Below are 57,671 nucleotides of genomic sequence, written 5' to 3' on the forward strand. Positions count from 1 at the left end.
GCGATGTCCCGGTCACCGAGCAGCACCTGCCCGCTGGTCGGCTCCTCCAGCCCGGCGACCATCCGCAGGGTGGTCGTCTTGCCGCAGCCGGAGGCACCGAGCAGGGCGAAGAAGGAGCCCTGGGCGATGGTCAGGCTGAGATCGTCGACGGCGGTGAAGGCGCCGAAGGTCTTGGTGAGGTTGGCCAGGCGCAGGTCGCCGGCCGGTGTCTCCCGGGCCATCGTCACGCTCCGATAACCTGCTGGAACTTGGTCTCGTACTCGCGCTCCTGCTTCTCATCCAAGGCCATGAAGACCCGGGACTTGGCCAGAATGTCCTGGTCGGGGAAGATCAGCGGGTTCGCGGCCAGCTTCGGGTCGATCTTCTCCATCTCCGCCTGGGCCCCCTGCACCGGGCAGATGTAGTTGACGAAGGCGGCCAGCTGGGCGGCGACCGCGGGCTCGTAGTAGTGGTTCATCAGCGCTTCGGCGTTGGCCTTGTGGGTCGCCTTGTTCGGTACGAGCATGTTGTCCGACCAGAGCATCACCCCGGACTCGGGTACCACGAACTTGATCTTCTCGTCGTCGAAGCCGAGTTGGATGATGTCGCCGGACCAACCGATGCACGCCGCGATGTCCCCCTTGGCCAGGTCGGGGGCGTAGTCGTTGCCGGTGAACCGGCGGATCTGCCCGGAGTCGACGGCCTTCTTGAGCTTGTTGAGCGCGTCGTCGAACTGGCCGCTGGTGAAGTCGGACGGGTTGTGGCCGTTGGACATCAACAGCAACCCCATGGTGTCCCGCATCTCGGTCAACGCGGTCACCTTGCCCTTGAGATCCGGGCGGGTCAGCAGTTCGTCCAGGGTACGCAGCTCGCCGGTGACCCGTCCGTTGTAGGCCAACCCGGCCAGGCCGGACTGCCACGGCACGGCCAGCTGGTTGTCCGCGTCGAAGGGACGGTTGCGCAGCGAGGGCAGCAGGTTCGCCTCGACGTTGGGCAGGTTGGCCTTGTCCAGCTTCTGGATCCAGCCCAGCCGGATCATCCGGGCGGCCATCCAGTCGGTGAGCACCATGATGTCCCGCCCGGTGCCCTGGCAGGCCGCGAGCTGGTTCTGCACCTTGCCGAAGAACTCGTTGTTGTCGTTGACATCCTCGGTGTAGCTCACCTGGATGCCACTCTTGCTGACGAACCCGTCCAGCGAGGGCCGCTTGGCGGTGTCATCGTCGTCGACGTCCATGTACTGCGGCCAGTTGGAGAAGGCCAACTTCTTCTCCGTACCGGACAGGTCCTCGCTGACGCAGCCGGCCTCGGTCTGTTGGGCACCGGGGGTGCCACAACCGGCGAGGGTGCCACCGGCGGCGAGCAGGGCAGCCGAACCGAGGGTGCCAGTGAGCAGCCCACGCCGGGTGAGGGGCCGGAAGGCACTACGCATGTGACGACTCCTATTGCTCGATCGGCGGTAGGACGGGGGTGACACGCCGGCGGGAGGGTCAATGGCGATGGACGACTGATCCTGACATGAGCAACCCTCTCGTACAAGGGATTCCGTTGTCGCTATAGCTTCGGACGACGGATTACGCCAGAACCGCCGATAACGTTAGGCTCAGTCGGTGATGGACATGGGGAGCGGTCGATGACGAACCGGCAGCACGACAACGGCAGCGGCGGGCGCCGGGTCAGTGTGCGCGAGGGCGCGAGTCACGCCCTGCTCGACGACGTGGCCAAGCAGATCATCGAGCAGCTCCAGGAAGACGGCCGTCGGCCGTACGCCACCATCGGCAAGGCCGTGGGGCTCTCCGAGGCAGCCGTACGCCAGCGGGTGCAGCGCCTGCTCGACGCCGGGGTGATGCAGATCGTCGCGGTGACCGACCCCCTTCAGCTCGGCTTCCCCCGACAGGCCATGATCGGCCTTCGTACCGACGGAGACCTGGAATCCGTCGCCGACCGGATCGCCGATATCGACGAGGTCGACTACGTGGTGATCACCGCCGGCTCCTTCGACCTGCTGGCCGAGGTGGTCTGCCGCAACGACGAGCACCTGCTGGAGATCCTGCAACGCCTACGCGCCGTCCCCGGCGTGGTCTCCACCGAGGCCTTCGTCTACCTCAAACTCCGCAAGCAGACCTACACCTGGGGCACCGCCTAACCCCGCTCGGCCGGCCCCGCCCCGCCCTGCACGCCTGCCCTGCCCGCCTCGGCCCGGCCGAGCTGGCCCGCCCAGCCCGGCTTGTGCTTGATCGACTCCGTTACGGCGTAACGGCGGTATCAGGGCAGCGTCGACCCCGCCATTACGGCGTAACGGAGTCGATCAGTCAGCCCGGCACGGCGAACCGCGACGGTCAGCGGCCAGCTTGGCGCGGGGTGGCCGCGACGAAGGTACGCCAGGCGTCGGGGGTGAAGGTCAACAGGCCGCCGGCCCGATCCTTGCTGTCGCGTACCAGGATCCGGCCGGGCAGGTTGTCCGCCACTTCGACACAGTTGCCGCCGTTGTTGCTGCTGCGGGTGGCGGTGCGCCAGCGGGCGCCGGTCATCTCCATGTCGTCGCCACTTCCCTGATCAGCTCGATGGACTGGCGACGGGGCAGCGCCTCGCCGGTGACGCTCTCCCATCTAGCGCCCAGGCTAGCAAGGTCGGCACGCTCGGTCACCACCTGACCGCGCAGCTGATTGTCCAGATAGGCCGCCTCGCCGCCGTCCGGCGTGCGGGCCAGCACGAAGGGCCCGGCCAGGCCGGTGTGCCACGGATTCTCCGCCGGAATCACCCGAACCTGTACGTGCTCCCGCTCGCCCACCTCGGCCAGGTGGGCGAGTTGCTCCGCCATCACCGCCCGATCGCCGCCCACCTGCCGGCGCAGCACCACCTCGTCGATCACCGCGACCAGTTGGAGCGGATTCTCCCGCTCCAACACCCGCTGCCGCGCCAACCGCCCGGCGACGATCTCCTCCACCTCCGTCGGCGGCAACAGGCCGCCGGTGGCCAGCACCCCTCGGGCGTACGCCTCGGTCTGGAGCAGCCCCGGCACCAACAGCGGCTCATATGATCGGAGTGAGCTGGCTTTCTGCTCCAGTTTCGCCCACTCCCGGAACCAGGGCAGATCGCGGCGGCGAAACGGCTCGGGCCAGAGTTCCTCGGCCTGACGCCCGAGCACGGTGGCGACGGCGACCCTGGTCCGAGGATGCGGAGTGCGCCCGTCGGCGACCCACCGACCCGCCGTCTTCGGGTCGACGCCGACCTTCCCGGCCAACGACTCAGCGGTCTCGCCCTTGTTCACCATCGCCGGCCTCAGCGCCTCGTTCATCTCCCGACCTCCGCCCGAGCGTCACGTTGCGCTGCACGCTAGCCACCCTGAGTGGCGCTGTCCGCCCGCTCCCGGCGTGTTCCGCAGGACTGTTTCGGCGCATCTCACACACCATCGAACCGTCCCCAAAACGCCCCAGAAGAGTCCCGCCGACCACCTCCCGCCACCTCGCACCCCGCCACCTCGCCCGCCGCCCGGCGGAGATGCGGATTCCGTTGCCCATGTCACTCTGACTCGCTGAATTCGTTGCTATGGGCCGCATGGTCAACCGATTGCACTTGCCATTCGTCGCTTGACTGTGGGATAACCGTGGGCAGAGCGGCCGGTGACCCCTGACCGGCCCGAGACCGATGGGGCTGACATGGCCAACGCCACCGACCACCTCTGGATGCATTTCACCCGGATGGCGAGCTACTCCGCCGGCGAGGTGCCGACCATCGTGCGCGGCGAGGGAGCGTACGTCTGGGACGCCCAGGGCCGCCGCTACCTGGACGGGCTCGCGGGCCTCTTCGTCGTCAACGCCGGCCACGGGCGCACCGAGTTGGCGGAGGCCGCCGCCAAGCAGGCCGGGGAGCTGGCCTACTTCCCGCTCTGGTCGTACGCACATCCGACCGCGGTGGAGTTGGCGGAGCGAATCTCCACCCTCACCCCGGGGGACCTGAACCGGGTGTTCTTCACCACCGGCGGTTCGGAGGCGGTCGAGGCGGCCTGGAAGCTGGCCCGGGCGTACTTCAAGCGGGTCGGCAAGCCGACCAAGCACAAGGTGGTCAGCCGGTACATCGCCTATCACGGCACCTCCATGGGTGCCCTGTCGATCACCGGCCTGCCCGGCATCAAGACCGATTTCGAGCCGTTGGTGCCCGGCGGCATCAAGGTGCCGAACACGAACTTCTACCGGGCGCCGGAGCACGGCGACGATCCGGTGGCGTTCGGCCGGTGGGCCGCCGAGGAGATCGGTCGGGCCATCGAACGGGAGGGGCCGGACACGGTCGCGGCGGTCTTCCTGGAGCCGGTGCAGAACTCCGGGGGGTGCTTCCCCCCGCCGCCGGGCTACTTCGAGCGGGTCCGGGAGATCTGCGACGCCTACGACGTGTTGCTGGTCAGCGACGAGGTGATCTGCTCGTGGGGGCGGCTCGGCGAGTACTTCGGTGCGGTCCGCTACGGCTACCAGCCGGACATCATCACCACCGCCAAGGGCATCACCTCCGGGTACGCCCCGCTCGGTGCGATGATCGCCAGCGACCGGCTGATGGAGCCGTTCCTGACCGAGACCGGCATGTTCGCCCACGGGGTGACCTTCGGCGGTCATCCGGTCTCCTGCGCGGTCGCCCTGGCCAACCTGGAGGTCTTCGCTCGGGAGGATCTCGTCGGGCACGTACGGGCCAACGAGGGCGCCTTCCGCGCCACCCTGGAGAAGCTGCACGACCTGCCGATCGTCGGCGACGTGCGGGGCGACGGCTACTTCTACGGCATCGAGTTGGTCAAGGACAAGGAGACCCGGGAGACCTTCGACGAGGCGGAGTCGGAGCGGCTGCTGCGGGGCTTCCTCTCCACCGCCTTGTTCGACGCCGGGCTCTACTGCCGTGCCGACGACCGGGGTGACCCGGTGGTGCAGCTCGCTCCGCCGCTGATCGCCGGGCAGCAGCAGTTCGACGAGATCGAGCAGATCCTGCGCACCGTGCTCACCGAGGCCTGGTCCCGCCTCTGACAACGCCGGGCGCGCCAGCGTCCATCGTGGTCGGACCGGGTGATCGCGTCCGGTCCGACCGGCACCCTCAGGAGTCGCCGTGTCCTACCACGACCTGTCGTACTGGCTGTCCACAGTCGACGAGCCGCTGACTCCGCGTGCGGCGTTGGCCGGTGAGACCGATGCCGACGTGGTGATCGTCGGGGCGGGCTACACCGGGTTGTGGACGGCGTACTACCTGGCGCAGGCCGACCCGGGGTTGCGCATCGTGGTGCTGGAGCGTCAGGTGGCCGGTTTCGGCGCCTCCGGGCGCAACGGCGGCTGGTGTTCGGCCCTGCTGCCCACCTCGCTGACCGGGCTGGCCCGTCGGCACGGTCGGGACGCCGCGATCGCCATGCAGCGCGCCATGTACGACACCGTGCGCGAGGTCGGTCGGGTGGTCGCGGCCGAGGGCATCGACTGCCACTGGTCGTACGCGGGAACGGTCACGCTGGCCCGCAGCGCACCGCAGCTACAGCGGGCCCACGCGAGCGTCCTGGAGGCCCGGGAGTTCGGGTTCGGGGCCGAGGATCTCGCCCTGCTCGGTCCCGACGAGGCCGAGGCCCGGTGCGCCGCCGAGGGGGTACGGGGTGGCACGTACACCCCGCACTGCGCGACCGTGCACCCGGCCCGGCTGGTCCGGGGGCTGGCCAGGGCGGTCGAGCGACACGGGGTGACGATCCACGACCAGACCCCGGTCACCCGGATCCGTCGGGGTGCGGCGGTGACCCCGCACGGGACGGTGCGGGCACCGGTGGTGGTGCGGGCCACCGAGGGGTACACCCCGGGGTTGCCCGGTCAGCGGCGGGCCATCGCTCCGATCTACTCGCTGATGCTCGCCACCGAACCGCTGCCACCGGCCACCTGGGCCCGGATCGGCCTGGCCGAACGGGAGACCTTCACCGATCTTCGGCATGTCATCATCTACGGCCAACGCACCGCCGACGGTCGACTCGCCTTCGGCGGGCGGGGTGCTCCGTACCATTTCGGCTCCCGGGTGCGGCCCGCGTACGACCGGGAGCCACGGGTCTTCGCGGCGCTGCGTCGTACGCTCGGCGACCTGTTCCCGGTGCTGGGTGCCGAGGTGCCGGTGTCGCACACCTGGGGCGGGCCGCTGGGAGTGGCCCGGGACTGGGCCGCCTCGGTCGGTTACCAGCCGGCCGACGGGCTGGCCTGGGCCGGCGGGTACGTGGGCGACGGGGTCGGCACCAGCAACCTGGCCGGACGCACCCTGGCCGATCTGATCCGTGGGGAGCAGTCCGAGCTGACCGCCCTGCCCTGGGTCAACCACCGTTCCCCCCGCTGGGAGCCGGAGCCGCTGCGGTGGTTGGCCGTCAACGCCGGCCTGCGGGTCATGTTCTCCGCCGACGAAGCCGAGTCCCGCACCGGGCGGCCCTCCCGCCGAGCGGACGCCTTCTCCCGCCTGCTGGGCAGCTGACCGACAGCCGACCCCGGACGGGTCAGTGGGTGGGCGGAATCACCCGCAGGTGACCGCGACGGGAGGTGGAGGGCGGGGTCGACTGGGCGTTCTGGTTCTGGTCCTCGGACGGGGGACGAGGGGCGGGCCGGGCAGCTTCCCGTACCGCCTCGGCGAGGGCGACCAGGTCGTCCGTGGTCGGCGGCGGTGGCTCGAACTCGCCCTCGTGCCGGACCACCTCCCAGCCCCGGGGGGCGGTGAGGCTGCGGGCGTGCGGCTCGCACAGGTCGTAGGTGTGCGGCTCGGCGAACGCGGCCAGGGGGCCGACCACGGCTGTCGACTCGTTGTAGACATAGGTCAGCGTGGCAACTGCCTGCCGGGGGCAGCCGTTGCGGGAGCAGCGCCGTGGTGACCTCACCGGCGCAGGGTATCTCCATTACCGGGTCCGGCGCACTGCTTCGCGTTACGACACGCCCGACTTGGTGATCACATTTCCCACACATCGACCCGGCACGCCACAGTGTCGGCGCAGCTGTGGCCGGCCAGGGGTGGGGGCTACCCTTTGGCTCATGACGAGCCCGGAGAACCGCCGCCCCGGCGGCAGCCGGCGGGGCCACCGCGACCGGCATGGTCGTGGACTGCGCGGACGGCTCGTGCCGGCCACCGTGCCGCTGGCCCGTACCAAGGCGGAGATCTTCGACGAGCTGGTGCTGGACACGGTCGAGACGCTGGAACGCCGGTTCGCCAAGGAGCTGGCCGGGGTCGAGTTCGCCGTGGAGGACGTCCCGCCCGAGCTCAATGTCTACGACTCCGATGTGCTGGAGGATGGCGAGGTCCCGCTGGCCCGGCTGTTGCCGGGACGGCCCGGTCGCCAGGAGGTGCCGCCCCGGATCGTGTTGTACCGACGTCCGCTGGAGTTCCGGGCGATGGACCGGGAGGACCTGGCCGACCTGGTCCACGATGTGATCATCGAGCAGGTGGCGAACCTGCTCGGTATCGACCCGGACGAGCTGGCCTGACGCTCACCCTGTCGCAGCCCCCACCGCGACAGGCCGTCCGGGACGACCAAGCCTCCGGGCGGGGCGGTCCCCAACCGCCCCGGCCCGAGTACGGATCAGGCGGCGCGTCGCTTGAGCTTGCGGCGTTCCCGCTCGGAGAGCCCGCCCCAGATCCCGAACCGCTCGTCGTGCCCGAGAGCGTATTCGAGGCACTCCGTCTTGACCTCACACCGCGAGCAGATCCGCTTCGCCTCGCGGGTCGAGCCGCCCTTCTCGGGGAAGAACGCCTCCGGGTCGGTCTGCGAGCACAACGCCCGCTCCTGCCACTCCGGCGCGTTTCCGAGCAGGTCGGCCGCCTCGAGTTGGCCGTCCATCAGTTGCCTCCTTGTCGCGCACCGGCGTCATCGCCGCTGCAACCCCCCACGCGAAAGGCGTGTTTGTCCGTCCGGCCCCGTTTTGTTGCGTTCCGCGTGAACAACCCCATTCAAATTACACGCGTGTAATGCGTGCGTCGTCAAGCCAAACTTGATAATGGAGTCGCCCTCCCGACACGCTCCCGGACGGCCCTGCGGACCACCCGGCCTCGCCCTGCCCTATCGATTCAGACCCCGGCCGAGTAACGCCCCTCCCGGCGAGTTGCCCGAGTTTTCTGCCGTGGCGTCCACCCCACGACCGGCCCCCTCCGGCCATGTGCGAGCACTCCTGGCAGACCAGCCGTGACAGCGATTGATCTTGGGAGGCAAGGTTATCCCGACTTGGTCCACCCTGCCCGTCGATCACAAGCGCGACGGCCGCGCTGAGTCCACATAGTGGACCAACGCGGCCGTCGGCAGTGCGTGAGGGGTCAGTCAGCGGAGGGAGAAATGCTGGTGGGCCAGACGAACTCGGTCACCACCCCACCGGCAACGGTGACCGCACCGGCTGGCTTCATTTCGTCCCACCAGACGGTATACAGACCGGATGGAAGATCCGGATAGACGGCACTGTGGAAGGTGCCGTCCTGGACCTGCCGCTCCCGTACGGCCGCATGGGTCCGCCGTTGACCACCCCCGTCGGCCAGGCTGATCTCGATCTCCCGGCCGAGCAGCCGACGCCCGGTGTGAATGATCAGGGCACCGGTGTCCCCGCCGAGGTTGAGCATTACCGTTCCACTGCCGGTCGGCCCGTACGCGTGGACGTGATCGGTCATCCGCCACCTCCCCTTAATCAGGCCCGCACGAGCGGGTTGTTGAACCCGTCGTACGGCGTACCGAGGAATGGGAACTTACGCAGGAAGGGTGCGGTCACGTCGGCCTCGGTGAGCCCCGGGGTCACCGCAGCGGCTGCCTCGTCCGGGGTGAACTTCCGGTCCACCAACGGCACGGTCAGCCCGGCGATGGCCCGCAGCGCGATGGTCACCACGTCGTCGGTGACCCGCCGACCGTTCGGGTAACCCGCCAGATCGCCGCCGAGCACCCCCAACCGGTTCGGTCGGCGGGCCGGCCCGATCGCGGTGTTCAGCCGCAGCATGTCGGCCCGGGTGTCGCCGGTGGCGTTGGTGAAGCCCTTGATCAGCCCCTCCGGTATGCCGGTCAGCAGGATGGCGACCAGGTCCGCCCGCGCCTTCTTCGACTTGGTCAGCCGCTCCAGGTTGGGAAAGACACCCGGGTAGAGCACCGGCAGCAGGGCGGCCAGTTCGGGTTGCTCGACGAACTGCGCGAACCGCTTGTCCTCCGCGGGCGGCAGGGTGTTCCACAGGTCCTTCTGCGCCATCGGCACTATGACCTCATTGAACAACGGGTTGCCCAACCTGGACACCTGGGTGAACGGGCCGGCGTTGGTGTCGGCGGCGCTGCGTTCCCCGAGCACCCTGACCTGACGCCGGGAAGCCGAGGTCCACACCCCGATCACCGAGGCCGGTTCCTGCCAGTGGTACCGGTTGGCGCGGCGACGCAGCTTCTCCACCGGCACCTGGATCGCGATGCTGTGCACATTCATCCGGTCCAGGGCGTTCACCGGCTCACCGGCCGCCTTGAAGATCTTCTTACCGGCGACGTGCAGCTGCTGGAACGGGCGCAGGGTACCGAGATCGAAGATCGCGCCCAGATCCACGTAGAAGCCGTCCGCACGCTGCCCGGCGAAGACCTTCTCCCCAGTGGAGAGGTTGAAGGTGGCCTGGCGCACCAGTTCGCCGTAGTTCGGGATGGACAGCGGGCCCACGTTGCTCGGCGGGCAGGGCAGCTTGCGGGCCAGCACCTGCTCCTTGCCACCGGCGATCCGGGTCAACCGGTAGAACTGCCGCCGGTTCCAGTTCTCGCTGTCCAGGGCCTCGATCGGGCCGGTGTTGTAGAGAAAACTGTTCGGGTTGGTGATCTCGGTGCTGAACTCGAAGCGGTAGGTGACGTCCGGGCGGCCGTCGCCGTTGTTGTCCACATGGATCTCGTACCGCACGTCGTCACCGAACTCGAAGAAGTTCGGCCCCCCGGAGGGCAGTTGCAGCGGCACGTAGTTGGCGATCAGAGTCACCGTGTCCGGACGATCCGGGGTGACGAAGGCGTACAGGTCGCAGGAGTCGGCGACCGGATCCTTGGCGATCTCCGGCGCCTCACGGTGTGAAGACATGGCGCAGCCACCTCACTGGGTGAGAGAAGGAATTGCTTGAGAATCGGCCGGGCGTACAGCGCCCACGCCGGGAGATCAGCGCCGGGCGGCGCGCCGCAACCGGTCGGCCAGGCCCCGGTCCCGCACCTCGATGCGGGACTCGCCGACGAACACGTCCATGACCCCGGAACGGCCGTCGCGCAGGTGCACCACGATCGTCTCGTCGACACCGGCGGCGGCGCCCTTGTCGTCTCCGGCGGAGGAGAGGCCCGGCACGGCCAGGGCAGCGGCGCCCAGGGTGGCGCTGGCCGCCGCCGTCAACGTCTGCCGACGGGTCAATCGCGGCCAACGCCGCTTGCGCGTCTCAGTTCTCATGGCAACCTTCCGGCAGCGGCGCACACGGCCCGCGATGGCGGACGGACCGGCGCGACCAGGCACGCCAACTCCGTGAGAAGTTGCCGGCGGCGAGAGCCTCGCCGCTACCGCCGCCGGCAGTGACAGGTACGGCCGGCGGCTGGCGAAAGTTCGATGTCAGGCTTCCACGTGACCGTACGCAGTCGTACGCCTACGGGCCGGCCGGCCCGCCGCCGCCGCGATCGCCCGCAGCTGCTCCTCGGTACGCGCCGATCCGTTGTCCGAGCCCGCCATCCGCGAGATGGTCTCCTCCATCAAGGTGCCGCCCAGGTCGTTGCAGCCGCTGCGCAGCAACTCCGCGCTGCCCTCGTCACCGAGCTTGACCCAGGAGCACTGGATGCTGTCGATGCGGCCGTGCAGCAGCACCCGGGCCATCGCGTGCACCGCCCGGTTGTCCCGCCAGGTCGGCCCCGGCCGGGCGATGCCGGCGAGATAGATCGGCGCGTTGGTGTGCACGAACGGCAGCGCCACGAACTCGGTGAACCCGCCGGTACGGTCCTGCACCCCGGCCAGTACCCGGAAGTGGGTCAGCCACTGGCCCGGATGATCCACATGTCCGTACATCATCGTGGAGCTGGACCGGATGCCCAGCTCATGGGCGGTGCTGACCACCTCGACCCAGGCGGCGGTCGGCAGTTTGCCCTTGGTGAGCACCCAGCGCACCTCGTCGTCGAGGATCTCCGCGGCGGTGCCCGGGATGGTGTCCAGCCCCGCCTCGCGAAGTCCGCTGAGCCACTCACGCACGGACACCCCGGCCTTGGCGGCGGCGGTGGCGATCTCCATCGGAGAGAAGGCGTGCACGTGCAGCTGCGGTACCCGTGCCTTGATCGCCCGGATCAGGTCGGCGTAGACGGTCACCGGCAGCTTCGGATCGATGCCGCCCTGCAGGCAGACCTCACTGGCCCCGGCCGCCCACGCCTGCTCGGCCCGGTCGGCGACCTGCTCCACCGACAGCCGGTACGCGTCGGCGTCGCGCTCACGCTGGGCGAACGCGCAGAACCGGCAACCCACGTAGCAGACGTTCGAAAAGTTGATGTTGCGGTTGACGACGTAGGTGACATCGTCGCCGACCGCCTCGCGACGCAGGTCGTCGGCGGTACGGCAGAGCTCGTCCAGCGCCTCACCGTCGGCGCCGAACAGGGCCAGCGCCGCCTCGGCGTGCCGGGGCTCCAGCAGAGCCGCCGGCTCCTGCCCGGCCAACCGCAGCCCGGCGCGCAGGTCGGCGTCGCCGAAACCCGCCGTGGCCGCTCGACCGGGGCTGCCGGCCTGCGTCGGCGGTACGACGGCCTTGGCGGCCACCTCCGACCAGTCGCCGTAGACGTGGTCGAAGTCGCCCCGCCGGTCGCCGGTACGCCCCGTCGTGTCGATCGTGACGTGCAGGTCGGTACGGCCGCCGTACGCCTCGTCGGGCTCCTGCCACGGCCGACCCACCGGTCGGGCCGCCTCCACGGCCAGCCCGGTGGCCGGATCGGCCAACGCATCGACGTGCGGCAGCACACGCGGATCCAGCCACGGCTCGCCCGCCCGCACATACTCCGGGTAGACCGTCAGCCGCTCGCGCAGGGTGAACCCGGCAGCGGCGGTACGCGCCGCCAACTCGTCGAGCTGCGGCCAGGGACGCTCCGGATTCACATGATCCGGGGTCACCGGGGAGACCCCGCCCCAGTCGTCGATGCCGGCCCGCAGCAGCAGGTCGTACTCCCCGGCGATCAGGTTGGGGGGTGCCTGGATGCGCGCCTTCGGCCCGAGCAGCACCCGGGTCACCGCCACGGTCGCGGCGAGATCGTGCAGTTCCGCGTCCGGCATGGCCCGCATGGCGGTGTCCGGCTTGGCGCGGAAGTTCTGCACGATCACCTCCTGGAGATGGCCGTACTCCCGGTGCGCCCGACGGATCGCGAAGATCGCCTCCACCCGCTCGGGGTGGGTCTCGCCGATGCCGATCAGGATGCCGGTGGTGAAGGGGACCCCGACCCGCCCGGCGTCGTCGAGCACCCGCAGCCGCACCGCCGGCTCCTTGTCCGGTGAGCCGTAGTGCGGGCCACCGGGCTCCGACCAGAGCCGCGTGGCCGTGGTCTCCAGCATCATGCCCATGCTGGGCGCCACCGGCTTGAGCCGTTGCAGTTCCGACCAGGAGAGCACCCCCGGATTCAGGTGCGGCAGCAGGCCGGTCTCCTCCAGCACCGCCACCGCGCAGGCGCGCAGATAATCCAGGGTCGACTCGTAGCCCCGTTCGTCCAGCCACTGCCGGGCCGCCGGCCAACGCTCCTCCGGCCGGTCACCCAGCGTGAACAGCGCCTCCTTGCAGCCCTGCGCGGCGCCCGCCCGGGCGATCTCCAACACCTCGTCGCGATCGAGGAAGGCGGCCGGCAACCGGTGCGGCACGGTGGCGAAGGTGCAGTAGTGACAGCGGTCCCGACACAGCCGGGTCAGCGGAATGAAGACCTTCTTGGAGTAGGTCACCACTCCTGGCCGGCCGGCATCCCGCAGACCGGCGTCGCGGATCGCCCCGGCGATGCCGAGCAGTTCGTCAAGGGCCGTACCGCGCGCGGTCAGCAGCGCCGACGCCTCCTCGACATCGAGCGCCCGGCCTGCGGCGGCCCGGCGCAACGCCCGCCGAATCGCTGCCTCACTCGACACGGGCCCGCTCCCGTCAACCATCCGCTCAGCCTATTCGCTGCCACCCCGCCCACCGCGCCGGCGTGGGGAACCACACCGGCGGGTCAGGAGATCAGGTGGATCGCCCGCCCGGATCGATGCGCTGGGTACGATCCCCGTCACCGTCCGGCCGGGGCAGCGCCTGGGTCGGCTCGGCACCCTGACGCGTGACCTCCTCGGTGGGCTCGGCGCTCTGCCGCGGCATGGTCTGGGTGGGGTCGGCTGACGCCGGCTGCCCGAACGGCGGCGCGGACGCGGGCGCGGGCGGCGCGGACGCGGGCACTGCTGACGGTGGTGCCTGCGGGGGGACGGCCGGCTGACCGTGCGGCGGCCAGGTGTGCGGCGACGCGGACTCCGGGGACGAGGCGGGCTGCCACCCTTCGGAGAAACCCGTCCCCTGGCTCGTGTGGTGCATCTGGCCCGCGCCGGTTTCCTGGCCCGCACCGGGACGACCCGACTGGTCACCGGTCGACCATCCGCCGCCGGGGTGTCCGGACTGGCCGGGGCCCGGCTGACCCGGGTATCCCGCCTGGTCGGTCTGACCGGGGTACCCGGTCTGGCTCTGGTAACCAGACTGACCTGGGTATCCGGACTGACCTGGGTATCCGGACTGGCCCGGGTAGCCGGACTGACCCTGGTAACCGGACTGGTTGGGGTATCCGGGCTGGCCCTGGTACCAGGACTGGGCGTTGCCGTCGCCGGGCTGGCCGGGCCAGCCGGGCTGCGGGGTGCCGTACAGGCCGGGCTCCGCCTTGGGGCGGGGCACGTGGTAGAGCCGCCGCCAGACACTCCACACCACGTATGCGGCCAGGCCGAACAACGCCACCCAGGCCACCCGGGTCAGCAGACCGGTGAGGGCGTCGAAGATCTGTGCCTCGGCCAGCCGACCGACTAGCCAGACCAGCAGGGTCAGCCCGCCGAGCACGGCACTGACCGCGTACTCGATCAGGGCCACCTGGGTGATCAGCTTTGCTCTCGGCACCGCCGGGGCGATGTGGGTGGCCAGCAGCACGGCCAGCACCGGCAGCACGATCGCCTCCAGCCCGATGAAGGCGAAGAAGGCGCTGCCCGCACGGCCGGTCACCGTGCTGTAGGCACCCTGCGGGGCCAGCAGCCGGATCAGGCCGACGAAAAGGAATACGGTGTTGGCGCCGAGAAGCACCAAGGCGGCGAGTTCCCTCAGCGGCCGGGTCACCTGATCAGCCGTCGTCGGGGCATTGGGCGAGGGCGGCTCGGCAGGGCTGGTCACGAACTCTCCCTGGGGGCGAAAGCGGACAGATGGCGACGTGAGCCTAGTCTCCCCGGGCGACGCCGCGTTGCAGGTGTCACGTAGGCGAGGATGGTCGGATGCGCATCGTGGTTCTGACCGGGGGCATCGGCGGAGCCCGCTTCCTGCTCGGGGTGCGGGCCTATGCCCAGGAAGTGGGAGCGGAGGTCACCGCGGTAGTCAACGTCGGTGACGATCTCCGCCTGCACGGGCTGCGGGTCTGCCCGGATCTGGACAGTGTCATGTACACCCTGGGCGGGGGTGCCGACCCGGAGCGAGGCTGGGGCCGGACCGGGGAGACCTGGACGGTCAAGGACGAGTTGGCCGCGTACGGTGCCGAGCCTGGTTGGTTCGGGCTGGGCGACAAGGACCTCGCCACCCACCTGGTCCGCACCACCATGCTGGACGCGGGATACCCCCTGCACCAGGTGACCGAGGCACTGGCGACCCGCTGGCAGCCCGGCGTACGGCTGCTCCCGGCAACCAACGACCGCCTCGAAACCCATGTGATCGTGAGTGCGAGGAGTGAGCTTGCGAGCCCCGCAGCCACGAACAACGCCAGCACCGTGAGTGCGAGGAGTGAGCTTGCGAGCCCCGCAGCCACGAACAACGCCGCTGCTGCTGACGGCTTCGGCGGCGGGCAGCAGGCGATCCATTTCCAGGAGTGGTGGGTACGGCATCGGGCGCAGTTGCCGACCCACCGGTTCGTCTTCGTCGGGGCCGAGGCGGCGAAGCCCGCTCCCGGCGTGACCGAGGCGATCGCCGAGGCGGACGTGGTGCTGATCGCGCCGAGCAATCCGGCGGTCAGCATCACGCCGATTCTGGCCGTGGCGGGCGTACGGGAGGCGGTGACGACCGGGCCGGCGCCGGTGGTGGGCGTGTCGCCGATCATCGGTGGCGCGCCGGTGCGGGGCATGGCCGACCGGTGCCTGGCGGTGGTCGGGGTGGAGTGCAGCGCGGCCGGGGTCGGGCAGTTGTACGGCGCCCGGGCGGCCGGTGGCCTGCTCGACGGCTGGCTGGTGGCCGAGGAGGATGCGCAGACAGTGATACCGCAGGTGACCGTACGCGCGGCACCATTGCGGATGACCGACGAGGCGGCGACGGTGGCGATGGTGCGCGCCGCAGTGGAGATGGCATGAAACTGGAGATCCTGCCGGTGCCCGGCATCGGCCATGTGGCTGAGGGTGACGACCTTGCCGCATTGATCGCGACGGCGGCGCCCTGGCTGCGCGACGGCGATGTGCTCGTGGTGACCAGCAAGATCGTCTCCAAGGCGGAGGGGCGGTTGGTGGACGTCCCGGCTGACGGGCCGGAGCGGCAGGCCGCCCGGGAGGAGATCCTGGCGGCCGAGACCGTACGGGTGGTGGCCGCCCGGGGGGCGACCCGGATCGTGCAGACCCGGCACGGCTTCGTGATGGCCTCGGCCGGCATCGACGCCTCCAACGTCGACAAGACACGGCTGGTGCTGCTTCCCGAGGATCCGGACGCCTCGGCCCGGGCGCTGCGGGCCGCCCTGCGCGACCGGTACGGCGTCCAGGTGGCCGTGATCATCAGTGACACCTCGGGCCGGCCCTGGCGCAACGGGCTGACCGACGTGGCCCTCGGGGTGGCCGGGATGGAGGCCATCCGCGATCACCGGGGCGAGGTCGACCCGTACGGCAACGAGTTGGTGCTGACCCAGATGGCGGTGGCCGACGAGCTGGCCGCGGCAGGCGAGTTGATCAAGGGTAAGTGTGATCAGATGCCGGTGGCGGTGATCCGGGGCTACCTGACCGCGCCGCTGCCCGACGACGGCGCGGGGGCCAAGGTACTCGTCCGGGACGCCGAGATGGACCTGTTCGCGCTCGGCACCGCCGAGGCCAAGGCGGCCGGGCTGGCCGCCGCCGCCGTCCTGGCCGACCGCCCGGGCGAGACCGCACCCGATCCCTCAGCGGTCGACCGGGCGATCGCCGCGGTCGCCGAGGTGGTCGCTCCCGGCACGGTCTTCACCCAGGTGACCGACAACGACGTACGTACCGGCCTGGTCGCCACCGTGGCCGGGTGGCCCGCCGAGGCCACCGCGCTCGTGCTGTGTTCCCCACCCACCCCGGTTGGCCCCGTCCAACTGGTCCGCTTCGGCACCGACGTGCAACGCCTCCGCACCGCCCTCGCCGCCGAGGGCGTCCCCTCCCAACTCCTCCCACCCCCCGCCCACACCACCGCCGCCGCCACCCTCGCCCTCTAACAACCCCACCCACCCCCACCCCCACCCCCACCCCCACCCACCCCTCAGTCGGTTGATCATGAGGTTGGCGGCACTCGTTGATCTTCAGAGTGCCGTCAACCTCATGATCAACGGGGTCGATGGGGGTGGAACGCGGGTCGATGAGGGGTGGGGTGGGTGGGTCGATGGGTTGTCTAGGGTGGGGGTGTGGATGGGTGGGGGGCGTTGCATGGGGATGCTTTGGCCGTGCTCGGTGGGTGGGAGCCGACTTCGGCGGAGGCGTCGGAAGCTCGGGAGCTGACCCTGGAATTGCTGAGGGTTGGGCCGGTCGCGATACAGCGGACGCACAAGGCCGGTCACCTCACCGCCAGCGCCCTGGTCTTCGACTCGACCGGTACCGAGGTGCTGCTCTGCCTGCACGGCAAGCTGAGCATGTGGGTGCAGCTCGGCGGGCACTGCGAGCCGGGCGACCGGACCCTGGCCGGTGCCGCGTTGCGGGAGGCCACCGAGGAGTCCGGAATCACCGGACTGTGGATGGACCCGGTGCCGATCGACGTGGACGTGCACGAGGTCAACTGCCAGGGTGGATCACTGCACCACGACGTACGCTTCGCCGTCTTCGCCCCGCCGGGGGCGGTGGCGCAGGTCAGCGCGGAGTCCGAGGCCCTCGGCTGGTTCCCGCCGGACCAGCTTCCCGATCCGCTGGCCGGCGGGACGGCCCGGCTGGTCGAACCGGGCCGGGCCGCGTTCAGACGAGCTTCTCCTCGCCCCGCTCCTTGAGTTCGTCCACGATCGCCTTGACGTCCTGGGCCCGGTCACGCGGACAGACGAGCAGGGCGTCGGCGGTGTCGACCACGATGAGGTCGCGCAACCCGATGCCGGCCACCAGCCGGCCGGACTGCGGCACCACCACCATGCCGCTGCTGTCGCGCAGCAGCACCTCGGCCTTGTCGTCCATCCCGAACACCACATTGCCGTCGGCATCGGCCGGCAGCACCTCGCCGAGGGTGTGGAAGTCGCCCACGTCGTTCCACCGGAAGTCACCCGGTACGGTCGCCACCCGACCCGCGCCGGCCGCGCCCTCCATCACCGCATAGTCGACGGAGATCTTCGGCAAGGTCGGCCAGATCGCACCGAGTACCTCGTCCTGCTGCTCACTGCCCCAGGCCGCCGCGATGCTTGTCACCCCGGCGTGCAGGGCGGGCTGCTGGCGAGCCAGTTCGGCGAGGAAAGCCGACACCCGCCAGACGAACATGCCGGCGTTCCACAGGTACCGACCGGAGCGCAGGTACGCCTCGGCCACCTCGGCGTTCGGCTTCTCCTTGAACTCGGTGACCGGCCGCATCGGACCCTCACCCACCGGTTCGCCGGTTTGCAGGTAGCCGTAACCGGTCTCCGGCCGGGTCGGGGTGATCCCGACCGTCATCAGCAGCCCCTGCTCGGCGCCGCGGATCGCCGCCTCGACGGTCTGCACCCAGCTCTGCGGGTCACCGATCAGATGATCGGCGGCGAAGGAGCCCATCACCGCGTCCGGATCCCGTACGGCGATCACCGCCGCAGCCAACGCGATGGCCGCGCAGGAGTCCCGGGGCGAGGGCTCGACCAGGATGTTCTCCTCCGGCAGACCGGTCAGCTGGCGGGCCACGGCCGCAGCGTGGGCCGCGCCGGTGACCACCATGGTCCGTTCCGGGGTGGCCAGCGGCGCGGCCCGCTGCACCGTCGCCTGGAGCAGCGAGGCGGACGTACCGGTGAACGGGTGGAGAAACTTGGGATGGCCGGCCCGGGACAGCGGCCACAACCTTGTGCCGCTGCCACCCGCCGGAATGACGACATAGATCACCAGGACATCATGCCCGAACCGCCCGCAGTGGGCGTCGGGGTTGCCGACCTCAGGACCGGGCCCGGGACCAGGCGGCGATGTGCACCTCGGCGCTGGACTCCCAGGTGAACTCCTTCGCCCGGTCGAAGCCGGCCTTGGCCAGCGACAGCCGACGCGGCTCGTCGTCGAGCAGAGCCGCCAGGTCGACGGCGATCTGGTCCGGGTCCTCGCTGGTGTAGGCCACCGCGTCGCCACCGACCTCGGGCAGCGACAGCCGGGGCGTGGTCAGCACCGGGGCGGCGCAGGCCATGGCCTCCAGGATCGGCAACCCGAAACCCTCACCGTACGACGGGTAGGCGGCGACCAGGGCGCCACCGAGGAAGCCGGGCAGGTCGGCGTAGCGCAGATAGCCGGGGCGCAGCAGCCGCAGGTGCGAGGGCACCTCGGCCACCGCCCGGTCGATGTCGTCGTCGTGTCCCTGTCCGCCGGCCACCACCAGGGCGGGCGGATCCTGCCGGTCGGCCACCGCCCGGGCCCAGCCCCGGATCAGGTTCGGTACGTTCTTGCGCGGCTCCTTGGCTCCCAGGAAGGCGACATAGCTGCTGCTGCCGAGGCCGAGGCGGGCGCGCACCCGGGCCTTCTCCTCGTCGCCGGGGGCGTGGAAGGCCGACTGGTCGACACCGTGGTACGCCACGTCGATGCGGGTCGGGTCGGCGTCCAGCAGCCGGATCAACTCGTCCCGGGTGGCCTTGCTCGGCACGATCACCCGGTCGGCGCGGCGCAGCGAGGTCTTGATCGCACTACGGAAGAAGGTCCGGCGGGACTTGTCGTAGTGCTCCGGCTCGGTGAAGAAGGTCGCGTCGTGCACAGTGACCGTGACGGGACAACCGGCCCGCAACGGGCAGGTGTAGAAGGGCGAGTGCAGCACCTCCGCGCCGACCTGCTGAGCGAGCATCGGCAGGCCGGTCTGCTCCCAGGCCAGCCGCGCGGGACGGTGCGCGACGGCCGCGGGGGCCGGAACGATCTCGGCGCCGGGCAGCATCCGGCGATAGCGCTCCAGGTCGGTGCGGAGGCTGACGACGACCAGGTCCACCGCCGACCCGCACACCTTGCCGAGGGCGCCGAGCAGGCCATCGACGTATCTACCGACGCCACCACGGTCGGCGGGGACACTCGTGGCGTCGATGAGCACGCGGGGCGGGCGGCCGGCGGTCACGGGGCGACTCCTTGCGATGGCGGGACTGTGGGAAACAACACTTCCGGCAAGCCTACGCCGGAGCCGGGTGTGGGCGTTGACTGCGACCCGACCGTTCGTCGACTTGTCGCTGCCATCGGGTGCGGTCGCCGGCCGCGTATCGTTCGCCCCGATGGCCGACAACATTGCCCGGGTGTTCGCCGACGCGATCGCGACCGACCCGAATCGACCCCTGCTGACCTGGTACGACGACGCCAGCGGTGAGCGCACCGAACTGTCCGGCGCGACCCTGGCGAACTGGGTGGCCAAGACGGCCAACCTCCTCACCGACGAGGTGGGACTGGGGCCCGGTGACACCGCCGCCGTACTGCTTCCGCCGCACTGGCAGACCGCCGCCGTACTTCTGGGTTGCTGGGCTGCCGGACTGACCGTGGCGGAACAGCCGGGTGAGGCGGACGTACTCTTCGCCGCCACCGACCGGATCGTCGAGGCGGAAGCCTGGTCGGCCGGCGACCGGTACGCCCTGGGGTTGCATCCGTTCGCCCTGCCGCTGCGGGAGGTGCCGGCCGGCTTCGCCGACTACGTGACCGAGGTACGGGTGCACGGCGACCACTTCGGGGCGTACCCCCCGGGTGGCCCGGCGCACACCGCGCTCATCGACCGGGCGACGGCGCGCGCCGCCGAGCTGGGCATCTCCCCGGCCGACCGGGTCCTGATCGACGTGGACCGCTACCCGGACCCCCTGGACTGGCTACTGGCCCCCCTGACCGCCAACGCCACCCTCGTCCTCTGCGCCCAACCCGACCCCACCCTCCTCCCCACCCGCCAATCCACCGAACACACCACCCACACCCTCCCCTAACCCACCCCCACCCACCCCCACCCTCCCTCGCCCCTCTCGCCCCCGCGATCTTGCAGTTTTGGTCGCCGATATGGGCGGTAGATCCCTTTTGCGGGGACAGAAAGTGCAAGATCGCGGGCGGCGGGGGCGAGGGCTAGGGAGCGCGGGGGTGGGGTTAGGGGGTGCGGTGGTGGGCGAGGGTGGCGAAGGCGGTGAGGGACTCGGGGTTGGCCAGGGCGCCCTTGGCGGCGGCCTGGTCTACCGGGGTGCCGGTGAGGATCTTCTTGACCGGGACTTCGAGCTTCTTGGCCGACAGGGTGCGGGGAACGGCGCGGACCTGGTGGATCTCGTCGGGGACGTGCCGGGGGGACAGGGCGGTACGCAGCTCCCGGCAGATCTTCTTGCGCAACTCGTCGTCCAGGGTCAACCCGTCGGCGAGTACGACGAACAGCAGCAGTTCACCGGCGCCGCCCTCGTCGTCCTCCAGATGCACCACCACCGAGTCGACGACCTCGTCCAGGGCCTCCACCACTGAGTAGAACTCGGCGGTGCCCAGCCGTACGCCGCCCCGGTTCAGGGTGGCGTCCGAGCGGCCGGTGATCACACAACCACCGCGCGAGTTGACGGTGATCCAGTCGCCGTGCCGCCACACGCCCGGGTACACGTCGAAGTACGCCTCCCGGTAGCGGACCCCCTCCGGGTCGTTCCAGAAGCCCACCGGCATGCTCGGCATCGGCTCGGTGATCACCAACTCGCCGAGTTCCCCGAGCACCGGGGTGCCGTCGGCCGAGCGGGCCTCGACCTTGGCACCCAGGGCCCGGCAGGTGATCTCACCGGCGTACACCGGCAGCAGCGGCACCCCGCCGACGAAGCCGGTGCACACGTCCGTACCCCCGGACAGTGACTGGAGTTGCAGGTCACTGCCGACGGTGTCGTACACCCAGGTGAAGCCCTCGGCGGGCAGTGGCGCACCGGTGGAGCCGACCCCGCGCAGCGCGGACAGGTCGGCGATCTCGCGGGGCACCAGACCGGCCTTGCGGCAGGCCAGCAGGAACGGCGCGGAGGTGCCGAAGTAGGTGGTGCCGGACTCCTGCGCCAGCCGCCACAGGGCGCCCAGGTCGGGGTGGCCCGGGTTGCCGTCGAACAGCACGATCGCCGCGCCCACCGCCGGCCCGGAGACCAGGAAGTTCCACATCATCCAGCCGGTGGTGGTGAACCAGAAGAACCGGTCGGCCGGACCCAGGTCGTGGTGCAGGGCGAGCATCTTCAGGTGTTCGAGCAGGATGCCGCCATGCCCGTGCACGATCGGCTTGGGCAGGCCGGTGGTGCCGGAGGAGTAGAGCACGTACAGCGGATGGTCGAAGGGCACCGGTGTGAAGGTCAACGGCTCGTCGGTCGCCGCCGCCAACTCGGCCCAGGGCAGGGCGTCGTCCGGCGGGGGCGCCGCCGGGTCCAGGTAGGAGATGCCGACGGTGTGCCGCAGCGACGGCAGCGCCGCCCGGATCGCGGCCACCTCCGCCGACCGGTCCACCGGCTTGTCGCCGTAGCGGTAGCCGTCCACCGCCACCAGCACCTTGGGTTCGATCTGCTGCCAGCGGTCGGTGACGCTGCGGGTACCGAACTCCGGGGCGCACGAGGAGAAGATCGCCCCCAGGCCCGCGGTGGCCAACATCAGCACGTACGTCTCGGGGATGTTCGGCGCGTACGCCGCCACCCGGTCACCGGTGGTGACGCCGAGGCGGCGCAGCCCGGCGGCCACCCGGCGGACCTGGTCGCGCAGCTGCCCGGCGGTCAGCACCTCGGGGTCCCGGGTCTGCCCGTGCGCGAGCACGATCGGGTCGTCGTCGGCCCGACCGGGCATCCGCAGCACGTTCTGGGCGTAGTTGAGGGTGGCGCCGGGGAACCAGCGGGTGCCGGGCATCTCCCGCCCGGACAGGGTGGCCGTCGGCGGGGTGTGTGCGATGACCTCGAAGTGGTCCCAGATCGAGCGCCAGAAGGCGTCCAGATCGGTCACCGACCACTGCCAGAGTGCCTCGTAGTCGGCGAACTCCAACCCACGGTGCTCGGCCAGCCAGCGCAGGTACGCCCCGATGCGTGACCGTTGAAGCACGTCCGCCGGCGGCGTCCACAGCACGTCAGTCACTGCTCACTCCTCCCCTGGCCCGGCACGGCGCTGTGCGGTGGGCCGTGGCGCCATCTTGCCCTACCCGCAAGCGCCATTCTCCGCAGCCGGGCCCGCCGAACGCATGTGCCCGCACCACACGAGCGGCCCCGCTCGGGTGGGACGCAGCCGGGCCGAGGACGCTCACCCGGGCTCACCGGGCCGAGGACACACTCGGCCGAGGCCCCACCGGGCTGAGGGCTCACCCGGCGAAGGGCTCACCGGCGCGGTGGCCTCACGGGAGGCATGGCCTCACCCGGCGCGGTGGGCCTGAATGGCGCGGCGGCGGGCCAGTCGGTGCTCCCGGCGGATCTCCGCCTCCCGCCAACGCCGTTGATCCTCCGGGGTCTCCGGCAGCACCGGTCGCACCGGCCGTGGCGCTCCGCCGACCTCGACGCCGACGAAGACGAGGTACGCGGTGGCCACCCGAACCGGCTCCTGCTCGGCCGAGTCCCAGCGCTCGGCCATCACCCGTACGCCGATCTCCATCGAGGTCTGCCCGGTCCAGTTCACCTGGGCGTACGCGTGCACCAGGTCACCCACCCGGACCGCCTCGGAGAAGACGATCTCGTCGATGGCGGCGGTGACCGCCGTACCGCCGCTGTGCCGGGCCGCCGCCGCGCCGGCCACGTCGTCGACGAACTTCATCAGCACGCCGCCGTGCACGGTTCCGTAGAGGTTCACGTCGATCGCGGTCATGATCCGACTGAGCGTGACCCGGGAGTACGACGTCGGTTTACCTGGCATGGCGGAGGGGTGCTCGGTCATGTCGAAAACGGTACGGTGCGCGGATGCGACATCTGTGGAGCTTCCTCGCCGGTCTGGTGGTGGCGCCGGTCACCTGGGTGTTGGTCACTCTCGGACAGGACGGGTCGGCCGGGACCGTGAACCGGTGGGTGGAGATCGGCACCGCCAACACGGCCAATCTCATCGAGCCGGCCGTCTACCTGGCCGTCGGCGGCATCGTGCTGGGCCTGCTCGGCACGTTGCGCTTCTCACCGCTCGGCCCGCTGGTGGCCGGGCTGCTGCTGGTCACCCCGTACATCGGGATGTTCGTCACGCCGTTCCGGGTGCGGGACCGCATCCCGGCGGACTGGGAGTTCCTCGGCGACCCACTGCCGCTGCGGCTACCGGTGGAGAACGGCACCCTGTTCCTGATCGGCATGCTGCTGCTGATGGCGACCTTCAGCGGGCAACGCTGGCGCCGCTGGCCGCAGCCGACCGCCGCACCGATGCCGACCTCGGCCCCACCCCCAGCCCCTGAGCAGACCCAGACCGACTGGCCGTCGGTCGAGCCGAACGACCAGGACACCACCCCCCTCAGCCTCGGCTACCCGGACCCCACCCCGACCGAGCCACTGCCCCGCCGTACCGGCCACACCTCCCCCTGGTCAGCCCCACCCGGCAACCTCCCCCGCCAGGACAACACCCCCCACTAACACCCCCACCCCACCCCACTCGGGTTGATCATGAGGTTAGCGGCAGATGTCGATCTCCTGAGTGCCGCCAACCTCATGATCAACGAGGGTGGCCGGGGGTAGACCCGGGGGGTAACGGGGCCACCCCGGCCGGCGGAGGCCGGGCCGGGGTGGGAGGCGGGAGGGGTTGGGGTTAGGACTTGAGGAGTTGGCGGGCCATTACGATGCGCTGGACCTGGTTGGTGCCTTCGTAGATCTGGGTGATCTTGGCGTCGCGCATCATCCGCTCGACCGGGTAGTCCCGGGTGTAGCCGTAGCCGCCGAGCAGCTGTACCGCGTCGGTGGTGATCTCCATGGCGGCGTCCGAGGCGAAGCACTTGGCCGCCGCGCCGAAGTAGGTCAGGTCGGCGTCGCCGCGCTCGGAGCGGCCGGCGGCGGCGTACGTGAGCTGCCGGGCGGCCTCCAGCTTCATGCCCATGTCGGCGAGCATGAACTGCACACCCTGGAACTCCGCGACCGCCTTGCCGAACTGCTTGCGCTCGGCCACGTACCCCTTGGCGTAGTCGAGCGCGCCCTGGGCGATGCCGACGGCCTGAGCGGCGATGGTCACCCGGGTGTGGTCCAGGGTCTGCATCGCGGTGGCGAAACCGGTGCCCTCGGCACCGATCATCCGGTCCGCCGGGATCCGCACGTTGTCCAGGTAGACCTCGCGGGTCGGGGAGCCCTTGATGCCGAGCTTCTTCTCCGGAGCACCGAAGCTGACCCCCGGATCGGACTTCTCGACCACGAAGGCGGAGATGCCCCGGGAGCGGGCGCCCGGGTCGGTGACCGCGAAGACGGTGTAGAACTCGGAGACACCGGCGTTGGTGATCCACCGCTTCACGCCGTTGAGTACCCAGTGATCACCGTCACGGACCGCCCGGGTGGTCATCGACACCGCGTCGCTGCCGGCCTCCGGCTCGGACAGGCAGTACGAGAACATCGCCTCGCCGGCCGCGACCGGGGTCAGGTACCGGCGCTTCAACTCCTCCGAACCGGCCAGCAGCAGCGGCATGGTGCCCAGCTTGTTCACCGCCGGGATGAGGGAGGACGAGGCGCAGGCCCGCGCCACCTCCTCGATCACGATGGCGGTGGCCAGGGCGTCCGCTCCGGCGCCGCCGTATTCGACCGGGATGTGCGGGGCGTGGAAGTCTGCCGCGCGCAGGGCGTCGTACGACGCCTTCGGGAATTCTCCGGTCTCGTCCGCCTCGGCGGCGTGCGGTGCCACCTTCGCCGCACAGACCTCACGGACCGCCTCCCGGATCGCCTCATGCTCCTCGGGCAACCGATACGCGTCAAACGACTGATCTGCGGCCATGTCGGCCCCTCCCCTTCACGGCTATCATGCGCTGTCTGTAGCGTCACAGGGACGCCCACCGCGCAGACTGAAGGATAGCGACTACAGCTCAGCCGATGTTACCGGCGCGTAGACTTGGTCTTCCCGAAGCACGACGCCGCTCGGCGATGATGGATGACAGAACCACAGGAAATGCCCTCCGGTGCCGGGCCAGGCGCCGCTGCGGAACGCGACGCGATTGCGCGCCGCCAGTGCGAGCGGAGAGACAGGCGTGACCATCCCGTACCCGACCACCCAGCCGATGCCCGCCTTCGCCGCGGTGACGCCCCCCTCGGGTGCTCCCCGCCCTCGGGTGACCTTCCTGGGCACCGGTTATCTCGGTGCGACGTACGCCATCTGCTACGCGGAACTCGGCTACGAGGTACTCGGGTACGACGTCGACCCGGACAAGATCGCCAAGCTGAACGCCGGCGAGGTGCCGATCCACGAACCCGGCCTGGACGAGCTGCTGCGACGCAACCTGGCCGCCGGACGCCTGCGGTTCAGCACGGACATCGCCGAGACCGCCGACTTCGGTGACGTGCACTTCATCTGCGTGGGCACCCCCCAGCGCGCCGACGGCATGGGCGCCGACCTGTCGTACGTCGAGGCGTCGGTGACCAACCTCGCCCGGCACCTGACCCGCAAGGCGTTGATCGTCGGCAAGTCCACCGTCCCGGTGGGCACCGCCGACTGGGTGGAGCAGCTGGTCGACAAGCACGCCCCCGCCGACCTGGGGATCGAGGTCGCCTGGAGCCCGGAGTTCCTCCAGGAGGGCTTCGCGGTCGACGACGTGCTGCGGCCGAACCGGATCGTGGTGGGCGTCAAGAGCGAGTGGGCCAACAGCATGCTCTACGCGGCACACAAGGGGGTGTTCGACCTGGCCGCCACGGAGGACCGCGAGGTCCCCCTGGTGGTCACCGACTTCGCCACCGCCGAGCTGGTCAAGGTCGCCGCCAACGCCTTCCTGGCCACCAAGATCTCCTTCATCAACGCGATGGCCGAGGTCTGCGAGGTGGCCGGCGGCGACGTCACCCAACTGGCCCGGGCCATCGGGTACGACCCTCGCATCGGCAACCGGTTCCTCCAGGCCGGCCTCGGCTTCGGTGGCGCCTGCCTGCCCAAGGACATCCGCGCCTTCCAGGCCCGCGCCCAGGAACTCGGTGCCGGCGAGGCACTGCGCTTCCTGCACGAGGTCGACCTGATCAACCTGCGCCGCCGTACCCGGGTGCTGCACCTCGCCGCCGAACTGCTCGGCCGCCGCTACGGCCCCGCCGGCCCCGACCTGTCCGGCACCCGCATCGCCGTGCTCGGCGCGACCTTCAAACCCAACACCGACGACGTACGCGACGCGCCGGCCCTCGCCGTCGCCGCGCTGCTGCACAAGGCCGGCGCCGACGTCCACGTGTACGACCCCCAGGGCATCGACAACGCCCGCCGGGCCGCACCGGAGCTGACCTACGAAGCCGGCATGGCCGAGGCGGTGACCGACGCCGATCTGATCTGTGTGCTCACCGAGTGGGCGGACTTCCGCAACGCCGACCCGAATGCCCTGGGTGAACTGGTCGCCGGGCGGCGGGTGGTCGACGCCCGCAACTGCCTGGACTCGGCACTGTGGACCCAGGCTGGCTGGGAGTACCGGGGTTTGGGCCGGCCCTGACCGGGTTTCGGTTTTCCGGGGGAGCCCACCCGCTCCGGGCGGTCAGGCTTGATCCCTGCGCGGGTGGTCTCCCCCGGAAAACCTGACTTCCACGGCCCCCTAGGTCAGGGGTGGGTTGGGTAGCTCGGGTGGGCGCCCGTGGAAAGCCTTACTCCACGCCCTCTGGGTCAGCGTGTGGGTGGGCAGCTCGGGTGGGCTCGGAAGCCTGACTTTTTACGCCCTCTGGTCAGAGGTGTGGGGTGGCGGTTGTGGGGCGCTCTGGGCTGGTGGGGGTGCCTTGCCGGGAGGGCGGTTCGGGGGCGGGCGTGGGGGTGACCCGCCGACAAGTGTCGAATTCCGGGCGAGCATTGGGCATGCTGCGACAGTGGGAATCCACAGTGTGGGTGGAGGGGTGTCGTGGCGACCTTTCAGTGCTCCTCGTGCGGCCAGGAGATCAAGCCGGCGGTCCGCTGCCCGCGCTGTGGTGCCCACCAGCCACAGTGGGCCGAGCATCTGGCGGAGATCGAGCGGTCCATCGCGGAGATGAAGGCCCGTGAGGCCGCCATCGCCAGCGAACAACGGCAACTGGCCTCCAAGATGCAGGCCGCGATCTTCCAGCGGGACACCCTGGCCCACGCCGGCAACGTAGGTGACGGCCGGGTCAAACAGACCAACCGCCCGCGTCGGGTGCTGCGCCGTCGACCGGCGTACAAGTCGCCGGGCACCGGCACGGTCCCACCGGTACGCAGCAAGCCGACCGGGGGCGGTCCGCCGCCACGGGTGCCCCGGCAGGGCCCCTCCGGCGGTACGGAGGATCTGCCGCCGACGACTCCGGTGTGGCTGGACGCCGATGACCCGGAGCACCCGCCGGAGGCCTCCTCGCGGGAGGTCCAGAACATCCCCCTGGGCCTGGGTGCCCTGCTGCTCGGTGTGGCCGCGGTGGTCTTCGCCGTGCTCGCGACCAGCTCGATGGACGCCCTGACCCGCCTGGGCATCCTGCTGCTGGCCACCGTCCTCATGCTGCTGGCCCCGCCGGTGCTGACCCGGCGCGGGTTGACCTCCACCGCGGAGACCATCGCCGCAGTGGGGTTGCTGCTGGTCCCGCTCGCCGGGTACGCCCTGTGGGCGGTGGACCGGATCGGCGGCGACGGCTCCGGGGCGATCTTCGCCGGGGTGATCTTCGCGGTTACCGCCGCGGTCTCCGTCGGGTACGCCGGACTGACCCGGCTGCGCGCACCCCGCTTCGCCGCCGTGCTGGCCGCCCAGCCGGTGGTCCCGCTGTTGGCGTACGAGCAGGTCAGCGGCCCAGCCGGCTGGGCCCTGGTGTTGACCGTGGTGGCCGTACTGGACCTCTGGTTGGCCCGGTCCCCGATCACCGTGCAACAGCCGGTCGTCGATCCGGTGCCGGAGACGGCACCGGATCGGACGGGCACTCCCCGCCAGCGGCAGGCCGACGGGCGCCCCGAGGGTGCGCCGGAGGAAGCCGGTGAGGTGATCGACCCCATCGCCGGCACCCGGGTCGCCTCACCGGTACGGCCGGTGCCCTGGCTGCGGGAGCTGACCTGGGCCCTGCACGGTGTAGCCGTAGTACTGGCCCTCGGGTACGCGGTGACCGCCCTGCTACGCACGGACACCGTGCCGGGCGCGACCGGCGCCGGTCTGGTGCTGCTGCTGGCCGCCGCCGTGTGTCTGGTCGGCACCCTGCTGTTGCGGCGTCCGCCGCTGCCCGACATCGGCGCGGGGGTGTTCACCCTGGCCGTCATCGGCGCCCTCGGCCGGATCGCCTCGGTGGCGCTGCCGGGCCGTTCCCTGCTGCTGATCGCGGCCGTCATCGCCGCCACCGGCCTGGTGGTACGGGCGGTGCCGGAGTCCGCCCGACGCGGGCCACAACTGGCCAGCGCGGTGGCGCTCACCGTCAGCGGAGTGGTGGTCGCCGGGAGCGCCCTGCGCGCCGGGATCGCGCCCGTGCAGGCCGCCTTGCCGGCCTGGGCGGCGGACCTCGACCGGTACCCGGCCGAGTTGGCCGCCGCGGTGGGACCGGCCGCCTGGCAGCTGGCCACCAGCGCCTTCCTGCTGACCGTGGCGGCCGTGGTGGCCCTGCCCCCGGAGATCCGCCGCGAGTTCGCGGTGACCGGTGCCGCGCTGACCGCCCTGGCCGTACCCGCATCCTTCGGGTTGAGCTGGGCGATGGCGCCCTGGCCGATGGTGCTCACCGCGATCGCCATCGGGGCGATCGGGTTGTCGGCCCGGACGAGTCGGGCCGCCCTGGCGCACGCGGTGGCGGCTGCCGGGGTCGGTCTGGTCGGCGCCGGGGCGGCATTGGCCCGGCCCGCCCTGACCGCCGCCGTACTGCTCACCTTCGTCCTGGCCGGGGTGCTGATCGCGGTGGCCCCCCGGATCAGGCTGGCACCGGCCGCCGCCGACGAGATCTCGGCCTGGGCGGCCGGCGGGGCGGCGTTCGCCCTGCCCGGGGCGGTGGCCGCCTTCGTCGCCGCCCTGATCTCCGACGAACCGGCACTGACCCCGGCCAGTCTCCAGGCGGCGACCGTACCGGTGCTGGCCGCCAGCTTCCTGGCCGTCTGCGTCACCCTCGGCTACACCGCGATCGTGCAGGTGTCCCAGCGGCATATTCCGGTGCCCCTGTCGGTGGGCACCGGCCTGGGCGCCCTGGTGGTCGCGGCGGCCGGATTCGGGGCACCCGGTGCCACCGTGGCCGACGCCTGGGTCAGCGCGTTGCTGCTCGTCTCCGCCGTCCTGCTGTTCCTGGCCCCGTCGATCGACGCGGGCCGACGCTCCGACCTGACGATGGACGGCTCCGACCTGGCCGCCGCCGCGGTGACCGCGGCCCTGGTCGCCACCCTGCTGCGGATCGGCACGGTGCTCGCCCCCGGCGGCCAGCTGGCGGTCGCCGCCGCGCTCGTCCTGGTCGTCGCGGTGGCCGCCCGGGCGATGCCGGAGCAGTGGCGCCGCGGTCCGGTGCTCGGCCTGGCTCTCGGCGGGGTGCTGATCGGCCTGCTGGCCGGCTGGATGGCCCTCCGCGGTGGGGTCGGTGTCCTGGCAACCCCCGGGCCGATCTGGAACGGCGACCTCAGCGGATGGCCGGCCGCTCCGACCGGTGGCACCACCTGGCAGGGCCCGATCGCGCTGGCCCTGCTGGCGCTCGCCGCCGCCATCCTGCTGCCGTCGCCCTGGCGCTACGACGTGTCCGGGGCGGCCGTGGTGCTCGCCACCATCGGCGCCCCGGCCGCGTTCGACCTGTCCTGGTGGTCACCGGTCCTGATCGGAGGCATGGTCGCCGCCGTGTACGCGATGGCCGCCGTCCCCGCCATCGAGCCCCGGGCGGCCCTGTCCAGGATCACCGTCGCCGGGGTGGTCGCCCTGCATGCCGCCGGTGCCGGCCTGGTCCGTCCCTGGACCACGGCGCTGGCGTTGACCAGCATCGTGGTGATCGGTGTGGCGGTGGCGGGGCTGGCCCGTACGACGGCCGGCTCCCTGATCGAGGACATCCGGACCGAGGGGATGCCCCCGCATCTGGCGCAGATCGGTGGCGCGGCCGTGGGGGCGGCCCTGCTGGCCCTGCCAGGTGCCACGGCTGCGTTGGCCGCCGAGTTCGGGCACGCCCCGCAGACGATCCTCACCGCCGGCCTGGCCGCCACCAGCCTGGGTCTGGCCCTGGTCGCCGGAGTTCGCTGGCAGGTTCCGCAGTACCTGCCCTGGGCCAGCGCCGGGGTGGTCGGCGGTGCGGTGGTCACCGCGCTGGCGGCCGTACCCCTCGGTCTGCCGGTCGGTGTCTACGCCGCTGCGGCCGCTCTGCTGGGGGTGCTCGCCGAACTGGTCCGGGAGGCTACCGATCCGCCCGCCGATCCGATGCAGCCGGTCCGCCGCTGGACGGTGCTGCTCGACGGGGCGATCCGACGACCCCCGGATGACGGTCTGCGCCGTCGATGGCGGGTCAGCCCGGCTGCGGGGGCCCTGGCCGCTGCCGCCCTGCCGACCCTGCTGGCGCTGATCTCCATCGCTCCGGCGCTGGTCGCCGCCCTGGTGGACCCGATCCGTACCCTCCGTCGGGTCTGGCAGGGCCCTCCTCCGGAGTTGCTGGACCCATCGGCGGCGGCGGTCAACCCGACCCATGTGTTGACCGCGCTGCTGCTGACCGTGACGGCCACGCTGGCGGCCACCGGCTTCAGCGCGGGCCGGCGTTCCCGGGCCGTGCCGGTGGTGCTGCCCGGTGCCGCGATCACCCTGTTGATCGCCCCGATCGCCTTGGGCAGCGGCTGGCCGACGAGCACCCGTGCCGCACTTGTGGTGTTCACCATCTCGATGCTGGGGCTGGCCCTGACCCCACCACCCTCCCTCGTGGAGCGGGCCCGTTCGTTGCGGCTGGCCCGGGTACTCGTCTTCCTGATCGGCCTGGCGGCCGGCGGGGCGGGCCTGGCCGGCAGCCTCGCCACCCGGGACCTGACCCTGCTCAGCCTCGGGGGTGCCGTCGGGGTCGGTGTGGTGGCGGCCCTGTTCGGCACCACCTCCCGGGCCCGGATCCTCGGCTGGCTGTTCGCCTCCCTGATGGCGCAACTGTTCGTGCTCACGGCGGGTCTGGTGGCCGGGCTCGCGGCGGTGTGGTCCGCCTTCGGGGTACTCGCGGTGGGTGCCGCGTTGCAGGTCTTCGCCACCCGGCTGCCCCGGCTGCGTCGCCCCGAGGCACGGGTGGAGGCCGCGACGGTGGAATGGAGCGGCCATGCCGCCGCCCTGATCGCGCTGGCCCTGGCCTTCGACTCGCCCCGGCACATCGCCGCGCTGTTGGCCGGCTGGGGTGCGATGCTCGGCATCGCGGCCATGCGGCCGGGGCGTCGACCGGTGGAACGCCGAATCCTGTTCTGGGCGGTGGTGATCTGCGAGATCACCGCCTGGTGGATCCTGATGCGGGTCGCCGAGGTGGCCCTGCCCGAGGCGTACACCCTGCCCTTCGCCGCGTTGGCCCTGCTGGTCGGCGTGCTGGAGTTGCGGCAGCGACCGGACATGAGCAGTTGGGTGGCGTACGGCCCGGCGCTGGTGGCCGCCTTCGTACCCACCCTGGCGATCGTGCTGGCGACCGATTCGAGCACCCTGCGCCAGGTACTGCTGCTGCTCGGTGCGGTCTCCGTGCTGGTCTTCGGGTCGATGAGCCAGCAACAGGCACCGGTGATCGTGGGCGCGGTGGTGACCGCCATCGCGGCGGTGCACGCCCTGTTCAGTCTCGGGCCGTGGCTGGCGTTGATCCCGGTCGGCTTCCTGCTGCTGATCCTCGGTGCCAGCAACGAGCGTCGTCGTCGCGCCCAGGAACGCCTCCAGACCGCCCTGCGGGGAATGCGATGACCTCACCCGCTTCGAGGCGCAGTCGCACTGCTGCGCGCGTAGCCTCACCGCCCAGCGCGTAGCCGGAGGAGGTGTGCGGCGGTGTGTGCGACGACCGGGTCGGGGTCTGCCGTCAGGCCCGTGAGGGCCTGGGTGGGGGTGTCCCCCGGGATGTCCGCCAGCGCCGCCACCAACCGTCGACGGGTGGCGGGGTCACCGGCGGCGTCGAGGCAGCCGACCAGCCGGGCGGCGATCTGATCCGCCAGGGTCGCCTCCCCCGCCAACACACTCAGGGCATCGGCCGCCTCGACGTCATCGGCCGCCTCGACGACCATGTCGACGAGGGTGGGGATCGCCTCGGCGACCCCACGGGCCCCGAGCGCCAGGGCCGCGTACCGGCCGACCGCGAGGTCCGCGTTGGCCAGGGCGTCCCGCAACAGTACGGTCGCCGCGGCGCTCGGGATCTCGGCGATGGCTTCGACGGCACGTCTGCGTACCTCCGCGCCCGGTGCGTCGAGGCCCTCCGCCAGCAGGACCAGTCCCCCGTCGCCCGACTGCGCCAACGCCCAGCGCAGGGCTCCGGCGACGTTCGGATCCTCCTCGCTCAGCACCGCCTCGACCAGCGCCTCCACCGGCACCGGGGTAGCTCGCCGCGACGACAGGGCCGCGCGTTGGCGTTCACCTGGGCTGTCCGACCTGAGCCCCTGCAGGAGCGCGACGATCTGGAGCACCTCCGCCCAGTCGGCGGGTTCCACGGCACCGACCCGACGCAGTCGGGTGAGCAGTTCCGTCTCGGCCGCGATGCGTGCCCGGGTCTGCCGGATGAGGTCGTCCACGAGTGCCGCGGGCGCGAAGCCGGGTTCGTCCAGGGCCCGCCGGACCTCCCGCAGAGACAGCCCCAGTGAACGCAGACTCTCGATGTGGAAGATCCGCCGGATGTCCTCGTCGGAGTACTCCCGATAGCCGGACCCGGTACGACCTGTCGGCCGCACCAGCCCGAGGGCCTCGTAGTGCCGGAGCATCCGGGCACTGATCCCGGACCTACGGGCCACCTCACCGATCAACACCGCCGGTCACCCCTCCTGGCCGTCACCCACTTGGCTACCAGCCTTCTTGCCGGAGGTGTCCGGGCGGGCCGGGCCGAGTGCCACGATCCGTTTCGCTTCCTCGACGGCGGAGTCGAAGCCGGTGTCCGGGTCGTGCCAGAGCCGTTCGGTGGCGATCGCGTGCTGGCGTACCCGCGGGTCGGGATGGGTCGTCGCGGCGCGCAGCACCGGCATGATCACCTCCCCGAGCGCGATCAGCGCCCGACTGAGGCTCAACTGCGTGTCCCGCTCGCCGCGCCCGAGCTGCATCGCCAGCACCCGGACCAACCCGGATTCCTCACCTTCCGGCACGAGTACGACAGCGGCCCGCCAGGCGCTGCGCGCCACCTCGTCGTCGGCGTCGGTCAGCAGCTCTTTCGTGATCGCCGGCCAGGCCCGCCGGTCCCCGATCTTGGACAGTGTGTGCAACGCCTGGCTGCGTGCCTGCCCAGACGCCGAGCGCAGCTCCTCGATCAGCCTGGGGACCGTCACCGACGTCGGTTGTCGGGTGAGCGCCCAGGTGAGCATCTCGCGCACGAAGAACTCCGGTTCGACCGCGCACCGCTCGACGAGCACGTCCACGAACTGCGGATCCGGGGTCGACCCGACCGCCAACGCCACCCGCAACCGCACCGAGGAACTCTCGTGCCTCAGCCCCGCGAGCACCCGCCTTGCCTGCATACCCCGCGCCGACTCGACCACCACGGATCACCCCCGCGCCCAGTCCACCCCTTCTCACCATGTCAGGGTCAACCCCACCCCCGACATCACCGGCCCACCATTCCGCCGAAACAGCGGGATACGCAGCAGCAGAAACCCGCCACCACGGCGAAACGGAGCCTGGACAACGGGACAGCCCGCCCACGGCAGGGCTGGGGGCGAACCGTGCCCGGCGCAGGGATCAAGCCTGACCGCCCGGAGCCGGGGACGGTCGCCCCCCCAGCCCCAACCGCAACCAGGGAAGACCTAAGCCAGAGAAGCCCGCAGAGCCGCGTCCTTCTCCGCGACCAACTGCTCCAGATCCGCCTGGTACGCCGACATCCGGTCGAGCAGGGCCCGGTCCGAGGCACCGAGGATGCGTACGGCGAGCAGTCCGGCGTTACGCGCGTTGCCGATCGACACGGTGGCCACCGGCACACCGGCCGGCATCTGCACGATGGACAGCAGCGAGTCCATGCCGTCGAGGTGCCTCAGCGGTACCGGCACCCCGATCACGGGCAGCGGCGTGACCGAGGCGACCATGCCCGGCAGGGCGGCGGCACCACCCGCACCCGCGATGATCACCTTGAGGCCCCGCCCGGCGGCGGCCCGCCCGTAGTCGATCATCTTGACCGGGGTGCGGTGTGCGGAGACGACCTCCACCTCGTACGGCACCTCGAACTCGGCGAGCACCTCGGCGGCCGCCTTCATGGTCGGCCAGTCCGAATCACTGCCCATGATCACACCGACCGTGCTCATGCTGCTCCCTCCGTACCGTCGCGCAGCCAGCGCATCGCCCGCGCGGCGCGGGCGCGTACCTCGTCCAGGTCGTCGCCGAGCACGGTGACATGCCCGATCTTGCGGCCGGGGCGTACCTGCTTGCCGTAGAGGTGCACCCGGGCGCCCGGTTCGGCGGCGAGGAGGTGGTGCAGCCGCTCGTCGATGGGCATGCCGCCGGGTTCCCCGCCGAGCACGTTCGCCATCACCACGACCGGCGCGGTCAGCGAGGTGTCGCCCATCGGGTAGTCCAGCACCGCCCGCAGGTGCTGCTCGAACTGGGAGGTGCGGGCACCTTCGATGGTCCAGTGTCCGGAGTTGTGCGGACGCATGGCCAACTCGTTGACCAGCAGCCGGCTGCCACCGGGGGCGGAGTCGTCGGCGACCTCGAACAGCTCGACCGCCAGCAACCCGACCACGCCCAGCGCGGTGGCCAGGTCGATGGCGAGCTGCTGGGCGGCCACCGCCAGCTCCTCCGGCAGGCCGGGGGCCGGCGCCAGCACCTCGACGCAGATCCCGTCACGCTGCACGGTCTCCACCACGGGGTAGACGGCGACCTGCCCGAACGGGGAACGGGCCACCTGCACGGCCAGTTCGCGGCGCAGGGCCACCCGTTCCTCGACGATCAGCTTCGTGCCACCGGCAAGCAGGGTCTGGGCCAGCTCGGTGGCGTGCGCGGCGTCGGTGACCGGCCAGACTCCCCGCCCGTCGTACCCACCCCGGGCGGCCTTGACCATGACCGGCCAGCCCACCTCGTCGCCGAAGGCCACCAGGTCGGCCGTCGACTCGACCGGCCGCCAGGCCGGGTTCGGTGCCGCCAGGGTGTCGAGCCGTTCCCGCATCACCCGCTTGTCCTGGGCGTGCACCAGGGCGTCCGCCGGTGGAAAGAGCTTCACCCCCTCGCCGGCCAGGGCGCGGATGTGCTCGGTCGGGACATGCTCGTGGTCGAAGGTGACCACGTCACACGACTTGGCGAAGGTGCGCAGGGCGGCAAGGTCGGTGTGGTCGCCGTACTGGACGTCGGCGGCGACCAGGGCCGCCCCGTCGTCCGGCGTGAGCGCGAGCACGCGCAGCGACTGACCGAGGGAGATCGCAGCCTGATGGGTCATCCGGGCCAGCTGGCCACCACCCACCATGCCGACAACAGGCAGACCGGTACGGGAATCCATAGCGGCGCCAGCCTAGCGGGACCGACACAGGCACCGGCCGGCGGATCCGGCTCAGCCCAGCTGCGCCACCAGGTCATCGACCGTGTCGACCGGCCGTTGGCAGACGGACCCCCGGCAGACGTACGCGGCCGGTCGGCCGTCGAGCAACCCCCGGTCGGCCAGCAGCGGTACGCCGACCTGGTCCGGCTGCCCGGCCACGATCACCGCACCGGGTGGGGCGTGCCGGTGGGCCGCCGCGACCAGGGGGTCACCGGCGGGATCGGCGGTGACCACGGCGATCTCGTACGGCCCGGAGAGCAGCGCCTCGCCCACAGCCGCCGCGTACCCGGTGAAGCGTGGATGCCGCCCGACGATCGGCGCGATGGTGGACAGGGCCGCCTCGGCGGCCTCCCGGTAGCGGGTCTGCCCGGTCAACGCCGAGTACGCCACCAGGGCGGCGGCGATCGCGGAACGCCCCGATGGGGTGGCGTTGTCGGTCGGGTCGGCAGGGCGGGCCACCAGTCGTTCGGCGTCGTCCGCGGTGTCGTAGAAGGCCCCACCGGGGGCGGCGAAGTGGGCCAGCGCGACGTCCAGCAGTTGCCCGGCCCACTCCAACCAGCGTCCTTCACCGGTGACCTGGTGCATGGCGCAGAACGCCTCGGCCACGCAGCCGTAGTCCTCCAGCACCCCGGCCGGTTCCCCGACCTGCCCGTCGCGGGAGGCGCGCCGCAGCCGCCCGTCCACCAGATGCACCCGGGCCAGGTACTCGGCGGTGTCGCGCAGCGCACCGTCGGCGACGATGGTGACCCCCTCCAGCAGGTTGGCCTCTCCCTCGGTGCCGATCCGGCCGGAGGTCTCCACCAGCCGGACGAACTCGGCCAGGGCGGTGACGGCCAGGCCGTTCCAGGCGGCCACCACCTTGTCGTCGCGGGCCGGCTGGGGGCGGGTGTCCCGGGCGGCGAGCAGCCGGCGTGCGACGTCCTGCCAGCGCTGCCGCACGGCCGGGTCGGCGTCGTCGACGTCGCGGGCCAGCTTGAGCACGCTCATGCCGTGTTCGAAGGTGCCGGCCTCGGTGACGCCGAACAGGTCGGCGGCCCAGCGGCCGTCCTCCTCCCCGAGCACCTCGATCAGCTGAGCCGGGGTCCAGGCGTAGGTGAGGCCCTCCACTCCCTCGGTGTCGGCGTCCAGTGCGGAGGCGAAACCCTGGCCGGGTCGGTGCAGCTCGTCGGCGAGGAAGCGGGCGATGTCCCGGGCCACCCGCAGTGCCAACGCGTCGCCGGTGAGCCGCCACAGCTGGGTGTAGACCCGCAGCAGCAGGGCGTTGTCGTAGAGCATCTTCTCGAAGTGCGGCACGGTCCAGTGCCCGTCCACCGAGTACCGGGCGAAGCCGCCGGCGAGCTGGTCGTGGATGCCGCCCCGGGCCATCGCCTCGCAGGTGTGCCGGACCATCTCCAGGCTCTGCGGCGAGCCGGTGCGCTGGTGGTGGCGGAGCAGGAAGAGCAGGTTCAGGTGCGGCGGGAACTTGGGTGACCCGCCGAATCCGCCGTTGGTCTCGTCGTACTCGCTTGCCAGTCGGGTGGCGGCGGCGTCGAGCAGGTCGGCGGTGAGCGGGGCGGTGGGGCCGCCGACGGCCTGGGCTCCGCCGATCGCCTCCACCACCGCGGCGCCCTGCCGCAGTACGGCCTCGCGCTGGTCCTGCCAGGCGGTGCTGACCGACTGGAGCAGACGGATGAAGTTCGCCCGGGGGAAGTACGTCCCGCAGTAGAACGGGGTGCCGTCCGGCGTCGCGAAGACCGTCATCGGCCAGCCACCCTGGCCGGTCATCGCCTGGGTGGCGGTCATGTAGACCGCGTCGACGTCGGGCCGCTCCTCCCGATCCACCTTGATCGACACGAACCCCTCGTTCAGCAGCCGACCCACGCCCTCGTTCTCGAACGATTCGTGCGCCATAACGTGACACCAATGACACGCAGAGTAACCAACCGAGATCAGCACCGGCACATCCCGCCGTCGCGCCTCAGCGAACGCCTCATCACACCAAGGCCACCAGTCCACCGGATTGTCCGCATGCTGAAGCAGGTACGGACTGGTAGCCCCCGCAAGTCGATTCACCCCCCGACCCTACCCACACCCACCCCCCGCACGGCGTTGATCATGAGGTTGACGGCACTCGTTGATCTTCAAGGTGCCGCCAACCACATGATCAACCCGGAGAGGCAGGGGTGGGTGAGGCGGGGCTAGGAGGCGTCGTCGGCGCGGAGGGGGAGAACGTTGGTGGGGGGCTTGCGGGACAGGGAGCCCAGGACGGCGGCGATCTTGTCAGCGGGCATGGGCTTGAAGAAGTGGTAGCCCTGGGCGGCGGTGCAGCCCAGCTCGGTGAGGGCGGAGCGCTGGGCGGCGGTCTCCACTCCCTCGGCCACCACCCGTAGGCCCAGTTCGTGGGCCATCCCGACGGTCAGGCGCACGATGGCCGCAGCCTCGGGCGACTCCCCCATCCGCAACACGAACGAGCGGTCCACCTTGAGTTCGTCCACGGCGACCCGGGCGAGGAAGCTGAGGGAGGAGAAACCGGTGCCGAAGTCGTCGACCGCCAGTTGCACACCCATCGACCGCAGGGCGGTGAGCACCTGGTCGATGACCTCCAGCTCGCTCATCACCACCGTCTCGGTGATCTCCAGGACCAGCCGGTCCGCCGGCACCTGATGCCTACGCAGCGCCTCGGCGATCTCCGTGGGCAACCGAGGGTCCAGCAGGCTGCGGGCGGAGAGGTTGACCGAGATGGGGATGTCCAGACCCTCGCCGGCCCAACTGGCGGCCACCGCCAACGCCTTGTCCAGTACGTACCGGGTGAAGCTACCCAGCTGGTCGCTGTTCTCCACCGCCCGGATGAAGTCGGCAGGGCTGAGCAGGCCCCGGCGCGGATGTCGCCAGCGGATCAACGCCTCCACCCCGGTCGGCGCACCGGTGGCCAGGTCCACCGCGGGCTGCAACACCAACACCAGTTGGTCGTCGGTCTGCAAGGCCTCCCGCACCTCTGCCAGCAGGGCCAACTGGTCCGTGCTGGCCGCGTCCCGCGCGCTGTCGTAGGTGGCCACACTGCCGCCGCCGGACTTGGCCTGGTACATGGCGATGTCGGCGCGGCGCAGCAACTCGGTCAGGTCGGCGGTGCCGGCCGCGGCCACCACCACACCGACGGACACCTCGACGGACATCCGTACCCCGGCCACCTCGGCCGGGGCGGCCAGCCGGTCGGCCACCTCCCGCGCCTGCCGCAGGGCGTACGCCATCGGGGCGGTGTGGTCCCCGAGCACCGGCACCGAGGTCAGCAGCAGCGCGAACTCGTCTCCGCCGAGGCGGGCCAGCAGGTCACCGGGGCGGGCCAGGCCGCTGAGCCGGTTGGCGGTCAGCCGTAGCAACTGGTCGCCGGCGGCATGCCCGAGGGTGTCGTTGACCTCCTTGAACTGGTCGACGTCGAGCAGCAGCAGGGCTACCGGATGGTCGTGCGCGAGTCGCCGCAGCGCCTGGTCGCCCTGGCTGAGCAGGGCCGCCCGGTTGACCAGTCCGGTCAGCGGGTCGTGCACCGCCTCGTACGACGAACGGGCGGTGACCAGTCGCAGCTCTCGGTGGGTCGCCGCGTCATGCAGGGCACCGGCCAGGGCATCGGCGTAGGCGGCCAGAGCGTCGCGCTCCCGCCCCGTGGAGGGGGCCGTCCGCGGCAGCCGTACCCGCAGCCGCCCCACCCGGGTGTCCCCGACCGACAGGTCACGGACCAACTCCTCCGAGTCGGATCCGCCCTCGGCCGGTGGGGGCATCTCCCGGTCGACGAGCTGCCCGCTGGGATCGCCCCGGTAGCGCCACCATCGGCCGTCGGCCCGGGCCACCTCCACGTCCACGATCTCCGCCTCGAACAGGGTCAGCGCGCCGGTGACCCCGGCCACCGCAACCCCCCGCTCGTCGAGCTGGTTGAGCGCAGCGGTGGCCTCGGCGAAGGATCGCCAGGTCCGCCGCTCGCGCGCGTCGCGCAGTCGCTGCCGGTAGGTCTGTTGAAGCAGCCACAGCAGCAGGGGCAGCAGCAACAGCCACCGCGGGTCGATCTCGATGAGCACCACGACGAGTACGCCGACCACGAGGTTGCCGACGAACATCAGCAGCTTGCCGCGCAGCGCCGCGAGCAGCGGACGGCCGATCGGCATCCCGTGGCGTACCGACAGCATGACCCCGCCCAGCGCGGCGGCCGCCAGCAGGTAGGTGACCGCCCCGGCGGTGACGGTGAGCGCGAGGGTCGGGGTCAGGGGGGCCAGCAGCGGCTGGCCGAGGGCGGTGGTGACCGCGACCGCCAGCGCCACCGCGGCGGTCTGGGCCCCGGCGATGCGGGCTACCTCCCAGGTCGTCCGGCCCTCATCCACGATCGACATGGCCGTCCAGGCCAGGGCTACCCCAAGCATGGCCGCAGCGGGCAGCCAACCGGGCGGCACCAGATAGAGGCAGCTGATCAGTGCCGCCTCGGCCCAGGTCACGCTGACCATGCCGGCGGCGGCTCGGAACCGCAGCCGGGCCAACTGTGACAGGGCGAAGGCGGCCACCGCGATGCCGAACCGGGCCGGCCCGCCGAGCGGATCATCGACCGGCAGCGGAGCCGGAAGGCTCAGCCCGACCACAGCGGCGATCAGGGCGGTGCACAGGACGGCGACGGTGAGCAGATGCAGCCCGAGGAGCGTCCCACGGCCTGCATGTCGGTCAAGGGGATGACCGGCCCTGCCGGAGGTCACCGACCTCCTCCTGCCAGTCGACGGCAGGGCGCGTGAGGGGCCGACATCATCGTGATGGTCATCGACGCCCCTTCCGCGCAGCATGGGGACTTCTGGTCCCCCGGCGGAAGGCTAAGCCAAAGCCGGTGGTCGCAACAGGGGGCGACCATGCGGTTCGACGTGAATCATGCCCCGGTCACCCGTCCCGGTGCTGCTGGTGCCGGTTGGCGGTGTCCGTGGATGAATCCGCCGTGACGGTCCCATCTGTCGGATCACTGACCCTTGCGCCCCCCGCCGTCGCAGGGGTGTTGGGCTGCTGGGCAGGGAACTTGTCCGGCAGCCGGCGCAGCCGGGCGTTCATGTTGCGGATCAACAGCACGGTCGCGGTGCCCAGCACCAGGATGAGGAACAGGCCCATCGGCCCGGCCAGGCCACCGGTCCGAGTGTCCCCGAAGTTGTTCTGCGCGAGCACCTGGACGGCGGTCAGCATGGATTTCCTCCGAAATGCGGTGTCCGACCAGGGTAACCGGCCGCCGGGTCAGCGGGCATGCGCCGTCTGCCGTACGCCTGCGAAGAGGTCCGACTCGGGCAGTGGGCTGTCGACCAGGGACCGGGCCAGTTGGAAGTCCTCCGTCGGCCAGGCGCGTCGCTGCAGCTCCATCGGCACCTGGAACCAGAAACCGTCCGGGTCGACCTGGGTGGCGTGGGCCCGCAGCGCGTCATCCCGGACCGGGAAGTACTCGGCGCAGTCCACCCGGGTGGTGATCCGGGGACCCTTGTCGGGGCGGTCCTCCCAGCGGGTCAGCCACTCCGCGTACGGGGACTCGGCCCCGGTGGCCAGGATGGCCTCGTGCAGCGCCAGGATCTTGCCCTTGGAGAACCCGATGTCGTAGTAGAGCTTCAGGGGCTGCCACGGCTCACCCAGCTCGGGATAGCGCCCCGCGTCGCCTGCCGCCTCGAAGGCCGCCACGCTGATCTTGTGGCACATGATGTGGTCGGGGTGCGGGTAGCCGCCGTCCTCGTCGTAGGTGGTGACGACGTGCGGCCGGAACTGACGCATCAGGCGTACCAGTGGGGCGGCGGCCACCTCGACATCCTGGAGGGCGAAGCAGCCCTCGGGCAGCGGGGGCAGGGGGTCGCCCTCGGGCAGGCCCGAGTCGACGAAGCCCAGCCAGGCCTGCTCGACCCCGAGGATGGCCCGAGCCGCGTCCATCTCGGCTCGCCGGATGTCGGCGATGTTGGCCCACACCTCCGGTCGGTCCAGCTTGGGGTTGAGCACACTGCCGCGCTCCCCGCCGGTACACGTCACGACAAGCACGTCCACACCCTCGGCGACGTACTTCGCCATGGTGGCGGCGCCCTTGCTCGACTCGTCGTCGGGATGTGCGTGGACGGCCATGAGTCGAAGTTGCTCTGCCAACGTCGGCGCTCCTCGTCTCTGCCCAGCGGTTGACCCCCGGGGCCATCGTGGCCTGCCGGATTTCCTGCCCGTCGCGGTACCGTCCCGCGCCGGCCTGTCATATTTGACACCAGCCATCATTGGCGCCGGGCAGCGAGAGACCGAGCATCCCAGAGGACCGGGCGCCCAGCGGTGCGGGTACCCGCACCACCGAGTCGGGCAGGAAGGACGGACCTCCGCCATTCTTGCCCATACCGCCGACACAAACGCCAGGAGATACCCGCCGGTGACCGAGACGCACGCCACAATTCCACCGGGCGCGCCGGTGTTCCCCCCCGGCCGGTACGGACGCCGCCGTGAGCCCCGCCGTCGCCGGCCCCTGCTGACCGCGCTGCTGCTGGTCGTCCTGGTGGCCGCGCTCACCGCGGTCTCCGTCCGGCTCTACCGGCAGTACGGTGACCCCGCCTACGACGCCCAGGTGATCACCTACACGGACATCACGGACAGCCAGGTGGTCATCGACTTCCGGGTGAACCTGCCGGAAGGCGGATCGGCGGTGTGCCTGCTGCGGGCCCGGGACAACGCCGGTGCCGAGGTGGCCCGGGAGGAGATCCCGGTCAGCGCGGCCCAGGGGGAACGACAGGTCACCGTTCGGCATCGACTGACCACCAGCGCACGCCCCTTCATCGGCGAGGTCGTCCGTTGCCGACCCCCGGCCTGAGCCCGCTGCCCTGGTCTGAGGCCGCCGGCCGCACGGTGGGTAGCCGCCGCCCCGCCAGGCGGACGTGATCACCGACACTCCTTGTCGTACGACACTGGTAACTTAAAGGTTCACCTGTCAGCCAGCACGCACAACCGAGGAGGACCGCCTGTGTCCAATGGCAACAAGGCGCCCGCCACCTGGCTGTCCCAGGACGCGTACGACCGCCTGAAGGCCGAGCTCGACGAGTTGATCGCCAACCGGCCGATCATCGCCGCCGAGATCAACGCCCGGCGCGAGGAAGGCGACCTGCGCGAGAACGGCGGCTACCACGCCGCCCGTGAGGAGCAGGGCAAGGCTGAGGGGCGCATCCTCTACCTGAAGGAACTGCTCCGCACGGCCCAGGTCGGTGAGGCGCCGACCGTCGACGCCGTGGCGCCCGGGATGGTCGTGACGATCTACTTCGACGACGACGCCGATGACACGGAGACATTCCTGCTCGGCTCACGCGAGATCGCCTCGACCACCGACCTCACGGTCTACAGCCCGGAGTCGGCGCTCGGCCAGGCGATCCTGGGCGGCAAGGCCGGCCAGACCTGCACCTACACCGCACCCAGCGGTGCGGACATCAAGGTGACCGTGGTCAGTTTCGAGCCGTTCTCCGGCTGACTCAGCCGCCCGCGCTGGTTTGGCGACCGGCGTCGTGACCGCTGGCACCCGCGCCCCGGAGGCGTGACACCGGAAGGTGTCAGGCCTCCGGGGCCATGGTCACCTGATAGCCGCTGGCCCGCAGGGCACTGATCAGGGTGTCGGAGTGCTCGACCCCCCGGGTCTCCACCGACAACGCCACCTCGACCTCGCCGAGACTCAGGTGCGGGTGGGCCCGCTGGTGTACGACATCGACCACGTTGGCCCGGTGCTCGGCGATCTCACCCAACAACGAGGCGAGCTGTCCCGGCCGGTCCGAGCAGCGCACCGTGATCCGCAGATAACGGCCGGCTGCCGCCAGGCCGTGCTCGATGACCCGCAGCATCAGCAGCGGATCGATGTTGCCACCGGAGAGCACGGCCACCACCGGGGCCTGCACCTGGACGACACCGGCCAACAGGGCGGCCACCCCCACCGCGCCGGCCGGTTCCACCACCTGCTTGCCGCGCTCCAGCAGCATCAGCAGCGCCCGGGAGATGTCCTCCTCGGTCACGGTGACGACCTCGTCGACGAGTTTGCGTACGTGAGCGAAGGTGATCTCGCCCGGCCGGCCCACCGCGATGCCGTCGGCGATGGTGGCGAAGGCAGGCAGGCGGACCGGCTCGCCGGCCAGCAGGGACGGCGGGAAGGCGGCGGCACCGGCGGCCTGCACACCGATCACCCGTACCTGCGGGCGCAGCGCCTTGGCCACCACCGCCATGCCGGAGATCAGTCCACCGCCGCCGATCCCGGTGACGATCGTCTCCACCTCGGGGCACTGCTCCAGGATCTCCAGGGCCACCGTGCCCTGCCCGGCGATGACGTCCGGGTGGTCGAACGGATGGATCAGCACCGCGCCGGTTCGTTCCGCGTACGCCTGCGCCGCGACCAGGGACTCGTCGACGTTGGCCCCGGCCAGCTCGACCTGGGCGCCGTACCCCTTGGTGGCCGCGACCTTCGGCAGCGGCGCGTTCACCGGCATGAAGACCGTGGCCTGGGTGCCGACCAGCCCGGCGGCCAGGGCCACTCCCTGGGCGTGGTTGCCGGCGCTCGCCGCCACCACACCCCGGGCACGTTCCTGCGCCGACAGCCGCGAGATCCGCACGTAGGCCCCCCGGACCTTGTACGACCCGGCCCGTTGCAGGTTCTCGCACTTCAGCCAGGTCGGCCCGCCGAGCGCGGCGCTCAGCGGACGGGACGGCTCCAGCGGGGTGGTGCGGGTGACCCCGGCGATCAGTTCCCGCGCGGCCCGCACATCGTCCAGGGTGACCAGTTCCGTCATGCCCCCGATCGTGCCACCCGTCCCACCGGATACCGGGGTCGGCTGGCGCGTGATCGACTCCGTTACGCCGTAGTGGCGGTGTCCCACCGCCCCGCACCCCGCCATTGCGCCGAAACGGCGGGCCTCACCGCCAGGACCGACCCGCTACGCGCTGGCCGCGGCCCCCGTGCCGACCCGGGGGTACCCGGGGGCGTGCCGGGACCAGGGGGCCTCCATCTCGAACTGGCCGGCGACGCCGAGCAGCAGCAGCTCCGAGCCGGGTGGGCCGACCAGTTGCACGGCCAGCGGCAACCCGTCCGGGCGACGGCCCACCGGCACCACCAGAGCGGGCAGGCCGGCCACGTTCCAGGGCGCGGCGTACGGGGCGTACCGGATGCTGGTCAGCATGTTGGCCTGCCAGGAACGGGCCGACCAGCTGGTGGCCGGCGGCGGCGCGGAAGCCAGCGCCGGGGTGAGCAGCAGGTCCACGGAGTGGTCGGTGAAGAAGCCGATGGAGCGTTCCCGCCAGGCCACCCGGTCGGCCTCCCGGACGTACCCCCGTCGCCAGGCCCAATCGCCGAGGGCGACATGCCGGCGGCTGCGGGGTTGCAGGCTGCGCCGGTCGACTGCGGCGGCCCGCACGTCAGCGGCGGCCGCGGCGAACCAGGTGGCGATGCCCTGCAACCCCAGGGCGGTCGGATAGACCGGGTCGGCGGGGACGGTGTCGTGACCGGCGGCGGCCAGCAGCCGCCCGGCGGCGGCGACCGCCTCCCGGTTCGGGGCGTCGGGCGAGACACCCCGCACCGGTGAGCGCAGCGAGACACCGACCCGCAGCCGCTGCGGTGGTACCAGCTTCTGCTGGGCGCGTCCGGCCAGCACCTGGAAGCCGACCGCCGCGTCGGCGACCGTGGTGCTGAGCATGCCGTGCTCGGTCAGCCCGAACCAGTCCTCCGCGCCGAGTTGGCAGGGCACCACCCCACGGCCGGGCTTCAGGCCGACCAGACCACAGCAGGCCGCCGGGATCCGGATCGAACCGAGCCCGTCGTTGCCGTGGGCGATCGGCACCAGCCCGGCCGCCACGGCCGCCGCCGCGCCGCCGGAGGAGCCGCCGGGGGTACGGGCCAGGTCCCAGGGGTTGCGGGTGACCGCGGTGTCGTCGTCGGTCACCGCCCACAGGCCCAGCTCGGGCATCCGGGTCACCCCGAGGATCACCGCCCCGGCACCACGTAGCCGGCGGACCACCTCGTGGTCGGCCTCGGCGACGGAGGTACGCATCGCGGCGGAGCCGTTCCAGGTGGGCATCCCGGCCACCGGGGTGTTCTCCTTGACCGCCACCGGCACCCCGGCCAGCGGCAGGTTGGCCAGGTCCTCCTGCTCGTCGACCTTCTCCGCCTCGGTGACCGCCTCCCCGCCGCGCACGGTACGGAACGCGGCGAGGTCGGTGTCGGCCTTGGCGATGTGGTCCAGGTGGTCGGCCAGGACCTGGGTGGCCGAGACATCTCCCCGGCGTACCCCCCGGGCGATCTGTTTGGCGGTCGCCCCCACCCAGGTCGGCATGATGTCCTGCACGGCCACCCTCCCCAGCCAGCGGTCAGCCCAGCGCCTGCTCCAGATCGGCGAGCAGGTCTTCGACCGTCTCGATGCCGACAGACAGTCGCACGAGATCGCCGGGAACTTCAAGCGGCGAGCCCGCAGCACTCGCGTGTGTCATCCGGCCCGGGTGCTCGATCAGGGATTCCACCCCGCCGAGCGACTCGGCGAGCACGAAAAGCTTCGCCCGGTTGCAGATCTCGACGGCGTGTTCCTCGCCCCCGGCGGCCCGGAAGGAGATCATTCCGCCGAACCGGCGCATCTGCTTGGCCGCCACCTCGTGGCCGGGGTGGCTGGGCAGCCCCGGGTAGAGCACCTGAGCGACCTTGGCGTGCCCCTCCAGGTACCCGGCGATCCGCTCGGCGTTGTCGCAGTGCCGGTCCATCCGTACCCCGAGGGTCTTGATCCCGCGCAGGGTCAGCCAGGCGTCGAACGGGCCGTTGACCGCGCCCATCGCGTTCTGGTGGTAGCGCAGTTCCTCCCCGAGGGCGGGGTCGGCCGCCACCAGGGCACCCCCGACCACATCGGAGTGTCCCCCGATGTACTTGGTGGTGGAGTGCACCACCACGTCGGCGCCGAGGGCGATCGGCTGTTGCAGGTACGGCGAGGCGAAGGTGTTGTCGACCACCAGCAGCGCCCCGGCATCGTGCGCCACCCCGGCGAGGGTGGCGATGTCGGCGATGCCGAGCAGCGGGTTGGTCGGGGTCTCCAACCAGACGATCTTGGTGCTGCCCGGCCGGATCGCGGCCCGCACGGCGTCCGGGTCGGAGACCTTCGCCGGGGTGTACGACAGCCCCCACCGCTCGGCCACCTTGGCGAAGAGCCGGTAGGTGCCGCCGTAGGCGTCGTCGGGGATGACCACGTGGTCACCGGGGACGCAGACGGTACGCAGCAGGGCGTCCTCGGCGGCCAGGCCGCTGGCGAAGGCCAGCCCGACCGGTCCGCCCTCCAGCGCGGCCAGGCACTCCTGGAGGGCGTCACGGGTCGGGTTGCCGGAACGGCTGTATTCGTAGCCCTGCCGGGGTGCTCCGACGGCGTCCTGGGCGTAGGTGCTGGTCTGGTAGATCGGTGGGATCACCGCGCCGGTGCGGGCCTCCGGGTCCTGGCCGGCGTGGATGGCGAGCGTGTCAAAACCGTGACTCATGCCCGGAACGTTAGTCCTCCGGTCCGTCCCAACGGACGGAACCTGTCACCCGGGCGGTCGTATCGATCATGGTGAGGCTTTGTCACCATGCGGGGGAACCCCCGACGGGATCCTGCCCGGCCGGCGGCCGTACCCCCGAGGAGATCCCATGGCTCGTGTGCCGCGCCGCCGCCTCCTGGCTGCGGCGGCCGTCTGTGTCCTGACCACGGCCGGTGGACTGCTGGCACCGCCGGGTCCGGCGTTCGCGGCCGAGAAGTTCGCCCCGGCTCCCGGTGCCGGGGTGGCCGACAGTTGGATAGTGGTGCTGCGCGGTGACGCCACCCGCGACGTCGACGGCAGCGCACGCTCGCTGCTGCGCCGACACCCCGGCGCGCTGGCCGCCAGTTACCGGTCCGCGCTGCCGGGCTTCGCGGTACGGATGTCCACCGCGGACGCCCGTCGGCTCAGCCAGGAGCCGCAGGTGGCGTACGTGGCCCAAGACTCACTGCTGCTCCCGCAGACCACGCAGATCAACCCGCCATGGCACCTCGACGCCCTCGACCAGCACGGCGGCGCGTTCAACGGCTCGTACACCTTCGACATGGCCGGCCAGGGCGTGCACGCCTACGTGATGGACAGCGGGATGCGGCACACCCACACGGACTTCGGCGGCCGGGCCACCGGGGACGTCAACTTCGTGCCGCAGGGCATCGACCGGTGGGGCACCGGCGACTGCGCCGGGCACGGCACGCAGGTGGCCGGCGTGATCGGCGGCCAGGTGCACGGGGTGGCGAAGGGGGTGCGCCTGCACACCGTCCGGGTGGGTGGCTGCACCCCCGGGCAGGTCGCCTGGGCCATCTCCGCGCTCGACTGGATCGTCCGCAACGCGGTCCGGCCGGCGGTGGTGAACATGAGCCTGGCGACGACCGCGAACCAGGCCCTCGACGACGCCGTCAACGCGGTGCTCACCGCCGGCATCCCGGTGGTCGCCTCCGCCGGTAACCACGGGCAGAACGCCTGCGGCTTCTCCCCCGCCCGGGTGCCGGACGTGATCACCGTGGGTATGGTGCACGCCCTGCGGGACCGGCTGCCCAACTCGAACTTCGGCCCGTGTGTGGACCTGTTCTCCTTCGGCGAGCAGATCCGCACCGTCACCGCGGCCAGCGACACCTCCACCACCACCGGATTCGGCGGCACCTCGGCGGCGGCCCCCATCGTCACCGGCGCGGTGGCCCGCTACCTGGAACGCTTCCCCACCGCGTCGCCCCGGACCGTCGCCGCGCGGCTGGCCGACGAGGCCACCCGGGACCGGATCACCGACCCGGCCGGCTCCCCCAACCTGGTGCTGTACGTCGACCCGGGCGGGCCGGGCAACGACGGCTTCTCGGGACGGTACGCCGACGTCAACGGCGACGGCCGCGACGACATCGTCAGCTTCACCCGGGGGACCTCCGCCGACGTGCACGTGGCGCTCTCCAACGGTGCCAGCTTCGGCGCGGCCACCCGCTGGCACACGTACTTCGGCGCCGGGCAGGAGATCCCGATGCTCGCCGACGTCAACGGCGACGGCCGCGATGATCTGATCACCTTCACCCGGGGCGACGCGGCGGACGTCTACGTCGCCCTCTCCACCGGCACCTCGTTCGGGCCCTCTCAGCACTGGCACACCTGGTTCGCCGCCTTCAAGGAGACCCCGGTGGTCGGTGACTTCAACGGTGACGGGCGGGCCGACATCGCGACCTTCGTCCGGCAGAACGACCGGGACGTCTACGTCGCCCTCTCCAACGGCACCCAGTTCGTCGGCACCGGCGTGCTCTGGCACGACAACTTCGTCGGCGACGACGACCTCCCGCTGGTCGGAGACGTCAACGGGGACGGCCGGGACGACATCATCGCGCTCGACCGGTTCACCGGTACGGCGGCGAGCGTCGGCCTCTCCACCGGCAGCGGTTTCGTGCTGTCGCACCGGTGGCTCGACTACTTCCTCACCCTCGGCAGCAGCGAGGTGCCGCTGGTGGGCGACTTCGACGGCGACGGACGCGACGATCTGGCCGCAGTCAACCTCAACGGGCAGTACGCCGACGTGGCCCTCTCCGGCGGCAACCGTTTCCTGCCGCGTACCCGCTGGGCCTGGACCTTCCCGGGCGGCGGCGCGATCCCCGGGGCCGGTGACTTCACCGGCGACGGGCGGACCGACCTGGTCGCCTTCAGCCGGGGGACGACGGCCCACGTGCATGTGGTCCGGTCGAGCAACGGGGGCTACTTCACCGACCTGCGCCGCTGGCACGACAACTTCGCCGGGGGCACCGCCATCCCGATGCCCGCCAGCCTGTGGTGAGCCACGGGACCGGAGAGTTGCCCTAGCCTGGGGCGATGGCGGGCTGCGTGTTCTGCGGGATCGTGGCGGGCGAGGTGCCCGCCTTCCGGGTCGTGGAAGAACCGGCCGGGATCGCCTTCCTGGACACCCGGCCGGTGTTCAAGGGGCATGTGCTGGTGGTGCCCCGTACCCACCTGGTCACCCTGGCCGACCTGCCGCCGGAGTCACTGGCCGACTACTTCGGGCTGGTCCGGCGGCTGGCCGTCGCGGTCGAGGCCGGGCTGGGTGCGGGCGGCACCTTCGTGGCGATGAACAACAGGGTGTCCCAGTCCGTGCCGCACCTGCACACCCACGTGGTGCCCCGGACCAAGGGTGACGGCCTACGCGGCTTCTTCTGGCCACGCACCCGCTACGCCGACGACACCGAGGCCACCTCGTACGCCGAGCGGATCCACGCCGCCCTGCCCTGACGGCCCCGTACCCGAAATTGTTCGTTCAGGTTGTTTCCCCACTGCCGAACAAATTCGAATTTGTTCGGTACAGTTAAATCCGCCCTGACGAACAAAATCTTGGAGTCACCGTGCCAGGCCCAGGACGCCCGAGCCGCGCCGAGGTTCACCGTCGGATGGAGGAGGCGGTCCAGGAGTTGCGGGACCAGTTCGGCGGCCTTCCCCGCCCCGGCGAGGCTGCCGACATCTGGTCCGACATCTGGCACCAGGAGGCCCACAACAGCACCGCGATCGAGGGCAACACCCTGATCTTGCACGAGGTCGAGAAGCTCCTCGACGAAGGCCGGGCGATCGGCGCCAAACCGCTGCGCGACTACATGGAGGTCCAGGGCTATGCGGAGGCCGCGAAGTGGGTCTACGGCCAGGCGCTGGAGCCTGGCGATTGGCAGGACGGCTCCCTCGTGTCGATGCAGGAGATCCGACACATCCACTACCTGGCCATGACCCCGGTGTGGACCGTGGCACCGCATCCACACGCCATCGACGCCGAGGCCCCGGGCAACTTCCGGCAGCACGAAATCGCCAGATTCCCTGGCGGCATGAAGCCCCCGCCCTGGCCTGAGGTGGATTCCCTCCTCCGGAGCTGGGTGGACACCGCCGAGACACTGCGCACCGAAAGTGAGGTGCCACTCGCGGAGCGCTTGGGCGTGATTCATCACCGCTTCGAGGTCATTCATCCGTTCCTGGACGGCAACGGCCGCGCGGGACGGCTGGTCCTGAGCCTTCTGCTCGGCCGGCTCGGCTATCCGCCAGCCATCATCTACAAGCGCGACCGCAGCCGGTACCTGACTGCCTTGCAGCGAGCCGACCAGGGTGACCCGGGTGCCCTGGGGGAGTTGATCGCCCGCAGCGTCACCGGGAACATCCACCGCTTCCTGATACCGGCCGCTGCGGATTCGGCGCACCTCGTGCCACTGCCGGCTCTCGCCACGAGTGAACTGTCGGAAGCCGCCCTTCGGGTTGCGGCGAGCCGTGGACGCCTGCGGGCGGTCAAGGGGGACGACGGTGCCTGGCGGAGCAGCCGGAGCTGGGTGCAGGAGTACGCGCGGACCCGGTGGCGGCGGGGGCGGGCCTGACCGTTGGCGGGGCGGGTAAGGAAGTGGGGTCCGCCGGTGTTGCAGGCGGGGAAGGTACGAAAGGAGTCCCACCGTGTTCCTCCGCCGCATGAAGGCCGAGATGATCTCCCCCGACCAGGCCCTGCCCGGCCGTTTCATAGCGATGCCGGTCGCCGACCGGCACGAGGTGCTCGGCACCCCGCTGAAGGGTCCGTTCCCCGAGGGTTTGCAGGTGGCGGTGTTCGGGATGGGCTGTTTCTGGGGCGCCGAGAGGTTGTTCTGGGTCCTGCCGGGCGTTTACACCACCTCGGTCGGTTACGCGGGTGGCTACACCCCGAATCCGACCTACGAGGAGGTCTGCTCCGGGATGACCGGGCACGCCGAGGTGGTCCAGGTGGTCTACGACCCGGCCCGGATCAGCTACGAGGACCTACTCAAGGTCTTCTGGGAGAACCACGATCCCACCCAGGGGATGCGCCAGGGCAACGATGTGGGCACCCAGTACCGCTCGACCATCTACGCCACCGACGACGACCAGTTGGCGACGGCCCAGGCCTCCCGGGACGCCTTCGCCCCGATCGTGGCCCGTGCCGGCAAGGGTGAGATCACCACTGAGATCGGTCGGCTGGGTGACTACTACCTGGCCGAGGATTACCACCAGCAGTATTTGGCTCCGACCAAGAACCCGAACGGCTACTGCAACCACGGACCGAACGGGCTGAGCTGCCCGGTCGGCGTGGCCCGGGTCAGCGAAGCGCACTGAGCGCGTCTCGCGACCTACGGGAGGGGGATCGTGACGTCACGATCCCCCTCCTCCCGCCACCACGAACGGTGCGTACCCACGGTCGATCGTGTCGACGGCCAGGTCCGAGAAGACCAGCGAGATGTTGTGGCCGTTCGTCTCGATAGTGGCCTCGTGGAACGGAAGACCGAGGAGCTGTGACCACCGCTGCGCGTCAGGCGAGTCGCGCAGAAGTTTCATTCCCGGGTACAGATCCTGCCACTTGACGCCCCACACGTAGCCGTCGAGATCGACGCCCTGTTCACAGTCGACGAGCCGCTCGTCCAGTGATCGCATCCAGACCTCGGGCGGCACGGCGGACGTGGACACGGCTCGGACGCAGTACTTGAACCGGTATCTGAGGTACTTCGGCGTGATTCCGGTGCGGGGGTCGGCGGTCGTGTAGACGAAGACGTCGTAGTCACGCATGTAGTCGGCGAAGCCGTGGAACACGATGGCTTGATCGAATACATCGTCGAACGCGGCCTGAATCTCGTCGATGTCCACGCCCGCATCATCGCAGCGGTCCTGAACGAGCCGGTGGGAGCCCTCGCTGGCGAACCGGGTCCCGCTGATCTTTGGGGCGTTCGTCACAGAGCCCCGGCCCCTCCCGACCGGGACATCCAGGCACGATTCGGCAGAGGACGCCCCAGGCCACGAACATGAGGCAGCCAGGGTTACGCGGGGCGCGGATTCTAGCAAGTCTGTTACATGACTGTCATTGTCTCAACAGGCAGACTGCAACATCCTCTGGCAGCATGTTTTGACATGTGCGGACTGGCTGGGGAATTCCGAACGGACGCGACCCGCGCCGATGTCGTCGCGGTGGAGCGGATGGCCGCCACGATGTGCGACCGCGGGCCCGACGGCAGCGGAGTGTGGTCCAACGGCCCGGTCGCGCTCGGTCATCGACGCCTGAAGATCATCGACTTGTCGGCGGCCAGCGGTCAGCCCATCGTGGATTCGACCACCGGGCTGTCTGCCGTCTTCAACGGCTGCATCTACAACTACCGTGAGCTGCGCGCCGAGCTGTCGGCCAAGGGCCACCGGTTCTTCTCGACCGGGGACAGCGAGGTAGTGGTCAAGGCGTACGCCGAGTGGGGGCTGGACTTCGTCGACCACCTGATCGGGATGTTCGCCGTGGCGATCACCGAGCGGGACAACGGGCGCCTGGTGCTGGCCCGGGACCGGCTCGGCATCAAGCCGCTCTACCTGGCCGAATCCTCCGGGGTGGTGCGGTTCGCCAGCACCCTGCCGGCCCTGCTGGCCGGCGGCGACGTGGACACCACGATCGATTCGGTGGCCCTGGCGCACTATCTCAGCTTCCACAGCATCGTGCCGCCGCCGCGCACCATCCTGCGCGGGGTCCGCAAGCTGCCGCCGGCCACCGTCCGGGTGTACGAGGCCGACGGCCGCAGCCACGAGCGGGTCTACTGGAACCCGCCCTTCCTGCGTCGGGCCGAGCACGCCGACTGGTCGGAGAAGGACTGGCAGGACGCCCTGCTCGAATCCCTGACCACCGCCGTACGCCGCCGGATGGTGGCCGACGTGCCGGTCGGTGTGCTGCTCTCCGGTGGTCTGGACTCCAGCCTGGTGGTCGCGCTGCTGGCCGGTGAGGGGCAGCGAGGGCTGTCCACCTTCTCCATCGGCTTCGACGCCGTCGGCGGCCGGGAGGGCGACGAGTTCCGCTACTCCGACACCGTCGCCAAGACCTTCGACACCGACCACCACCAGATCCGGGTGGCCGCCCGGGATCTGGTGCCGCCCCTGGAGGCCGCCGTGTCGGCCATGGGCGAACCCATGGTCAGCCACGACTGTGTGGCGTTCTACCTGCTCAGTCAGGAGGTGTCCCGGCACGTCAAGGTGGTGCAGTCCGGCCAGGGCGCCGACGAGATCCTCGGTGGCTACCACTGGTATCCGCCGCTGGCGCGGGTCGACCGCGAGCAGGCCCTGGACACGTACGCCCGGGCCTTCTTCGACCGTGACGGAGCCGGGCTGGCCCAGGTGCTCAACCCCGACTGGCTGGCCGAGGGTGACCCGGCGCGGGAGTTCGTCGCCGCGCACCTGTCCGCCCCCGGCGCGCAGACCGCGGTCGACGCCGGCCTGCGCATCGACACCCAGATCATGCTGACCGACGACCCGGTCAAGCGGGTCGACAACATGACCATGGCGCACGGGCTGGAGGCCCGGGTGCCCTTCCTGGATCACGAGTTCGTGGAACTGGCCGCCGCCTGCCCGCCCGAGCTGAAGCTCGCCCAGGGCGGCAAGGGGGTCCTCAAGGAGATCGGTCGCCGGGTGCTGCCGCACGAGGTGATCGACCGGCCGAAGGGGTACTTCCCGGTGCCGGGGCTGACCCACCTGGAGGGCAAGCTCCTCGACCGGGTACGTGACGCGCTGTACGCGCCCGAGGCCCGCCGCCGCGACCTGTTCCGCACCGATTACGTCAACGCCCTGCTCGACGCCCCCAACGCCGAACTGACCCCGTTGAACGGAAACAAGCTGTGGCAACTCGGACTCCTGGAAATGTGGCTCCAGAGCCACGGAATCGACTGACCGTGACCGACACACTGGCCACCGGAACGGCTCGGGCCGATCGGGGCCGGGGACGGCGGTACGAGCGGGTCGGGCCGGGCGGCGACCCGGTCGCCGTGGCCGCCGGCAACGACCCCGGCGAGGACGAGGAGGGACCGCCCGGCGACGACGGCGTCCTGCTCGACTGCGGCTGGGGGCGGCTGGTCTTCGGCCAGACCTTCCACGATCAGGCCGCCGTCGCCGCCGTGCTGCGCTCCGAGGCGGCCGGTGCCCGGGACATCTGCATCTACCTGCGGGATCCGCATGTGCTGGTCTCCCGGCTGCCGGATGAGTTGTTCATCGACCCCTCGCTGACCTACCGGCTGCCGCTGCCCGGCTCCCGACCGGAGGCCACCGAGGAGAGCGGCGCCGTCGAGGTCCGCCCCCTCCCGGACGGCGCACCGGAGCTGCCCGGGGTACGCATCCGACTGCTGCGCGACGCCGCCGACGCGGACGCGGTCAACCGGATCTACGCGGCCAACGGCATGGTCACCGCACCGGTCGAGGTGCTGGTGGACAACGCCGCCACCGACCGCTTCCTGCACCTGGTGGCGGAGGCGACGACCGGCGAGATCGTCGGCACCATCACCGGTGTCGATCATGTCGCGGTCTTCGACGATCCGGACAACGGCGCCAGCCTGTGGTGCCTGACTGTCGACTTCAACCAGGCCCCGCCGGGCACCGGGCAGGCCCTGATCACCGAGTTGGCCGCCCAGCTGGTCGCCCGGGGTCGGGCGTACGTGGACCTGTCGGTGCTGGCCGAGAACGTCGGGGCGATCCGGCTCTACGAGCGGCTCGGCTTCTACCGCACCTCGACTCTCTGCGTGAAGCGCAAGAACCCGATCAACGAACGGCTGTTCCTGCCGGCCATGCCGCCCGGGTACGACCAGCTCAACCCGTACGCGCGGATCGTCGCCGACGAGGCCATGCGGCGGGGCATCCGGGTGGAGGTGACCGACCCGCAGTGGGGTGAGCTGCGGCTGTCCACGGGTGGCCGGACGATCCTCACCCGGGAGTCGCTGTCCGAGTTGACCTCGGCGGTGGCGATGAGCCGCTGCGACGACAAGCGGGTCACCCGGCGGATCCTGGCCGAGGCCGGGCTCAGCGTGCCGCGCGGACGCACCGCCAGCGGGGACGCCGCCGACGTCGAGTTCCTGGCCGAGGTGGGCGAGCTGGTCGTCAAGCCGGCCCGGGGCGAGCAGGGCAACGGCATCACCGTGGGGGTCAGGACCCCGGAGGCCCTGGCCGCCGCGATCGAGCTGGCCGCCCGCTACTGCACGGAGGTGCTGCTGGAGGAGTTGTGCAGCGGTGAGGACCTCCGGGTGGTCATGATCGATCATGAGGTGGTCGCCGCCGCCGTACGCCGTCCGGCCTCCGTCACCGGTGACGGGGTGCACGACATCGCCGAGCTGATCGAGCGGCAGAGCCGCCGCCGGGCCGCCGCCACCGGCGGGGAGTCCCGCATCCCGCTGGACGACATCACCCGCGACGTGGTCGCCGAGGCCGGGTACGAGCTGCACGACATCCTGCCCGAGGGGCAGGTGCTGGCCGTACGCCGCACCGCGAACCTGCACACCGGCGGCACCATCCACGACGTCACCAGCGAGCTGCACCCGGTGATCGCCGAGGCGTGCGTGGCCGCCAGCCGGGCCCTGGACATCCCGGTCACCGGCCTGGACCTGCTGACCCCGGCCCCGGATCAACCCGAGCACGTCTTCATCGAGGCCAACGAGCGGCCCGGGTTGGCCAACCACGAGCCGCAGCCCACCGCGGAACGATTCGTGGATCTCCTCTTTCCCGGGACGCGGGCACCGCAACGGCTGTGGACTCCGGCCGGTGCGGCACCATCGGGGGCATGACCGTACGCAAGACCATTCCGCTCCCCCTCGACTTGGACTACCTGCACCAGGTGCTGCTCGAACTGCTGGACATTCCCAGCCCTTCGGGGCGTACCGACCATGTGCAGCAGTACGTCGGTGAGCGTCTGTCGGCGCTCGGCATCCCGTCGACGCTTACCCGCCGAGGGGCGCTGAGCGCCTGCCTGCCCGGTCCTCGGGAGCACGGGGCGGACCGGGCGATCGTGGTGCACACCGACACCATCGGCGGGATGGTCAAGCGGCTCAAGGAGAACGGTCGGCTGGAACTCAAGCCGATCGGTACGCACAGCGCCCGGTTCGCCGAGGGGACCCACGTCCGGATCTTCACCGACGACCTGGAACGGGTGATCACCGGTCAGGTGCTCCCCCTGAAGGCCAGCGGCCACCGCTACAACGAGGCCGTCGACGAGCAGGGCATCGGCTGGGAGCAGGTCGAGGTACGCGTCGACGAGCCGGTGGAGGACATCGAGGGCCTGCGGGCGCTCGGCATCGACGCGGGCGACTTCGTGGCGTTCCTGCCCAACCCGACCGTCACCCCCAGCGGGTACGTCAAGTCCCGCCACCTGGACGACAAGGCCGGGGTGGCCGCGGTGCTCACCGCGATCAAGGCGATGGTCGACGCGGGGGTGCGGCCGGCCGTCACCGCGCACCTGCTGATCACGGTGACCGAGGAGATCGGCCACGGCGCCTCGCACGGCCTGGACCCGGACGTCGCCGAGATCGTCTCGGTCGACGCCGCAGTGGTCGCCCCCGGGCAGCAGTCCCGGGAGGACGCCGCCACCCTGGCCATGGGGGACGGGGTGGGCCCCTTCGACTACCACCTGACCCGCAACCTGGCCGCCATCGCCCGGGAGCACGAGGTGGACCTGGTCCGCGACGTCTTCGACTACTACCGCTCGGACGTGGCGGCGGCGGTGGAGGCCGGGGCGCACGCCCGGGTGGCCCTGCTCGGCTTCGGCGTCGACGCCACCCACGGTCACGAACGCACCCACCTGGAGGGGCTGCGGCAACTGGCCCAACTGCTCTGTCTC

At 71.1% G+C, this 57,671-nt stretch carries 48 protein-coding genes (2 of these 48 running past the window's edge); 20 read left to right on the top strand and 28 right to left on the bottom strand.

What is annotated here, in order from left to right:
- Positions 1 to 221, bottom strand: partial view of an ABC transporter ATP-binding protein gene (locus ACLQ2T_RS07700; protein ID WP_425765294.1) — the beginning only. Its footprint begins 931 nt before the window's first position; only the first 221 of its 1,152 coding nucleotides appear in the window; the start codon lies at positions 219 to 221; its stop codon lies off the left edge, out of view.
- A gap of 2 nt (positions 222 to 223) precedes the next feature.
- On the bottom strand, positions 224 to 1,408 hold the full coding sequence (locus tag ACLQ2T_RS07705; protein WP_425765295.1) for an extracellular solute-binding protein: 1,185 nt from the start codon (positions 1,406 to 1,408) through the stop codon (positions 224 to 226).
- A gap of 201 nt (positions 1,409 to 1,609) precedes the next feature.
- On the opposite strand from ACLQ2T_RS07705, the gene ACLQ2T_RS07710 reads away from it, so the two are divergent.
- A complete protein-coding gene (locus tag ACLQ2T_RS07710) occupies positions 1,610 to 2,122 on the top strand; it encodes an Lrp/AsnC family transcriptional regulator (protein WP_327022632.1) in 513 nt (170 codons plus the stop codon).
- A 193-nt stretch (positions 2,123 to 2,315) separates the two neighbouring features.
- Here the strand turns inward: ACLQ2T_RS07710 and ACLQ2T_RS07715 are convergent, their stop codons facing one another.
- Positions 2,316 to 2,513 carry a DUF397 domain-containing protein gene (locus ACLQ2T_RS07715; RefSeq protein WP_425765296.1) on the bottom strand — a complete coding sequence of 66 codons (198 nt, stop codon included), beginning with the start codon at positions 2,511 to 2,513 and terminating at the stop codon, positions 2,316 to 2,318.
- Positions 2,504 to 3,274, bottom strand: coding sequence for a Scr1 family TA system antitoxin-like transcriptional regulator (locus ACLQ2T_RS07720; RefSeq protein ID WP_425765297.1), 771 nt, complete (start codon positions 3,272 to 3,274; stop codon positions 2,504 to 2,506). Before ACLQ2T_RS07720 ends, ACLQ2T_RS07715 begins: the two co-directional genes overlap by 10 nt.
- Positions 3,275 to 3,635: 361 nt before the next feature.
- Here ACLQ2T_RS07720 and ACLQ2T_RS07725 point away from each other — a divergent pair, with 361 nt between their 5' ends.
- Both ACLQ2T_RS07725 and ACLQ2T_RS07730 read left to right on the top strand, forming a co-directional pair.
- Positions 3,636 to 4,982 carry an aspartate aminotransferase family protein gene (locus ACLQ2T_RS07725; protein ID WP_425765298.1) on the top strand — a complete coding sequence of 449 codons (1,347 nt, stop codon included), beginning with the start codon at positions 3,636 to 3,638 and terminating at the stop codon, positions 4,980 to 4,982.
- Positions 4,983 to 5,061: 79 nt separating this feature from the next.
- A complete protein-coding gene (locus ACLQ2T_RS07730; RefSeq protein ID WP_425765299.1) occupies positions 5,062 to 6,438 on the top strand; it encodes an NAD(P)/FAD-dependent oxidoreductase in 1,377 nt (458 codons plus the stop codon).
- 22 nt (positions 6,439 to 6,460) lie between these two features.
- Here ACLQ2T_RS07730 and ACLQ2T_RS07735 read toward each other — a convergent pair whose 3' ends face one another.
- The gene (locus ACLQ2T_RS07735; protein ID WP_425765300.1) at positions 6,461 to 6,835 is read right to left on the bottom strand and encodes a DUF3499 domain-containing protein; all 375 of its coding nucleotides are present in this window, start codon (positions 6,833 to 6,835) and stop codon (positions 6,461 to 6,463) included.
- 151 nt (positions 6,836 to 6,986) lie between these two features.
- On the opposite strand from ACLQ2T_RS07735, the gene ACLQ2T_RS07740 reads away from it, so the two are divergent.
- Positions 6,987 to 7,436 (top strand): metallopeptidase family protein, encoded by a 450-nt coding sequence (locus tag ACLQ2T_RS07740; protein ID WP_425765301.1) that lies wholly within the window; start codon positions 6,987 to 6,989, stop codon positions 7,434 to 7,436.
- A gap of 95 nt (positions 7,437 to 7,531) precedes the next feature.
- Here the strand turns inward: ACLQ2T_RS07740 and ACLQ2T_RS07745 are convergent, their stop codons facing one another.
- From ACLQ2T_RS07745 to ACLQ2T_RS07770, 6 genes are all read right to left on the bottom strand, one after another.
- Positions 7,532 to 7,789 (bottom strand): WhiB family transcriptional regulator, encoded by a 258-nt coding sequence (locus ACLQ2T_RS07745; RefSeq protein ID WP_013731688.1) that lies wholly within the window; start codon positions 7,787 to 7,789, stop codon positions 7,532 to 7,534.
- A gap of 470 nt (positions 7,790 to 8,259) precedes the next feature.
- Entirely contained in the window at positions 8,260 to 8,604 is a 345-nt protein-coding gene (locus ACLQ2T_RS07750) for a phospholipase (protein ID WP_425765302.1), read from the bottom strand.
- Positions 8,605 to 8,621: 17 nt separating this feature from the next.
- Entirely contained in the window at positions 8,622 to 10,016 is a 1,395-nt protein-coding gene (locus ACLQ2T_RS07755; protein WP_425765303.1) for a DUF4331 domain-containing protein, read from the bottom strand.
- Between the two features lie 75 nt (positions 10,017 to 10,091).
- Positions 10,092 to 10,370, bottom strand: a complete 279-nt coding sequence (locus ACLQ2T_RS07760) for a hypothetical protein (RefSeq protein WP_425765304.1) — start codon at positions 10,368 to 10,370, stop codon at positions 10,092 to 10,094.
- Positions 10,371 to 10,526: 156 nt separating this feature from the next.
- Positions 10,527 to 13,067: a bifunctional FO biosynthesis protein CofGH gene (locus ACLQ2T_RS07765; RefSeq protein ID WP_425765305.1), complete on the bottom strand. Its 2,541-nt coding sequence runs from the start codon at positions 13,065 to 13,067 to the stop codon at positions 10,527 to 10,529.
- 70 nt (positions 13,068 to 13,137) lie between these two features.
- On the bottom strand, positions 13,138 to 14,313 hold the full coding sequence (locus ACLQ2T_RS07770; RefSeq protein WP_425765306.1) for a hypothetical protein: 1,176 nt from the start codon (positions 14,311 to 14,313) through the stop codon (positions 13,138 to 13,140).
- Between the two features lie 98 nt (positions 14,314 to 14,411).
- On the opposite strand from ACLQ2T_RS07770, the gene ACLQ2T_RS07775 reads away from it, so the two are divergent.
- From ACLQ2T_RS07775 to ACLQ2T_RS07785, 3 genes are all read left to right on the top strand, one after another.
- Positions 14,412 to 15,470, top strand: a complete 1,059-nt coding sequence (locus ACLQ2T_RS07775; protein WP_425765307.1) for a 2-phospho-L-lactate transferase — start codon at positions 14,412 to 14,414, stop codon at positions 15,468 to 15,470.
- On the top strand, positions 15,467 to 16,555 hold the full coding sequence (locus ACLQ2T_RS07780) for a coenzyme F420-0:L-glutamate ligase (protein ID WP_425765308.1): 1,089 nt from the start codon (positions 15,467 to 15,469) through the stop codon (positions 16,553 to 16,555). The genes ACLQ2T_RS07775 and ACLQ2T_RS07780 overlap by 4 nt, the downstream gene beginning before the upstream one ends.
- A 186-nt stretch (positions 16,556 to 16,741) precedes the next feature.
- Positions 16,742 to 17,314: an NUDIX hydrolase gene (locus tag ACLQ2T_RS07785; RefSeq protein ID WP_425765309.1), complete on the top strand. Its 573-nt coding sequence runs from the start codon at positions 16,742 to 16,744 to the stop codon at positions 17,312 to 17,314.
- Here the strand turns inward: ACLQ2T_RS07785 and ACLQ2T_RS07790 are convergent.
- On the bottom strand, positions 17,283 to 18,374 hold the full coding sequence (locus ACLQ2T_RS07790) for a mannose-1-phosphate guanylyltransferase (RefSeq protein ID WP_425765310.1): 1,092 nt from the start codon (positions 18,372 to 18,374) through the stop codon (positions 17,283 to 17,285). The genes ACLQ2T_RS07785 and ACLQ2T_RS07790 overlap by 32 nt on opposite strands.
- A 49-nt stretch (positions 18,375 to 18,423) precedes the next feature.
- Positions 18,424 to 19,569, bottom strand: a complete 1,146-nt coding sequence (locus tag ACLQ2T_RS07795) for a glycosyltransferase family 4 protein (RefSeq protein ID WP_425765311.1) — start codon at positions 19,567 to 19,569, stop codon at positions 18,424 to 18,426.
- Positions 19,570 to 19,720: 151 nt separating this feature from the next.
- Between ACLQ2T_RS07795 and ACLQ2T_RS07800 the strand changes: the two genes are divergently transcribed.
- The gene (locus ACLQ2T_RS07800; protein WP_425765312.1) at positions 19,721 to 20,410 is read left to right on the top strand and encodes a TIGR03089 family protein; all 690 of its coding nucleotides are present in this window, start codon (positions 19,721 to 19,723) and stop codon (positions 20,408 to 20,410) included.
- Positions 20,411 to 20,564: 154 nt separating this feature from the next.
- Here ACLQ2T_RS07800 and ACLQ2T_RS07805 read toward each other — a convergent pair whose 3' ends face one another.
- Together ACLQ2T_RS07805 and ACLQ2T_RS07810 are read right to left on the bottom strand one after the other, a co-directional pair.
- Entirely contained in the window at positions 20,565 to 22,532 is a 1,968-nt protein-coding gene (locus ACLQ2T_RS07805) for an acetoacetate--CoA ligase (protein WP_425765313.1), read from the bottom strand.
- A gap of 270 nt (positions 22,533 to 22,802) precedes the next feature.
- Entirely contained in the window at positions 22,803 to 23,318 is a 516-nt protein-coding gene (locus ACLQ2T_RS07810) for an acyl-CoA thioesterase (RefSeq protein WP_425765314.1), read from the bottom strand.
- Between the two features lie 23 nt (positions 23,319 to 23,341).
- On the opposite strand from ACLQ2T_RS07810, the gene ACLQ2T_RS07815 reads away from it, so the two are divergent.
- Complete coding sequence (locus ACLQ2T_RS07815; RefSeq protein ID WP_425765315.1) at positions 23,342 to 23,989, top strand: hypothetical protein; 648 nt, start codon at positions 23,342 to 23,344, stop codon at positions 23,987 to 23,989.
- Positions 23,990 to 24,161: 172 nt separating this feature from the next.
- On the opposite strand, the gene ACLQ2T_RS07820 is transcribed toward ACLQ2T_RS07815, so the two are convergent.
- Positions 24,162 to 25,325: an acyl-CoA dehydrogenase family protein gene (locus ACLQ2T_RS07820; protein WP_425765316.1), complete on the bottom strand. Its 1,164-nt coding sequence runs from the start codon at positions 25,323 to 25,325 to the stop codon at positions 24,162 to 24,164.
- 250 nt (positions 25,326 to 25,575) lie between these two features.
- On the opposite strand from ACLQ2T_RS07820, the gene ACLQ2T_RS07825 reads away from it, so the two are divergent.
- Positions 25,576 to 27,003, top strand: a complete 1,428-nt coding sequence (locus tag ACLQ2T_RS07825; protein ID WP_425765317.1) for a UDP-glucose dehydrogenase family protein — start codon at positions 25,576 to 25,578, stop codon at positions 27,001 to 27,003.
- Positions 27,004 to 27,399: 396 nt separating this feature from the next.
- On the top strand, positions 27,400 to 32,334 hold the full coding sequence (locus ACLQ2T_RS07830) for an SCO7613 C-terminal domain-containing membrane protein (RefSeq protein WP_425765318.1): 4,935 nt from the start codon (positions 27,400 to 27,402) through the stop codon (positions 32,332 to 32,334).
- A gap of 44 nt (positions 32,335 to 32,378) precedes the next feature.
- Here ACLQ2T_RS07830 and ACLQ2T_RS07835 read toward each other — a convergent pair whose 3' ends face one another.
- The 8 genes from ACLQ2T_RS07835 to mca all read right to left on the bottom strand — a co-directional run bounded on the left by ACLQ2T_RS07835 (position 32,379) and on the right by mca (position 42,190).
- Positions 32,379 to 33,380: a MerR family transcriptional regulator gene (locus ACLQ2T_RS07835; protein ID WP_425765319.1), complete on the bottom strand. Its 1,002-nt coding sequence runs from the start codon at positions 33,378 to 33,380 to the stop codon at positions 32,379 to 32,381.
- A gap of 6 nt (positions 33,381 to 33,386) precedes the next feature.
- Positions 33,387 to 34,079: a HEAT repeat domain-containing protein gene (locus ACLQ2T_RS07840; protein ID WP_425765582.1), complete on the bottom strand. Its 693-nt coding sequence runs from the start codon at positions 34,077 to 34,079 to the stop codon at positions 33,387 to 33,389.
- Between the two features lie 285 nt (positions 34,080 to 34,364).
- Positions 34,365 to 34,856, bottom strand: coding sequence for a 5-(carboxyamino)imidazole ribonucleotide mutase (gene purE, locus ACLQ2T_RS07845; protein WP_425765320.1), 492 nt, complete (start codon positions 34,854 to 34,856; stop codon positions 34,365 to 34,367).
- Positions 34,853 to 36,043: a 5-(carboxyamino)imidazole ribonucleotide synthase gene (locus ACLQ2T_RS07850; RefSeq protein ID WP_425765321.1), complete on the bottom strand. Its 1,191-nt coding sequence runs from the start codon at positions 36,041 to 36,043 to the stop codon at positions 34,853 to 34,855. Before ACLQ2T_RS07850 ends, purE begins: the two co-directional genes overlap by 4 nt.
- Positions 36,044 to 36,094: 51 nt before the next feature.
- Positions 36,095 to 38,134, bottom strand: a complete 2,040-nt coding sequence (locus ACLQ2T_RS07855; protein WP_425765322.1) for a thioredoxin domain-containing protein — start codon at positions 38,132 to 38,134, stop codon at positions 36,095 to 36,097.
- 125 nt (positions 38,135 to 38,259) lie between these two features.
- Entirely contained in the window at positions 38,260 to 40,728 is a 2,469-nt protein-coding gene (locus ACLQ2T_RS07860) for a putative bifunctional diguanylate cyclase/phosphodiesterase (RefSeq protein ID WP_425765583.1), read from the bottom strand.
- A gap of 238 nt (positions 40,729 to 40,966) precedes the next feature.
- Positions 40,967 to 41,260, bottom strand: coding sequence for a hypothetical protein (locus ACLQ2T_RS07865; RefSeq protein ID WP_425765323.1), 294 nt, complete (start codon positions 41,258 to 41,260; stop codon positions 40,967 to 40,969).
- 48 nt (positions 41,261 to 41,308) lie between these two features.
- Positions 41,309 to 42,190 carry a mycothiol conjugate amidase Mca gene (gene mca, locus ACLQ2T_RS07870; protein WP_425765324.1) on the bottom strand — a complete coding sequence of 294 codons (882 nt, stop codon included), beginning with the start codon at positions 42,188 to 42,190 and terminating at the stop codon, positions 41,309 to 41,311.
- A gap of 265 nt (positions 42,191 to 42,455) precedes the next feature.
- Between mca and ACLQ2T_RS07875 the strand changes: the two genes are divergently transcribed.
- Together ACLQ2T_RS07875 and greA are read left to right on the top strand one after the other, a co-directional pair.
- The gene (locus tag ACLQ2T_RS07875; protein WP_425765325.1) at positions 42,456 to 42,890 is read left to right on the top strand and encodes a DUF4307 domain-containing protein; all 435 of its coding nucleotides are present in this window, start codon (positions 42,456 to 42,458) and stop codon (positions 42,888 to 42,890) included.
- 150 nt (positions 42,891 to 43,040) lie between these two features.
- The gene (greA, locus tag ACLQ2T_RS07880; protein ID WP_425765326.1) at positions 43,041 to 43,538 is read left to right on the top strand and encodes a transcription elongation factor GreA; all 498 of its coding nucleotides are present in this window, start codon (positions 43,041 to 43,043) and stop codon (positions 43,536 to 43,538) included.
- 79 nt (positions 43,539 to 43,617) lie between these two features.
- On the opposite strand, the gene ilvA is transcribed toward greA, so the two are convergent.
- From ilvA to ACLQ2T_RS07895, 3 genes are all read right to left on the bottom strand, one after another.
- Entirely contained in the window at positions 43,618 to 44,838 is a 1,221-nt protein-coding gene (gene ilvA / locus ACLQ2T_RS07885; RefSeq protein WP_425765327.1) for a threonine ammonia-lyase, read from the bottom strand.
- Between the two features lie 144 nt (positions 44,839 to 44,982).
- Positions 44,983 to 46,392, bottom strand: coding sequence for an amidase (locus ACLQ2T_RS07890; RefSeq protein ID WP_425765328.1), 1,410 nt, complete (start codon positions 46,390 to 46,392; stop codon positions 44,983 to 44,985).
- Between the two features lie 16 nt (positions 46,393 to 46,408).
- Positions 46,409 to 47,551 carry a cystathionine gamma-synthase gene (locus ACLQ2T_RS07895; protein WP_425765329.1) on the bottom strand — a complete coding sequence of 381 codons (1,143 nt, stop codon included), beginning with the start codon at positions 47,549 to 47,551 and terminating at the stop codon, positions 46,409 to 46,411.
- Positions 47,552 to 47,699: 148 nt separating this feature from the next.
- Between ACLQ2T_RS07895 and ACLQ2T_RS07900 the strand changes: the two genes are divergently transcribed.
- The 4 genes from ACLQ2T_RS07900 (at position 47,700) to msrA (ending at position 52,174) form a co-directional block, all read left to right on the top strand.
- On the top strand, positions 47,700 to 49,868 hold the full coding sequence (locus ACLQ2T_RS07900; protein WP_425765330.1) for a S8 family serine peptidase: 2,169 nt from the start codon (positions 47,700 to 47,702) through the stop codon (positions 49,866 to 49,868).
- Positions 49,869 to 49,903: 35 nt separating this feature from the next.
- Positions 49,904 to 50,317 (top strand): HIT family protein, encoded by a 414-nt coding sequence (locus ACLQ2T_RS07905; RefSeq protein WP_425765331.1) that lies wholly within the window; start codon positions 49,904 to 49,906, stop codon positions 50,315 to 50,317.
- A gap of 155 nt (positions 50,318 to 50,472) precedes the next feature.
- Positions 50,473 to 51,432, top strand: a complete 960-nt coding sequence (locus ACLQ2T_RS07910; protein WP_425765332.1) for a Fic family protein — start codon at positions 50,473 to 50,475, stop codon at positions 51,430 to 51,432.
- Positions 51,433 to 51,505: 73 nt separating this feature from the next.
- Positions 51,506 to 52,174: a peptide-methionine (S)-S-oxide reductase MsrA gene (msrA, locus tag ACLQ2T_RS07915; RefSeq protein WP_425765333.1), complete on the top strand. Its 669-nt coding sequence runs from the start codon at positions 51,506 to 51,508 to the stop codon at positions 52,172 to 52,174.
- Between the two features lie 36 nt (positions 52,175 to 52,210).
- Here the strand turns inward: msrA and ACLQ2T_RS07920 are convergent, their stop codons facing one another.
- Positions 52,211 to 52,699, bottom strand: a complete 489-nt coding sequence (locus ACLQ2T_RS07920; RefSeq protein WP_425765334.1) for a HalD/BesD family halogenase — start codon at positions 52,697 to 52,699, stop codon at positions 52,211 to 52,213.
- Between the two features lie 261 nt (positions 52,700 to 52,960).
- On the opposite strand from ACLQ2T_RS07920, the gene ACLQ2T_RS07925 reads away from it, so the two are divergent.
- The 3 genes in view from ACLQ2T_RS07925 to ACLQ2T_RS07935 are tightly spaced (at most 2 nt apart) and all read left to right on the top strand, a layout consistent with a single transcriptional unit that may run on beyond the window.
- Complete coding sequence (locus ACLQ2T_RS07925; RefSeq protein ID WP_425765335.1) at positions 52,961 to 54,745, top strand: N-acetylglutaminylglutamine amidotransferase; 1,785 nt, start codon at positions 52,961 to 52,963, stop codon at positions 54,743 to 54,745.
- A 2-nt stretch (positions 54,746 to 54,747) separates the two neighbouring features.
- Positions 54,748 to 56,622 (top strand): N-acetylglutaminylglutamine synthetase, encoded by a 1,875-nt coding sequence (gene ngg, locus ACLQ2T_RS07930; protein ID WP_425765336.1) that lies wholly within the window; start codon positions 54,748 to 54,750, stop codon positions 56,620 to 56,622.
- Positions 56,619 to 57,671 carry the 5' portion of an osmoprotectant NAGGN system M42 family peptidase gene (locus tag ACLQ2T_RS07935; RefSeq protein ID WP_425765337.1) on the top strand. It continues 141 nt past the right edge of the window, so the window shows 1,053 of its 1,194 coding nt (coding positions 1-1,053); its start codon is at positions 56,619 to 56,621; its stop codon lies beyond the right edge, outside the window. The genes ngg and ACLQ2T_RS07935 overlap by 4 nt, the downstream gene beginning before the upstream one ends.

This window comes from Micromonospora sp. DT229, from assembly GCF_049844505.1.
Lineage (GTDB): Bacteria > Actinomycetota > Actinomycetes > Mycobacteriales > Micromonosporaceae > Micromonospora.

Coding starts and splice junctions, on each gene's coding strand:
- ACLQ2T_RS07775 (WP_425765307.1), top strand. CDS start 14,412: ATGCGCATCGTGGTTCTGACCGGGGGCATCGGCGGAGCCCGCTTCCTG.
- ACLQ2T_RS07765 (WP_425765305.1), bottom strand. CDS start 13,067: ATGGTTGACGGGAGCGGGCCCGTGTCGAGTGAGGCAGCGATTCGGCGG.
- ACLQ2T_RS07780 (WP_425765308.1), top strand. CDS start 15,467: ATGAAACTGGAGATCCTGCCGGTGCCCGGCATCGGCCATGTGGCTGAG.
- ACLQ2T_RS07750 (WP_425765302.1), bottom strand. CDS start 8,604: ATGACCGATCACGTCCACGCGTACGGGCCGACCGGCAGTGGAACGGTA.
- ACLQ2T_RS07865 (WP_425765323.1), bottom strand. CDS start 41,260: ATGCTGACCGCCGTCCAGGTGCTCGCGCAGAACAACTTCGGGGACACT.
- ACLQ2T_RS07810 (WP_425765314.1), bottom strand. CDS start 23,318: ATGACCGAGCACCCCTCCGCCATGCCAGGTAAACCGACGTCGTACTCC.
- ACLQ2T_RS07895 (WP_425765329.1), bottom strand. CDS start 47,551: ATGAGTCACGGTTTTGACACGCTCGCCATCCACGCCGGCCAGGACCCG.
- ACLQ2T_RS07840 (WP_425765582.1), bottom strand. CDS start 34,079: ATGCAGGCAAGGCGGGTGCTCGCGGGGCTGAGGCACGAGAGTTCCTCG.
- ilvA (WP_425765327.1), bottom strand. CDS start 44,838: ATGACGGAACTGGTCACCCTGGACGATGTGCGGGCCGCGCGGGAACTG.
- ACLQ2T_RS07900 (WP_425765330.1), top strand. CDS start 47,700: ATGGCTCGTGTGCCGCGCCGCCGCCTCCTGGCTGCGGCGGCCGTCTGT.
- ACLQ2T_RS07820 (WP_425765316.1), bottom strand. CDS start 25,325: ATGGCCGCAGATCAGTCGTTTGACGCGTATCGGTTGCCCGAGGAGCAT.
- ACLQ2T_RS07755 (WP_425765303.1), bottom strand. CDS start 10,016: ATGTCTTCACACCGTGAGGCGCCGGAGATCGCCAAGGATCCGGTCGCC.
- purE (WP_425765320.1), bottom strand. CDS start 34,856: ATGAGCACGGTCGGTGTGATCATGGGCAGTGATTCGGACTGGCCGACC.
- ACLQ2T_RS07905 (WP_425765331.1), top strand. CDS start 49,904: ATGGCGGGCTGCGTGTTCTGCGGGATCGTGGCGGGCGAGGTGCCCGCC.
- ACLQ2T_RS07710 (WP_327022632.1), top strand. CDS start 1,610: ATGACGAACCGGCAGCACGACAACGGCAGCGGCGGGCGCCGGGTCAGT.
- ACLQ2T_RS07910 (WP_425765332.1), top strand. CDS start 50,473: ATGGAGGAGGCGGTCCAGGAGTTGCGGGACCAGTTCGGCGGCCTTCCC.
- ACLQ2T_RS07800 (WP_425765312.1), top strand. CDS start 19,721: ATGGCCGACAACATTGCCCGGGTGTTCGCCGACGCGATCGCGACCGAC.
- ACLQ2T_RS07815 (WP_425765315.1), top strand. CDS start 23,342: ATGCGACATCTGTGGAGCTTCCTCGCCGGTCTGGTGGTGGCGCCGGTC.
- ACLQ2T_RS07745 (WP_013731688.1), bottom strand. CDS start 7,789: ATGGACGGCCAACTCGAGGCGGCCGACCTGCTCGGAAACGCGCCGGAG.
- ACLQ2T_RS07760 (WP_425765304.1), bottom strand. CDS start 10,370: ATGAGAACTGAGACGCGCAAGCGGCGTTGGCCGCGATTGACCCGTCGG.
- ACLQ2T_RS07715 (WP_425765296.1), bottom strand. CDS start 2,513: ATGGAGATGACCGGCGCCCGCTGGCGCACCGCCACCCGCAGCAGCAAC.
- ACLQ2T_RS07925 (WP_425765335.1), top strand. CDS start 52,961: ATGTGCGGACTGGCTGGGGAATTCCGAACGGACGCGACCCGCGCCGAT.
- ACLQ2T_RS07740 (WP_425765301.1), top strand. CDS start 6,987: ATGACGAGCCCGGAGAACCGCCGCCCCGGCGGCAGCCGGCGGGGCCAC.
- ACLQ2T_RS07705 (WP_425765295.1), bottom strand. CDS start 1,408: ATGCGTAGTGCCTTCCGGCCCCTCACCCGGCGTGGGCTGCTCACTGGC.
- ACLQ2T_RS07720 (WP_425765297.1), bottom strand. CDS start 3,274: ATGAACGAGGCGCTGAGGCCGGCGATGGTGAACAAGGGCGAGACCGCT.
- ACLQ2T_RS07850 (WP_425765321.1), bottom strand. CDS start 36,043: ATGGATTCCCGTACCGGTCTGCCTGTTGTCGGCATGGTGGGTGGTGGC.
- ACLQ2T_RS07725 (WP_425765298.1), top strand. CDS start 3,636: ATGGCCAACGCCACCGACCACCTCTGGATGCATTTCACCCGGATGGCG.